Raw genomic sequence first — 47,447 nt, forward strand, 5'->3', positions numbered from 1 at the left:
GCATAGCCGTAGCTATGTGACCGTAGTTGTAACGCCGCAGAGTGACTGCCCACTTAGTCAGAAAATACGATTTCATTTGGTTAACTACTTAGTGTCGTAGCGGTTGCAAAGCAGGGCTGAAGACGATTTATTGACCGGTCTATTGATATCAGTCAATACCGGTTGATAATTGAACGGTTTTATTGTGTTACTGTCTTTTGTAATGTTGCAGTTTTGTTGTCAGTATCACACTACCTTTACGGATTTGATGTCCATTATGAGTTTGCCTGTGCAGCTACCGCTCAGTGTCCAGTTAAGAGACGATGCCACGTTCGCCAACTTCTACAGTGGGCGAAATGAGACGCTGGTCAATCTTCTGGATATGGATAGATCGGTTCCCGGCATCGAATCCGAGCAGTTTATTTTCCTCTACGGCCCCAAAGGGGTCGGCTGCAGCCATCTGCTTCAGGCGGCCTGTCATCAGGTGGACCGGCGCAGCGGGCGAAGCATTTATCTGCCCATGAAAGAGCTGGTTCACTACTCGCCAAAGCTTCTGGAAGGTATTGAGCGGCTGCAGCTGGTGTGTCTTGACGATATTGGTGAGGTTGCCGGTATCGATGAGTGGGAAGAAGCGCTGTTTGATCTGTTTAACCGGCTCCGGGACTCCAGAACCCGGTTTCTGGTGGCGGCGGACAATCCTCCCAGGGCTCTGGGAATTCAACTTCAGGACCTGGTTTCCCGCCTTGGCTGGGGCATGGTATTTCAGGTGCATCCACTGGATGATCGGGATAAAGTCGCAGCGCTCAAGCTTCGGGCTCATTACCGTGGCTTTGACCTGAGTGATGACGTTGCCCGCTTTATTATTCACCGTGGTTCCCGGGATATGGGCAACCTGTTTACCTTGTTGCATAAACTGGACAGTGCCTCTCTGCGCGCCAAGCGCAAGCTCACCATCCCCTTTGTTAAGGAAGTCATGAGGTGGTGACCATAAAATTCCGCATCAAGTGTGGTGAAAACCTTGGGGTTTGGTTTTTGCGGAATTTTTAGGGTTAAGGAGTGGTCATCAGGTTTGGAGCTGGCCTATGTGGTTGAGAAAGGTTGGTGGTTTTCAGTTTGTGGGGCTTTTGGGGCTGCTTTTTCTGGGGGGGCTTTCTATTTCTGGGTGGTGGTTTGCCCGGGTTTCTGATCGGGTTTTGAACAGCCTTCACCAACAGACCGGGCAACGCCTGCCTGGTAAAGACATTACTTTTGATCCATGGCAGCGCCGATTGACCGGCAGTGATATTCGGGTGGAAGAGCAAGGGATTCAGTTCACTGCTCAGAAGGTCAGTGTCGTGTTGAACTATCGCCATTGGTGGGGGGCGTGGTTTGGTGAGAATATTGAATCGTTAAGTGGGATTGAACTGGATGATGTCAGCATCGCTATTGATCCGGAGTTGATTGCCTTGCCTCTGCCGACGCTCTTTCAAAGGCTGTCCATCAATCGTGGCCGCCTTTCTATCACCGGAATAGATCAGCCACTCTTTGTTGACCAGCTGACGCTGGCGAAAGAAGAGGGTGGCAGAATCAGGATTCATTCAGATAACCGTGATGGTGAGAGCTGGAGTTTCTCAGGCGTTTATCAGGTCAGTAAAGGCTTGCTGGATGGTGAAGTGAGGCTGGTCGAACTGCCTTTGTCCGCGCTGGTTAAAGCTGTGCCTCTTAATGTATTGGCGACGCAGAATAATGAACTGTCTGCCAATGACCGTTTTTCCGGGACAGTGAGTGCCACATTATCACTGTCCTGGGATAAGCCGGGCGGCCTGATTCTGAAAGGCAATGCAGAAGGGCGCAGTGGGCAGCTCTTGTGGTCGGGACTATCTGCCCAATGGCAGCAGTGGCATCTGAATAACCTGCAATTCCATGGCAATGATCCTGCACAATCTACGGCAGAGCTGGCTATTTCAGGTCTTGATCTGAGAGTGCCAGAAACACTGGCAGGAGAATGTCCGGTTCAGTTAATGCCAGCCTTACCGGCTGGTATTACTTCGTTTGATATTAACGACAGTCGTCTTGAACTGGCAAATGGCCATTCACCCTGGGTATTTGAAAGCGTAAATGGAAGGCTGGTTGCCGATGGTATGTCGGGGAAAGAAAAAAATTCCCGAACCTATCAGTTCAGTGCTGCACTGGCCAACATCGGGGATTTGCAGTTGAGTGGTCGATTATCCGGCTCTGATAATGATTTTGCGTTTCAGCTCAACGATGCTCGTCTTGCAGGTCCTTTAAAAAAGTATTCGGCTGTTGCCGGTTATGATATGCAGGGTAGCCAATTTGACTTGAGTTATAACAGTCAAAATCATACAGGTCAGCTTGATATTTCTGACTGGCAGGCAAAAAAGATCGCAAACAGCCTGCCGGTTTCATCCATCCATTTATTAAAAGCCCTGATAACCGATTCGTCAGGTAGAGCGGCTATCCCGTTTTCACTTGAGTCCGATAAATCGAGATTACCACAGCGTATCTATCGGGCGGTTGAGCAACGTGTTATGGCCATTGTCCAAGCTCCGTTCGACTACCTTTCCCATACCAGCGGTCATGCACTTGAACCTGTGCTTTACCATGAAGCGGGTAAAGCGACATTAACACAGCGATCACAAAAAAATCTGGTAAACCTTAAGAAAGCGCTTATCGAGAGACCAAAGTTGAATGTGTTGGTTAATGTGGGTGTTTCTGAATCCAGAGATTGGCCCGAGCTCTCACGTTATGAACTGGAAAAGGCATTGCTGGAACTGTACGCAGCGACCAGTTCAGTGGAGCCTGCTGAGATGATCACTATTCCACCCGGGGTGCGGGCATCGCTTGTGGAGCAAATGTATCTGGCTACCCGTCGTCACCAGAAAATTCCCGAAGTGGGTGAACAATCACCCGGGCAGAGGTTTCAGCAAGCCGAAAGCTGGTTGTTGAAAAACTGGCCAAAGACGCCTGATCAACTGGAGAGTTTGCAAAAGGCCAGATACGACTACCTGAAAAGTGAAACTGGCACGGCGTCCGGGCATATTGAGTTGCAGTTATCATCAGGCCCGGACCGAAAAGGGAGTGAGCCTGTATCGGTACTAACTCTCCACTAACCTGTTCGCCTGAGCCTGCCAGCGCACAAACATCATGGAAGTAATAAATAGCAGTACGCTGAATCCGGTGATCAGCCAGCCCTGGGGTTGTTCCGGCCTGAACCAGGCATCAAGAACGCCGCTGATAAAATAAAAGCAAAGGATAAAACAGAGCCAGGAGGCTGCTCTCAGGCCACGCTTCAGAAGGCCGGGAAGTGGCAACAGCAGTGGCAGTATCTGCAGGGCCGAGATACCAAGGATCGAACCCTGTGGCGGATTCAACCACCAGGTTTCTGCCAGCAGAGAGAGAATCAGGCCAGCATAGAGGGCAAGGCAGACTTGGTAGATTTGGTTGGCTTTTTGCTGCATTGTCAGAGGATCTCAAGCACGGACTCAGGAGGGCGGCCAATTCTGGCTTTTTCGCCGTTGACCACAATGGGGCGCTCAATCAATCTGGGAAACTCGCACATAACGTTGATCAGTTGCTCTTCCGTCAGGGATGGATCTTTGAGGTTATTATCCTTGAACTCCTGTTCACCTTTACGAAGCAGGTTCCGGGCATTGATGCCCAGTTTGCCCAGAATGGCTCTCAGCTGATCCGCATCCGGCGGGCTTTCCAGGTACAGCACCACCTCAGGACTGATTCCCTGCTCTTCCAGAATGCTCAGGGTTTGACGGGATTTGGAACAGCGTGGATTGTGAAAGATAGTAATGCTCATGATGACCTTGCCTGGAGGACTATAGATATTTTCCGCAAAGCCTACCAATCTCTGTGGATGCTCTGCAAATCATTTGTAATAGATGTCGGATGTATAGTCAGGAAGTAAACCTGTCCCTTTCAGCCTCTGAATTCGGTACACTTATCTCTCGTTTGACAGGGAGTTCATCATGGCACCGGTACTGCAATTCTGGTCATCCTTCCAGAGTTTTTTCACGGCGGTTATTAAACGCTTTCTAGATAACCGCTGCATTGAAAATGCCGCGGCACTGACCTATACGACGCTGTTCGCCGTGGTGCCACTGATGACGGTCACCTACAGTATCCTGTCAGCGGTGCCCAGTCTTCAGGATGTTGGAGACACCATTCAGAACTTTATCTTTACCAGTTTTGTGCCTTCGACGGGGGAGATGGTTCAATCTTATCTGAACGATTTTTCCCAACAGGCAAGAAAATTAACCAGTATCGGTATCGCTTTCCTGCTGGTCACTTCCTTTCTGATGCTGAGAACCATTGATAAGGCATTGAATACTATCTGGCAGGTGGCGCATGTGCGCCGTGGCATGACCGGTTTTCTGCTGTACTGGGCCATCCTCAGCCTGGGGCCTGTGCTATTGAGTGCCGGGTTTCTTACGACTTCTTATCTGGCATCCTTCAAACTGGTTTCTCATACCACGGCCATACTGGGCGCAGAGCAGTGGCTTTTGCGCCTTATGCCGGTTGTTCTCAGTACATTGGTTCTTACCCTGCTGTATACGGCGGTGCCCAACAGAAAAGTGCCGGTTCGTCATGCTTTGGTCGGTGCGGTTTTTGTGGCCATTCTGGTTGAACTGGCCAAGGCAGGCTTTACCTTATTTATTACTCTGTCGCCTACCTATCAGCTGATTTACGGTGCTTTTGCCGCTGTGCCTCTGTTTCTGCTCTGGGTGTATCTAAGCTGGCTGATGGTGCTGTTTGGTGCGGTGCTGGTTCGATCCCTGGATCTTTATGGCAAACAGGCCGGTGGTGAGCGGCCACACCCGTTAATCTCGATTTTATTAATCCTTAAGCAGTTGCAGGAAAAGTTTGAGCAGGGACGGGGGTTGCATTACAGCGACCTGCGCAAACGTGATCTTCCGGTTTCTCTTGATGATTGGGAGGGGCATACCGCCCGGCTGATGGCAATGGGGTTGATCAGCAAGAGCGATAACGGCGAATGGCTTCTTGCCAGGGATCTCAGACACATCAGTCTGTTTACTTTCTGTGAGCAGTTACCCTGGCCGATGCCTCAGGATGAGCAGCTCCGGAATATTCTTATCGCTCATGATCCGAACTGGTTATCTGATCTGATTCAGAGGTTGCAGACAGTAAACAGTGCCAGACTGGAAGCGCTGGACTGTTCGCTGGATCAGTTACTGTCTAAATAGCGGGTATTGGCAGCTTTTGGTCAACTTGATCAGGTGCTGTCTGTGGCTAATACTGAATTGCGTCTGTCTGGTAAGCCGGAACTTTGTGGAGCCCGGTGGATGGGCGTGGTTCTGGCTCTTGTTATGAACAGCAGGTAGAGCGAGTTAAACGGGAGTTGCATAACATTGTGCGTCCTTCCCGATGAATGTTTTTTCGGAGGTATTCGTGAGGATAACAAGAACATTGGAATACTTTCTGGTGGTTGTACTGTTGGGTGCTCTTGTGGCCTGTAGCAAGCCAGTGACTTTTGCGGATTTAAACGGCAACCCTGTTGCTATTGCCAGCGAAAATGGTCAATGGCTCGCGTTGAATTTCTGGGCAGAATGGTGTGACCCTTGCCGGGAAGAGATTCCGGAGCTGAATGAGCTGGCCAATGATGGTCAGGTCAGGGTGCTGGGCGTTGATTTTGACAACAGTCAGGGGGAGGCGTTAATCAAGAAGGCAAAAGCCCTGGATATTCTCTTTCCGGTGCTTCGGGAGTCGCCACTGACGGTGTTGAACGAGCCTCCTCCCCAAGTGTTGCCCGCCACATATATTATTTCGCCAGAAGGTAAAGTGGTGAGCAAACTGTTTGGACCACAGACCAGGAAAAGCCTTGAAGAGCAGATTCACAAGTTAAGTAAACACCAATTACAGGAAACCTCGTCCAATGGCTGATGTATGCAAAAGAGCCTTTGTTGAAGGCAGGGTTCAGGGTGTCTGGTTTCGAGGCTCAACCCAGGAGCGAGCCCGTCGCCTGGGCATCGGTGGCTGGGCAAGAAATCTGCCGGATGGACGGGTTGAAGTGTTGATGTGTGGCTCAGAAGAAGCCGTTGCCAGGCTGGAAGAGTGGCTTCATAAAGGACCACCTCTGGCCAGGGTGGTTAATATTTCCATTACCGAAGAGTCGCTGCAGGCGTTTGACTCGTTTACCACGGGTTAATTCACAACCCAGTGACGTTCCCAGTTGGTCAGTACGCGCTCCGGATACCAGGTTTTGCCCAGGCTGCCATTATATCGGGCCAGAGCCCTGGTCAGATTGCCATTTTCTTTCTTAAGGTAATAACTGAGAATGGTGCAGCCATAGCGCAGGTTGGTCTGAATGGTGATGAGGTTGTCCTTATCCCGGCCAATAACATTTTTCCAGAACGGCATAATCTGCATTAAACCCAGGGCACCAGCCGAAGACACTGCATACTGGTCAAAGGCAGATTCTGTCTGAATCAGTGCCAGCACCAGCTCCGGTTGTAAATCTACCTTGGATGCTTCGAAGTGAATCATCCTGAGCACCTCAAGCCGAAGGTCCGGGTCTTTAATAAACCGGGCCAGACGGGCAGACATATCAACCAGCCAGACCTCGGCGTCAAACTGATCGTCAAAGCTGCTGGGTTGATCCAGTGAGCGTGACAGCACTTCCTGTAAAATCGGGTCGTGCCATTCCGCCTGACTGGCTGCTGGCATAACAAGAGCCATGACAAGAACGGCCACAATTCCCAAAGCCCGGAATCGGGCTTTGGGGGTGGCAGTTTTCAGCAAGCTACTTAAGTAGTTAACCAAATGAAATCCTATTTTCTGACTAAGTGGACAGTCACTCCCGGCAACTGCTCCTGCGTTGCTCTAGCTCCTGCATCCATGCAGTCGTGCGGCGTTACAACTCCGGTCACATAGCTAAGGCTATGCTCCCTGCGTTGTGCCTTGCATAGTAACTGCCCACTTAGCCAGAAATATACGATTCCATTTGGCCAACTACTTATCACGGGTAAAAGGCTGTCAGCAGTTAAAGTACCGTTAGCGTTTTGTGCGTTCTTTAAGCAGTTCGATAATTTCACTGAGCTGAATATCTTCTTTATCGTTTGCAGTCCGGTGCTTGTATTCCACCATGCCATCCGCCAGGCCACGGTCACTGAGAACCACGCGGTGCGGAATACCGATAAGCTCCATATCGGCAAACTTCACTCCGGGGCTGGCTTTTCTGTCGTCCATCAGCACTTCAAAGCCTGCTGTGGTCAGTTCCTGGTAGAGTTTTTCGGCCGCTTCACGGACTGCTTCGGATTTTTCAATCTTCAGAGGTACCAGGGCGATCTGGAAAGGCGCGATGGCTTCCGGCCAGATAATGCCACGGTCATCGTAATTCTGTTCAATGGCGGCGGCGGCGGTTCTGGAAACGCCGATGCCATAGCAGCCCATGGCCAGCGGAATGCTCTTGCCATTTTCACTGAGAACCGTGGCGTTCATGGATTCGCTGTATTTGGTACCCAGCTGGAAAATATGGCCAACTTCGATACCACGCTTGATAAACAGCTGTCCTTTACCGCAGGGGCTTGGGTCACCTTCCTGAATATTGCGCAGGTCTTCAACGCGGCTGAAGGTGCAGTCACGCTCCCAGTTGGTGCCGAAGTAGTGTTTGCCTTCGATATTGGCACCGGCACCAAAGTCGGCCATTTTCGCTACGGTTCGATCGACAATCACCGGGATTGGGCAGTTAACCGGGCCAAGTGAGCCAGGGCCGGCACCCATGATGTTTTTAACTTCTTCTTCGGTGGCAAAGCGCAGGGGAGCAGCCACATCCGCAAGGTTTTCCGCCTTGACTTCGTTAAGCTCGTGGTCGCCACGGATCAGCAGGGCAATGAACTCGCTGTCAGCGTCTTCTGCAGCCGCAACAATCAGGGTCTTGATGGTTTTTTCAACAGGCAGGTTGAACTGTTCTACCAGTTGATCGATGGCCCGGGCATCCGGAGTGTCCACCAGTGTCATCGCTTCAGAGGGGGCAGGGCGTTCACCTGCAGGGGCAATAGCTTCTGCTTTCTCAATGTTGGCTGCATAGTCGCTCTGGTCGCTGAATACGATGGCATCTTCACCGGACTCGGCCAGTACATGGAACTCCTGGGAACCACTGCCGCCAATGGCACCGCTGTCAGCCTGCACTGCACGGTATTCAAGACCCAGGCGGTCAAAGATGCGGCAGTAGGTCGTGTGCATATTCTGATACTCTGCCTGCAGACACGCTTCAGTGGCATGGAATGAATAGGCATCTTTCATCAGGAATTCGCGGCCGCGCATCAGGCCGAAACGTGGGCGACGCTCGTCACGGAATTTGGTCTGGATCTGGTACAGGTTGATTGGCAGCTGCTTGTAGCTGTTCAACTCGTTACGGGCAATGTCAGTAATGACTTCTTCATGGGTTGGGCCAATCACAAAATCACGACCGTGGCGATCCTGAAAACGCAGCAGTTCAGCGCCAAATTGATCCCAGCGACCGGTTTCCTGCCACAGTTCCGCCGGTTGAACGGCGGGCATCAGGGTCTCCAGTGCGCCAGAGCGGTTCATCTCTTCACGAACAATGTTTTCTACTTTTTGCAGGACCCTGAGACCCAGAGGCAACCAGGTATAGAGGCCGGATGCCAGTTTGCGGATCATACCGGCACGCAACATCAGCTGGTGGCTGATGACCACGGCATCGGCAGGCGTCTCCTTAAGGGTTGGAATCAGATACTGACTGGTTCTCATGTGCTCATTTACCAGGCTGTTCAAAAAAAGCGTGTCAAAATTTGACGTCAATTAATGCGGCATTTTAAGGCCAATCGGTTATTATACCAACCGCTGTTGCAAAATCCCCTGTTGTTGATTGGTTGTTCTGAAAAATACCTTCTCTATTCTATTTTCTCTGGATGGGCTGTACCGTGAGTAGCTTTGAACTGGATCCCCAGCTGGCAAGAGACAGTGTGGTTATTGGTGATTTTCCTGTTTGTCGCCTTTTGCTAATGAACGATAGCCAGTATCCCTGGTTTATCCTGGTTCCCCGTATCCAGGGGGTGGAAGAGATTTATCAGTTGGATGAGGCGGCCCAGCAACAGCTGCTTTTCGAATCCTCATATCTGGCGGAAATGCTGCAGGTGCTGTTCAGTGCAGACAAGATAAATGTGGCCGCGTTGGGTAACGTGGTTCGACAGCTGCATGTGCATCATGTCGTCCGTTTCACGGCGGATGCTGCCTGGCCAGCGCCGGTGTGGGGCAGGCATCCAGCCCGGCCTTATACGGATGAACAGCTCGCAGAGGTGATGCACAAGCTGAAAACGGGCATTACCGATATGCCTTCTTTCCAGTGGGCTTAACAGGTAAGGTAAATTTGGAAGGCAGAAGCTCAAGGAGTAGACTGCGCAGATTAATCTGCTTCCGGTTGCCTGTAATCGATCTTGTTTAATGACCGGAAGTGGTTTGGCTGGCTGCCTGTGGGAGTAACAAACGATGCAAGATGAACTGCTTGAGCTGCAAACCCAGTTGAGTTTTCAGGAGGATACGATTGCTCAATTGAATGAAGTGGTTACCCGGCAGCAGAAAGATATTGACCGGTTAACAGAAGCCATGGCGCAACTGAAAAAGCAATTTGAAGAGATGGTGGCTGAACAGCTGGAAAGCCAGGAAGAGTTACCTCCTCCCCACTATTGATTGATGATTAGACGGCTCTGGATTCTTCTGGCCGGAATAACGTTTGCCAGCCAGAAGACCGGAATGCCTATCTTCCTTTCGGTGCGGCAATCACATCTTCCGCCTGAAGGCCTTTGTCCCTTTCAACCACAATAAACTCAACCCGCTGTCCTTCACTCAGGGTTCGGTGTCCTTCACCACGTATGGCACGGTAATGGACAAAGACATCTTCCCCCATATCACGGGTAATAAAGCCAAACCCTTTGGTGATATTGAACCATTTGACCGAGCCGGTTTCCCGTCCGGAGTCATCAAGCGGTTCCTCCGCTGAGCCGGAACTGCCGGGCAGGTTGGCAATAACATGAAACAGGGTGCCGGTGCTGACTGAAAACAGCGTCATCTGGTCGAGAGTCACGCCAGAGATCATCAGGGTGTTGTTATAGGCGAAACCAACCGCTGCGCAGAGCGCTGAAAACAGCAAGACGGACCCGGCTATCTGCAGCCACCGTTGGAAGCCATTGCGTCTGCTCAGGTAGGCTCCTGTCATTAAATTTAATGAAGCGGCCATCAGTAATAGTGCAACCACCGGGTTGGTCGGGTTGGCAGCGGCTGTTGATGGCTGGTAGAGGTTGGTCATGATGGCAATGACGAAAAAAAATGCCAACAGGCCGGTTAAAAGATGAGCTATTTTTAAATGTTTCAAGGCATGTTCCCTTAATTTGTTATCAGTATCAGTTGAAAACATCGAGCCCTTCTACGCATAGGCTTTTCAGAACCACAAGCCATCCGTGAAAACAGAATCTGGTGTAAAGCTGTCGTGCATTTTTTAATCATGACCAGACAGCATTGAGCCCGACAAACACGTTGTGCAACTTATTATGATGGAACACATGGTTTCCCATATCAGTGTTAATGTACCTTTATGATGTTTATTTCTCAAATATTGACAGGCCTGCCTGACATTTAACATCAGTCGAGACACTTCACGGACGGTGCAGGCAGGCGGGAAAGAGCCTGTAAACAGCGATGTGAGCTTTCTGGTGGGTTGTTGGAAGGGGTGATTGACTCTGTTATTTGGGTGTGAATCTTTTGGTAAAAAATGCTCGACGTGGAAAAATACCGATATTATAGTGGTATTCAGTACCTTGTATATCTACTGCTGCCGTCTTCTATTAAGCATGGTGTTCGTAAAGTTGTAGAAATGTCTAGAGGTTGTTAATAGATAACGTTGTACTCATGGAGTGATAAGGCAACTCTGGTCATGTCTTATTGAGAAAGGGAGGTACCAAATCCGCCTGGTGCTGTGGCAGATAATGCAGTCGCTGATAGTTGCCGTTAGCTGGTCAAAGCAGATTGCTTTAATCAGATAACAGTAAAACATTGGCAAGCGCTCAATGCCCTCTTTAAAAGGGAAAGCCTAAGGGAAGGCTTAAAAGGAATTTTCATCAGGAGAGTACGACTATGGCTGGGAAAAAAGCACCCGCAATCAAGGAAAAATACAGCAAAACCCAGATGCTGGCAGAAATTGCCGAGAATACCGGGCTTAGCAGAAAGCAGGTCAGTGCGGTAATGGATGAACTGAGCGAACTGGTTGAGCGCCATATTAAAAAACGGGGGTGTGGTGAGTTTACCTTGCCCGGTCTGTTAAAAATCGTGACCAAGAAAAAACCGGCGCAAAAAGCCAAAAAAGGGGTGCCAAACCCTTTCAAACCCGGCGAATTAATGGATGTGCCAGCCAAGCCTGCTTCTATTCAGGTGAAGGTAAGGCCATTGAAGAAGCTGAAGGAGTTTGCAGCATCGTAGACTGTTTATAGCTAAAAGCTTATAAGAGCTGCAAAACCAAAGGAGCTTACCGGCTCCTTTTTTTATGGTTGCAATTTGTTCAGGGTTGTAGAAAAATAATTTCTCGTTGCGAACAGGATGTATATCACCAAGGGGAACTGCTTATGTCAGTTGGTGGTAGTCGCAATAATAAACACAACACAAAGTACTCAGGGAGCAATTCTGATTATGAAAACCCTCGCTAAAAGCGCACTGGGTGTAGCCGTTGCTACAGCTGTCGCCGCTACCTCTGTTCAGGCTTCTGAAGCTGTGACTATGGATCCGAGTCTGACGTTTACTTATAAGAACTACTACTGGAAAGAAAAAGCCAAAGATAACAATGGCTATGAGCGTAATGAATGGGCGCATGGTTTGGTAGCTGACTTTGACAGTGGTTATGTTAATGATCTTGTCGGTGCGGTTGTTACTGCTGGTTATGCAGGGCCTTTGAAAGTGAAAGAAGGTCTGAATTACTCTGCGTCGAATGTATCTGGTTCATACATTGATGCTAATGGTGATGACATTGCTGATACCTTAACTGATTCCCATTCTATCTCTGGCTTTCAACAGGCTTATTTGAAAGCAAGGCATACTTTTAGTGGAGTAGAATTGGTCGGCACTGTAGGTGTCAAGAAGCGTAGTACTGAAACATACTCAGATTCTGGTTCTCGAATCCTTGCAGCTAGTTCTACTGGTTACGATCTTTCCGTAGGTTTTGAAGGTGCAAATGTTTACTTTACTGAAATTACAGGTTTCAGTGATCGTAATGACTCATCCTTCAGTAATGATCTTTACGTAGTAGATGATAAAGGCACAGATGGTGAGTCCGATGACGTCAAGGTCCCTGTCAAAAACATCCGTATTTTTGGGGCTAATTATTCGTACGAAGGTTTAGGGTTGACTGCGGAGTATGGCAAGTCGAAAGATTTAATTAAGCAGAGCTTTCTGAAAGCGGAGTATAGCTTTGAGTTAGATGAGATGAGCTCTGTTGATCTTGATGCACGCTACGGTAAAGTGAAAAGTGATGTCTCTGGTGATGACTACCAATCGAAGTACTATAACCTTAATGCAACTTACAATTATGGCAATGCGTATGTTGGTTTAGGCTATAACAAAACCAAAGATGGTAACTTTAATCCTAATTATGTAGCTGGTAACAATGATACCTTCAACTCTAGTCTTGACCAGTGGGAGAAGTATGCTAAAGAAGGGGAAAAGGCTTACGTTGTATCTGGTGGTTTTAACTTTGCAGATCAAGGATTGGAAGGTCTGAGTTGGGATTTATGGTATGCCAAGGGGGACGATGCTGATAACATCGCCAACTTTAAGCGTCGGGAATATGGTAGCTTCGCTTCTTACGCATTTGATGGATCCTTGGAAGGTTTGTCTCTTGCTTGGCTGTACGTAAATTACAGAGCAAATGGTACTGATGCAGGTGGAAATGTTCCGGGCGATTTGTACGATGAAGACGTTAACCGTCTGTACCTGACTTACTCTGTTGCTGCATTCTAAGCAGTTAACTGCTTAATTTAAAAAAAAGAGGGCGAATTCCCTCTTTTTTTGCTTAAAAATTAGTGAATCAATATTCCAGATACCTTGTAATCAGGGTATGCCAGTGCATACAAGTCTTTCATTATCTGAATTGCTTATTCCGGTGATGGCTTTAGCAATGAGTTATTGTATGTTCTGAGGCCTCAGTCCATCTGTAATTATCCGCAAATTCCATACGACTGATTTTTAATTCAGGTGCTGAGTGAAAAAAAGATAGCACAGAATTTTATATAAACATTTGATTTCTATAGTGATTAGGTCGGTTTTCAGCCTTGCTGCTATTAATGATAAATAGGTATAAATATAAACTGGTTATAATGGAATAATACCTTACACAATTTTATCAGGGATGAGGCTTTTGAGGGTTATGGATAATAAGGCTGATCAGCCGTCCTCAGCGTCACTTTGGCTCGCTTATCTGGCTAAAGGTGGCTCCATGAAAGAACTTCGTAATTTGGATCAATGTCAGCTTGATGCTATGTACAGGTTGGCTTTTGCCCAATTCAATTCCGGCCATTTTACCGATGCTTTAAAGGTCTTCCGACATCTTTGTCTGCTTGATCATACCAGCTATTCCTATTTTCTTGGCCTGGGCTTGTCTCAGTATGAGCTTTCCCTGTTTGCCGAGGCTGCGGCAACGCTGGCTTATGGGGAAAAGCTTGATCAGAAGGACCCAAGGGCTTCACTGATGATGGCTAAATGCTTTATTGAGATCAAACGCTGGTCTCTGGCTCAGAAAGCCTTATCTGAGGCGGTGACCAGAGCAAGCCAGTCTGCCCGTTGGAAAGATGAGCTTCAGCAGGCGAAAAAATTGACCAGTTTTGTTCGTGGCAAATTGCAGTGAAGATGTTTCAGGGATTGTTTGTTGCCCGGTAAGGAATACCGGGCAGGGTGATTTTCAGGCGTCAGAGTCAGGGAGGGCGTTATTATGTCGAACACAGTTGGAGAACCGGGTGGTGTACAAACAGGAATAACGCCTGCTCCGGGCACACCGGGCAATGTTTCGGCAAATCCCGGGAATGGGGTAAGCAGTGGCTACAGTCCAGCAAATTCTGTCTCACAATCTGGGGGTTCCGGTCCGGACGGAAGTCAGGCGGGTGTCCAGCTGAATGCGCCGGCAAATAGTGGCAACAACGGTGTTGACTATCTGGCAAGAACCTTGCAGTCAAGGCTGGATTCGTTTCGTGCCACGATTGCCCAGAATAATGCCATGACCCCGGGGGAGCTTGATCTTTCTGATACCCAGAACCTGCTGTTGTCCTTAAGAGGTGCGATTAATGACCTTAAGGTACTCAACAGTGTGACAACCATTGAAATACGGGCTGCGGATCGACAGGCACAAGTCTCTCTTTCATCAGACATTAGTGCAATGAGAAAAACGATTGAGTCTACGCAGCATTCGATCAACAGCAAGCAGTCAGAACGGGACAGGGCTCCTGACCATCAGAAGCCAGCACTGGATGCTGAAATAGAATCATTAAAAGGGAGGAAAATGGCCGCGGAGGTGCGACTGACTGCAAAAGAGGCGCTGCTTTCGAGTTCTGATGATAATGCGGTCAGGGACCTGTCGGTTCCCCTGGTGAAGGCTATCAGTCCGGAATCTCTGGAATCCGGTGAAGAGCAGCTGGATGAACTTAAACATGAATTAAAAGTATTAGAAAAGCGTTTTGACAGTGACGAGGTTCGCTCCAGGCTGACCAGTCTTATTGCTGCTGACTATGACAGGGAGATTCTTCGGGTATCGGATCGTGACATTGAAAGTCGTCAGCCCCGGGGAGGTAAAGGCTCTCCTGAGGCCTTGAAATCGCTGGTAAGCCCGGAGGTCGTTGATAACCTGTTCAGTTTCTTTTCGGCCCGTGACACCTCTGCGCTGGACTCTGTGCGCAATCAGGCCGCTCCATCTGAACAACAGTTAACTGATGCTGCTGAAGGTCTGGCTCTGGTGCTGCTTGCAGAGCCTCCCGTGACAGCCCGTGAAAAAAATACCGTCAATCGGTCATATCCTGATGATAGTACCAGTATTGAGGATGCCGATAATTCACAGGCTCCAATGCTGCGCGCAGAGCTACCAGTAACGGCCAATGATAAAAATGCAACTGATCAGCCAAATCCTGGCGATAGTCTTGAAGGCACCAAACATGCACAGTCTCCGATACCCCCGGCAGAGCCACCAGTGACAGCCAGTGAAGAAAATCCCGTCGATCAGCCCTATCTTGGCGACAGTCTCAGTCTTGAAGGGGCTAATAATCCACAGGCATTTACAATGCTCCTGTTAAAAGAGCGAATGGCTGATATGCAAGAGGCGCTGGAAAAGAGATCGGATGGGGACATGGTTGATTCTGTTGGGACCAATCAACTTGCCCAGCTTCTTGAAGCAGAGCGAGAGGTCGAGGCCATGGTTGTCGAGGCGATCAGGGATCAGGAGCGCTATGAGGCGGATATGCTTAAATCTCATCCGGTTTAAGAGGCAATATCTACGATAGGGATTCAGTGTTGTTCGTTCTATTTGATAAGCCGTACTGGTGACCAGTGCGGCTTTTTTTGTCTGGCAACGGCTGACTCTGCCGGTCTTTGGGGTATAATGGCCGTTTTTCTGCGAATCAGTATACGTAAGCGCCCAATTCAATACGATATCAATGGTGCTTACTGTTGTAAGTGAAAGGGTAGGCCAGCGTCAATGCCGATCTATGAGTATCAGTGTGAGCAATGCTCCGAAGTGACGGAAGCGATTCAAAAATTCGGTGATGCACCGTTGCGTGATTGCCCGGTCTGTGGTCAGGCCGCACTGAAGAAGCTGTTAAGCGCGCCGGCCTTCAGGCTGAAAGGTGGTGGTTGGTATGAAACCGACTTCAAAGGAGGCAGTAAGAAAAACCTGTCTTCCAGTGATAACCACTGTCCTGGCAAAGACAGCAAGAGCAGTTGTGCCGGTTGCCCTGCAACCAGTGAATAATAGCGTTGCTCGGCAACCAGTAATTGATCCACTTCCTTTCAGCCCGGCGGCTGTTAGGATGAAATCCAGTTGAATTCCTGATTTGAGGTATATTATGCGCAGCCATTATTGCGGCGAACTGAATCTTTCCCATGATGGGCAGGAAGTCACCCTCTGCGGTTGGGTACATCGCCGTCGTGATCACGGTGGCGTGATTTTCCTGGACCTGCGTGACCGTGAAGGCCTGGCTCAGGTGGTGGTCGACCCTGATACTGAAGAAGCGTTTGCACTGGCTGACAAGGTGCGTAGCGAATATGTCCTGAAAATTACCGGTATTGTGCGTCCCCGTCCGGAAGGCACTGTGAACAGCAATATGTCTACCGGTGAGATTGAGGTGCTGGGTAAGCAGGTGGAAATCCTTAACCAGGCCCAGACTCCGCCTTTCCAGATCGAAGGTTATACCGACGTGGGTGAAGATGTGCGCCTGCGTAACCGGGTCATTGATCTGCGTCGTCCTGAAATGCAGGAAAAGCTGATTATTCGCAGCAAAGCCACCGCTGTAGTCCGTCGCTTTATGGAAGAGCACGGCTTTCTGGATATCGAAACACCGATGCTGACCCGTGCAACTCCGGAGGGTGCCCGGGACTACCTGGTGCCCAGCCGTGTGCATCCGGGGCACTTCTACGCACTTCCCCAGTCTCCTCAGTTGTTCAAGCAGATGCTGATGGTGTCTGGCTTTGATCGCTACTACCAGATCGTCAAGTGTTTCCGTGATGAAGATCTGCGTGCTGACCGTCAGCCGGAATTTACCCAGATCGATATTGAGACATCCTTCCTGGATGAAGCTCAGATCATGGGCATTACCGAGTCCCTGATCAAAAAACTGTTTATGGAAGTGAAGAGCGTGGATCTCGGTACCGAATTCCCACGCATGACCTATGCCGAAGCCATGAGCCGTTATGGTTCTGACAAGCCAGACCTGCGTATTCCCCTGGAGCTGGTGGATGTGGCAGACCTGATGGCCGGCGTTGACTTCAAGGTATTTAAAGGCCCGGCAGAAGATCCTAAAGGCCGGGTTGCCGCACTGAAAGTGACCGGCGGTGCCGAGCTGAGCCGTAAGCAGATTGACGACTACACGAAGTTTGTCAGCATCTACGGCGCCAAAGGTCTGGCCTGGATCAAGGTGAATGAGCTGGAGAAAGGGGTTGAAGGCCTTCAGTCGCCAATCATCAAGTTCCTGGGAGATGATGTCACCATGAACATCATGTCCCGTATTGGCGCTGCCAATGGCGATATTGTCTTCTTTGGTGCGGATAAAGAAACAATTGTGAATGAGGCGCTGGGTGCTCTGCGTTGCAAGGTGGGTGAAGATCTGAATCTTTATACCTGTGACTGGGCACCGTTGTGGGTTATTGACTTCCCGATGTTTGAAGAGACCGATAATGGCTCCCTGACTGCGCTGCACCATCCATTCACAGCACCAACCTGTTCTCCCCAAGAGCTGGAAGCTAATCCGTCTCAGGCACTGTCCCGTGCTTATGATATGGTTCTGAATGGATATGAAGTGGGTGGTGGTTCTGTCCGTATTCATCGTCAGGACATGCAGCAGGCGGTATTCCGTGTGCTGGACATCCAGGAAGAAGAGCAGCGTGAGAAGTTTGGCTTCCTGCTGGATGCCCTGAAGTACGGTGCGCCTCCTCACGGTGGCCTGGCGTTCGGCCTGGACCGTCTGGTGATGCTGCTGTGTGGTACCACTAACATTCGTGAAGTGATTGCCTTCCCGAAAACCCAGTCAGCTTCCTGTTTGCTGACCCAGGCTCCGGGTGAAGTGGAAAGTCAGCAGCTGCGCGATCTGAATCTGCGCATTCGTCGCGATCCGGCATCTGCAACCAGTCACTGATTCATCCTGGCAGCCTCTCAGTGGAGCGGCTGCCAGCCAAGCGTTTAAATAGAGGTTTTTATGGCAGGTCATAGTAAATGGGCCAACATCAAACACCGTAAGGCTGCGCAGGACGCCAAGCGGGGCAAAGTCTTTACCAAAATCATCCGGGAACTGACCGTTGCCGCCAAGCAGGGCGGTGGTAATGTTGAGGATAACCCGAAGCTGCGAGCGATCGTTGATAAAGCCCTGGCTGCCAATATGACCCGGGATACCATTAACCGCGCAATTGCCCGTGGTGCCGGTGGTGAAGATGATTCCAATATGGAAGAAGTCACCTATGAAGGGTACGGGGCTGGTGGCATCGCGGTGCTGGTTGAGTGTCTGACGGATAACCGCAACCGGACGGTGGCTGAAGTTCGTCATGCTTTTTCCAAGCATGGTGGTAACCTCGGTACCGATGGTTCCGTTGCTTATCTGTTCGAGCGTAAAGGTCAGATTTTCTTTGAAGAAGGTGTTGATGAAGAGCAGCTGATGGACGCAGCCCTGGAAGCCGGTGCTGAAGATGTCGTCACTAATGATGATGGCTCAGTAGAAGTGCTGACCGAGTGGACTGAGTTTATGGCCGTCAAGGATGCTCTGGAAGCGGCCGGGCTCACTCCTGCCGGTGGTGAAGTCGCCATGATCGCTTCTACCCAGACAGAGCTTGATCTGGCAGGTGCCGAGAAAGTCATGAAACTGATTGATCGTCTGGAAGATCTGGATGATGTTCAGAATGTCTATACCAATGCGGACATTTCTGCAGAAATCATGGAGCAACTGGGCTGAGTTCTGGTCTGGATTGAGTTAAGTGAAAGCCCGGATTGCTCCGGGTTTTGTTTTACATCAAACCGGGAGGGAGTCGTTAGCCCGGGATAAGTCTGGAGGAAACCTGTTTACTGTCCAGATGGCATCCGGCGTGGAGAAGGCATGAAATTAACACAGCCTCCTGGCAGAGACCCTGCAAGAGTCTGAGTACCAATGCAAGGCACAGGGGCTGACGATCCCGTAGTAGTGATGAAGATGCTGTAATGGCGCTGGAGCAAAGGGGGTCGATCATCCCGTTGAATTTGGAAATCAACCAATGGTAACTCATCGCTGCCGGTGGGAGGGATTTTTGGTAACAACAAGTCCCTGGGTTTATGCTTCACTGGCAGATACGTCAGAAACTTTCTCCGGTCATTATCCCCATAATGAGTTTTTACTGGCTTTTTTTCTCTTCCTTTTTCTCTTTTTTGGATTACCTGTCTGTTCTTCTAAATATTCTTCCGCAGTAAAGTAACAGTCATCTGAGAATTGCTCTCCTTCATCGGCAGTAACGTATGCCTCATCGTTTGCCCCCCCGCCGCTATTAAGTGACACAGAGCCATGGGGCTCTGGCAGGACTGCTAACTTTGTCTTTATTTGATCAATAACGATTTTCATTGAATTCTGGTTATCAAGCTTGTTCACCGGGATTTCAATGACATCAAATCCCAGTTTTTGCAGCAGGGCGATTTTAAGCAAAGTCGAACCATTCCTGGTTTTGAAATCACCACTCACGTAATGAGAAGGTCCCTGAACATCGATAACCATGTTGTAATCTGGCAGTCGCAGGTCAACCGGAGGTAATGAGTTCAGACTCTTTTCTTCTTCAATCTTCAACGACGGAAAGCTTGATTGGAGGTGATCGCGGAAGGTGGATTGAGATTGTGAAATGATTGTTCGGTAATGGGGGACCACCGGACACGTTCTCCCTAGCCAACTTGCAGCCATGGCAATGATGTATTGATCATCTGTATTGCCTGATGATGTATTTTCCAGGCGAGAAAATAGTTCACCTATGTGCTTTTCAAGCGAGTTTTTATCACTGCAACCTCTGTCCAGATAAAATCTGGCACAGAATGCCATTACTCCCCAGAGAGACATCAATATACCCTGCTCAGAGAGCTGAGGGTTTTCACTGATTCTCTCGACAAGAGAATCGAACGTTGATTTAACCGCGTTCAGCTCAATAGCCTCACCCAGTTTTGCCAGGGACCACAGCAGGTTGGCGACTTCCTGTGGCTTGAAATGGTCTTTCTCTTCCTTTGATTCGGCTTTGATTTTCACATGTGGCAATAGTGCGACCACGGCCTCTTTGAGTTTCGGTGTTTGCTCCAGCTCCAGCACCAGCCCATTGTCCGCCAGTTTCGCCAAGGCCCACAGCAAGTTGGCGACAGCCTGTGGCTTGAATTGGTCTTTCTCTTCTTTTGATTCGGCCTTGGTTTCCACATGGGGCAACAGCGCGGCCACGGCCCCTTTCAGCTTCGGTGTCTTCTCCAGCTCCAGGCCATTGTCCACCAGTTTCGCCACGGCCCATAGCAGGTTGGCGACATCCTGTGGCTTGAAGAGGTCTTTACCTTCTTTTGTTTCGGCTTTGGTTTTCACGTGGCGCAAAAGTGCGGCCACGGCCTCTATGAGCTTCGGTACCTTCTCCAGCTCCAGCCCGTTGTCCACCAGTTTCGCCACGGCCCATAGCAGGTTGGCGACATCCTGTGGCTTGAAGAGGTCTTTATCTTCTTTTGTTTCGGCTTTGGTTTTCACGTGGCGCAAAAGTGCAGCCACGGCCTCTATGAGCTTCGGTACCTTCTCCAGCTCCAGCCCGTTGTCCACCAGTTTCGTCACCGCCCACAACAGGTTGGCGACCTCCTGTGGCTTGAAGTGTTCTTTCTTTTCTTTTGATTCGGCTTTGGTTTTCACATGGGGCAACAGCGCGGCCACGGCCTCTTTGAGCTTCGGTGTCTTCTCCAGCTCCAGCCCGTTGTCCACCAGTTTCGCCAAAGACCACAGCAGGTTTGCGATATGCTGAGGAGTGAAGCGGTCTTTCTCTTTTTTTGATTCGGCTTTGGTTTTCACATGGGGCAACAACGCGGCTACGGCCTCTTTGAGCTTCGGTGTTTTCTCCAGCTTGAGCCCGTTTTCCACCAGTTTCGCCACGGCCCACAGCAGGTTGGCGATATGCTGAGGAATAAAGTGGTCTTTCTCGTCTTTTGCTTCGGCTTTTTTGGTTTTCACATGGGGCAACAGCGCGGCCACGGCCTCTTTGAGCTTTGGTGTTTTCTCCATCTCCAGCCCGTTGTCTACCAGTTTCGCCACGGACCACAGCAGGTTGGTGATACCTTGAGCGATGAAGTGGTCTTTCTCGTCTTTTGATTCGGCTTTGGTTTTCACATGGGGCAACAGAGCGGCCACGGCCTCTTTGAGCTTCGGTGTTTTCTCCAGCTCCAGCCCGTTGTCCACCAGTTTCGCCACAGACCACAGCAGGTTGGCGATACCTTGAGTGTTGAAGTGGTCTTTCTCGTCTTTTGATTCGGCTTTGGTTTTCACATGGGGCAACAGCGCGGCTACGGCCTCTTTGAGCTTCGCTGTCTTCTCCAGCCCGTTGTCCACCAGTTTCGCCACAGACCACAGTAGGTTGGCGATACCTTGTGTATCAATAGTTCTGACTTCAGGTTTTTGGTTGCACTGTATTATTACTGCATCAAGTAAAGTTGACAGTAAAGCAGCTTGAGTTTCCTTTCCCAACTCATCCATGTATTTATGAGGGGTCAAAACACCCGCTGAAGTAAAGGAATGAAGCGTTGTCGTCAGGCTTCGCCAGGTCCACCCGGGTGTCGCTTTAAAATCGTGCAACAATGGTATCAGTTGGCTTTGTTCACTATGATTTAAAGGTCGTTTTGACCCTAATGTGTATTGTTTAATTGAACTGGCAAATTGACTGTGTTTTCTACCATCATAGCGATCACCATAACGAGCAGATATCCTCACCAGGCAACTCATTTTTTCGTGTGTAATGAGAGCATTAAAATCATAAACAGGTTTTACTGAATGTCTTGGTGGATAGTGAGAAGAGCATGCGTCAGAAGTATGATAAAATTCATTACACCTTGAGATATAGGGGGGTGGAGTATTCACCTGTCTGACTGTGTCATGCCGATATCGCCCACTCCTTGAAGCATTGGTATGACCATCCGGTGGTTTATAATCATTACCTGATGTCGTGTATTTCCAACTTATACCAGCAGTGCCTCTATCCATAATTATATTTCATTAATTCATAAAAAATATGAAAAGTGTACACTGTTCTGTTTATAGTTCATCTTGCTGAAATGTCTATAAACTCTGGTTTAATTGGTGCTTGCGACGAATTTTATAGATTAAATTCGAAACTTGTCTTTATTTGATCAACAATGGGTTTTTTAGACCAATTTGCTGCCGCCGCAGTAGGGCAGTTTATTCTCGGACAGCCCCCCGGGAGCCCTGATAAAAAAGGCTGAAACCAATGACAAAGAGGAAGATGAGGCATACCGACAGGAGACCGGATACGGTATCCCGGGAGATCTGAAGTTCAAACAGCAGCGGTTGGAAAAAATCCAGAAGGCCAAAAAAAACCTTGAAGAACGAGAGCTGGCACTGAATCCGGACAAGCCAATAGACGACAAAAAAATAACTCAGTTTTGCCGACCCCCATGCCCGGATGAGGCAGGTATTGACGCCTGTGTGGCGACTGATAGTAAGGAAAACCATCGAAAGAACTGCTGGAAAACTCAGACAGGAAGTTTGTCAAAGCCGATTTTATTTATAACTCGGCCAGCACAGACAAAACAATTATCAGGGAGCCTTAGGCTTCCATTAAAGATTAAAGGCCAGTGTGATTAGAAACAGCACCAGAGTGACACTGGCAATGATCAGTAATGTTTTCATTTGATGGTTCATCTGGCAGGCTGGCTCCCCAAAACTCATGTTCAAGGGTAAGTCGCAACTGCTGAGTTTCGTAGCCTGTTTTGGTAATGCCGTGTTTCAAAATTGTAATGCTGGAAACGTGTATGTATATACAGTATTCTTTTTAACGACAGGTTTGGAACAGAAATGGAATGGCCATATTGTTGGGGATTGATCCCGGGTCCAGGATTACCGGGTATGGAATCATTGAGGAAATTGGCTCCCAATGTAAATACGTAGCATCCGGCTGTATCCGAATTCAGGATGGGCCACTGCCAGAAAGACTTGCCCAAATTTTTCAGGGTATCAATACGGTGATTGAAATGTACAGTCCGCAATCTGTCGGTATTGAGCAGGTGTTTATGGCACGCAATGCCGACTCTGCCCTGAAGCTTGGGCAGGCCCGTGGCGCGGCGATTGTTGCTGCGGTAAATCATGGGCTTGAAGTTGCAGAGTACTCGGCACGACAGGTGAAACAGGCGGTGGTGGGTAAGGGCTCTGCGGAAAAGTCCCAGGTACAGCACATGATTACTTCAATTCTGAAACTGGATAAAACCCCTCAGTCCGATGCCGCCGATGCGTTAGCGGTGGCATTGTGTCACTCCCACACACGGGCAAGCCTGGTGCGAATGGCCGGTGCAACGGGCAGAAGAAATCGTCGGTTATTAAGTCGTTAGAAGAGATACTGAATATGATAGGCAGACTTCGCGGTATTTTGCTGGAAAAAAAAGCCCCATACCTGCTGATTGAGGCTGGTGGGGTGGGCTATGAAGTTGAAGCACCGATGTCGGTGTTTTACCGTCTGCCAGAGGTTGGTGTTGAGACAACGCTTTATACGCACTTTGTCGTTAGAGAAGATGCTCAGCTGCTTTATGGTTTCAGCGACGCCCGGGAGAGGGAGCTGTTCCGTACCCTGATTAAAGTGAATGGGGTGGGTCCGAAACTGGGCCTGACACTGCTCTCCGGAATAGAAGCGTCTGTATTTGTCCGTTGTGTCCATGATGGCGACAGTTCTACCTTGGTGAAATTACCCGGGGTTGGCAAGAAAACCGCGGAACGCCTGATCGTGGAGTTAAAAGACAAACTGTCAACATGGGATAGCTCTGCTGCGCAATTTGATGGTTTGACTGGAACGCCCCTGGGGCAGGCCCTGGAAAAACAGGCCGCTGATACTGAACAGGAAGCCGTCGGTGCCCTGGTGGCCCTGGGCTATAAGCCTCAGGAAGCCAGCAAGGTGATTGGGCGGATTAAAGTAGAAGGTCTGTCCAGTGAAGAACTGATCAGGCAGGCATTAAGAAGTATGATTTAACATCATTCCCGGGAAAAATTATGATTGAAGCGGATCGCTTAATTTCAGCCAGTGAGCGCCCGAGCGAAGAGGCCCAGGATCGGGCCATTCGACCTGTCCGGTTGCGTGAGTACACCGGACAGCCAAAAGTCAGGGAGCAGATGGAGATATTTATCCAGGCGGCCCGAAAGCGTGGCGATGCTTTGGATCATACGTTGATATTTGGCCCGCCCGGGCTGGGTAAGACAACGCTTTCCCATATTGTTGCCAATGAAATGGGCAGTAATATCCGTTCGACTTCCGGGCCAGTGATTGAAAAAGCCGGGGACCTTGCCGCCCTGCTCACGAACCTTGAGCCAAATGACATCCTGTTTATTGATGAAATCCATCGTCTCAGCCCGGCCGTTGAAGAAGTGCTCTATCCGGCCATGGAAGATTATCAGCTGGATATTATGATTGGTGAAGGCCCTGCGGCACGTTCGATCAAACTGGATCTGCCCCCCTTCACCCTGGTCGGCGCGACCACCCGTGCAGGGCTGCTGACTTCACCTTTAAGGGATCGGTTTGGCATTGTTCAGCGGCTTGAGTTCTACAATGTGGCGGATCTCAGTGCCATTGTGCTCCGTTCTGCTGGTATTCTCGGAGTGCCGATGAATAGCGAGGCGGCCAATGAAGTTGCCCGCCGTTCAAGAGGCACACCCCGTATCGCCAACCGGCTGCTGCGAAGAGTCAGGGATTACGCGGAAGTAAAAGGCGATGGTTCGGTAACCCGTGAACTGGCAGACGCTGCCCTGAATATGCTGGATGTGGACGCCTGCGGTTTTGATCATATGGACCGTCGACTGTTACTGGCCATGATTGAAAAGTTTGATGGAGGTCCAGTGGGCGTGGACAACCTTGCCGCAGCCATCAGTGAAGAGCGGGACACCATTGAAGATGTGCTTGAGCCCTACCTGATTCAACAGGGTTATATAATGAGAACACCCAGAGGCAGGGTATTAACTAAGAGCGCTTATCTACATTTTGGCTATGATTACCCCTAGGGGCTGTTCAGGTCGTATTATGAACTAGACTTCAGTTCATGCTCGGAGGATCTGTCAGTCCTCTTTTTTTTATCCTTACGGCATTTGGAAATATCGTAACAGGAGTACCCTGATACCCTCAGTATGCAACTAAACTTCAACAGGCCACAGTCCGGCCCTATCTAAACAGACAGGATGTATAATATGCTCCCAGCTGGAAAGCCTGAAACTTCCTACGGGATGCAGGTACGCTCAGAAATTGATAACCCAGAGTCAGAGGATCCATCGGGAGAGGTGCAAACTGCTACCGGTATCAAAAGACGTGTTATCCCTTTTGCAGTAGACGATCATGTCTTCAATGAGAATCGGATAGAAGGATTGATTAATCACAATGGAATGGGGAGACTGGCAGGGGTAAAAGACAGGGGATGTCGCCTGGTTGAGCGTCCTGAGTTAATTCAGTGGTTAACGACTGAAGCTGTGCAAAGTCGTTTATCGGCATCTGATGTCATTTGGCCTCACAGGGGGATCAAGAGACCGAAATCAGATTACAGTACTCTCAGCCAACTTGAAGACCTGGCCGTGTTGATGGGGTTTGCGAAAAGTTTAGGGTTCACCAGTCATTCAGTTCAGGATGGCAACGCATCAGTTTGCAGTGACCTTCATCCGGTCATGGAGAAATTTGTTGCGTTGTTCGACAGCAACAATCTCGCGCTGAATTCCTATTATGAGGTGAGCTTTTATGCAAGGGATGATGTAGATAAACTGTATTTACACCTGAAACATTCACATGCAGTGACGCTGTTAACCCCTGATATTATTCCCGACCAGGAAGATCCCTTTGGTCGTCATAACTTTGATCGGGTTATATGTCCTGACCCAATGTATAGTCCTGATGGTATCTATATTGAACTGGATGGTGCTGAGGATGACAGGGCGTTTTCAGGATTGATTAATCGAGTAAGACTGCTGGATCCATTTGAGGAAAAATCCAGCATGAGTTTCCTGATTCGCTTTCGGAAAAATATTCCTGAGGATCAAATTATTTCTGATATTGCCAACTATCGGCTGGTCACAGGAAGTGAGGACAGGAATCAACTGTATTTCTCCTGCAGTGTCCCTGTAACAACTCTGAAAAAAGGAGAATTATTTATTGAGTTGCAAGCTCCGTTTATTAACTGTCCTGAACCCGATCTTGATGAAATATTTGATGTCGAAAAGGAGTGCAAATCAACCAGGGATAAGCTGAAAAGAAATACGGATGGCAGTATAAACAATAATACAAACCGGGATCTTCTGCGCCAGAAGTCGATACCCATTGTCAGAAATACCCGGCAGACTACGCCTGAGAAAAATGGCTTTGCCGGTGAATATCTTGGTTCAGGAATTGCACAACGCGTCTTTACCCATGCCGAGTTTAACAAATTGGCAGCAAAGGAAATTATGCACAGCATGAATCACGCTACTTCTGCAGCAACCATCAAGACACTGTATAGTACACAGAGAATGTGCTCGTGTGTGATGACAGACCCCCTGCTGGGAAAAAATGGAGAAATCAAGTTTGCACTGAGTCCTATAGAATACATAGCGGTGCCGTATCGGGATGGTGCGATTGGTGCTGATCAGGTGTATGAATTTGATTTTCCAGAAAAGAATGCTGCCTGTGGTGTCGCTGCTTCTAATCATCCGGTGACGGTCAGGAGGATAAGAAACAGTACATCAGAGTCGGATGTTTTTAATAACCTTGATTACCTGCCCGTCCTGCCCAGAGAAGAGTGCGATGAACCTTTCTTGTCCGATCACCATTACAGGATGGAAGCAATGGAGGTTAATGGCGATTCAATGAAACCGGAGTTTTATGAACAGGACCAGGTGACAGTGTTAGGATTGCAGAGGAAATACGATCAGGAAGAGATGGTTGAATGCATATTGAAAGATCCTAATGAAAAACCTGAGGTTAAATTTGAAATCATTAAAGGTATTCTGGATTTGATAGACCGGTGTGACCGTTTTAACAAGATGATCGAGGAGAAAGGTAATGGCTGGGTAATCAAATGTGTTATTGATGGTAATTTTGCAAATTTTTCCTATGACCGGAAGAAACATCAGCTTATTTATCTTGATGTTGCCCCGGCAACGGTTACCATCGATGGACAGATTTTGCCGGGGAATCAATTTATGATGGAATGGATTAAGGAGCGCCATGACTTTATTTCCAAAATGTCTGAAGATCCACAGATGTCAAAATTGTTTGTGCTGGTGATGCTGACCAATGACCTTCGTCAACTTGAAAAAATACAATCCAGACTGGTAAGAGAGTCGGTCAGTCATGATTCACATAAAGAGGAAACCTCTTCCCTGCGGGATGTGGTCAGCAAAGTATCCTCTTTGCTGGCGGAAGATGATCGATTTTTATCCTGGTGTGCCTGCCATTTTTTCTCAGACTCTGAAATGACTATGGAAAGCCTCAGTTACCATGAAGACACGTCTTCGGGGGGGCAGTTTTCTCAAGTTGTATCGAGTTTATTTGAACGGTATATACAAAAACCCCTGGTTGATTTTGATCAATATGTAGATAAGACTGATCCGGCTGAATCGGAAAAGATAAAATCATTACCCTTATCAAGAAGAATGGAGTTGCTTCGACAGTTGTCTGATGTGGCTTTTGGGTACATGAAACATATAAAAAAGAGTCTGGCTGAGAAAACATCGAAGAAGTTGAATGGTATTGATGACCACAAAGAGGATATTTTATCCAAAATTGAATACGAAACAATGATGAATAAGGCTATAAAAGGCGATGTTATTCATTTCTTTCCAACTACTTGTCCTCAAGAGGATATGTTTAATGAATCTGCATTTTCCTGGCTAAAAACATGGGAAGATGTTCATGGCTGTAAACCAATAGAAGGCGATAGCGTTGACAGTGTTTTGGGATTAAGTCGTCAGTTATTGCTCGATGCCGAGTTTGACGAAGCCAGTGATTCTCTATTGATCACCATACCTTGCTTTCAACGATTGGTCAGAAGGATTTATGGTAAAAAAGTGGATGTACTCCTGGTTGAGCCTTTTCATGGGCGCGATAAGAAGTTTCGAACGGCTTTATATCAGTGGCGGTCTATGTGTCAGGATAGATCTCTTCGCCTGGAAGAATGCACAGGAGTTGAGGCATTTCATGATACTCTGGAGAATTTGACATTGGATACAATGATACTTGTTAATCGTCAACCGGAGAATTCCTATCTGATTGGCAATGTCAGTGAACACCCATGGTCCAGTATCTTCGTCAAGGACAAAGGAGAGCAGGCCAGTAAGCTCAATTGCTCATTACCGGTTACCTATATGCCATGCCAGGATGGTTATGAAAAATTATTTTTTGAAAAAGTGCTTCGGGGTTTGAAAGAATTATACGAAATCAGAAAAGAAATAAGTCTGGGAAATGACAATAGTGAGAACATCTCTGATGAAGATTTCCTTAAGAAGCTCGTCGTATGGCTCCCGGGCAGCTGTGCAGAAACCAGGAAGGTAGAGCGGGATGTTGAGCGTGTCTTTATCAAAATGAAATTGTCGTCCAGTATCATGACTCGATTAAAGCCATGGCTTCGTGGTTATGTTGATATGATACAAGATGAATTTGGTCGGGAGCACTCTCCAAGAGTGTACCTGATGATGCCACTACCTTCAGAAGATACCAGAGAGTATGCTCGTTGGATGCTACGTCTCACGAAGGATAGAAATGGCAATGACATATCATTCATGAACTTTACCAGTGAGCTTAACATGAATATGCTTCAGGAAAAGATTAAGGCAAGTATTAATGAAACGTCATCCTCCAATCCGGATTTTATGTTTATCGAGGGTGGGTATGGGTACAGGTCGGGTTATTTTCTGCTGCATGATACGCCAGTCGTCAGAGTATGCAGCGGTTATGATGAGGGCTTTTTCAAAGAAATAGACCGCATTGGTTCTGTGAAATATCTAGCCTTGAAATCAGTATCTGTCAGTATACCATATACTTCTCTTATCAACGGGGATCCCGTCAGCAGGAGTTCTATGGAGTGCCTGAATGAACCCCATGGGAGATTCTTTAGTGATCGATAATGCGGGGCATGTTGGATGATGGTTGTCTGATAAACACGGCTGCAGTACCTATGAAATATTTCCGGATGTAATATGGTGTTATGGCTACATCTATCCGTCAGAAGATTACGCTGTTTAATCTGCTACCAGCGATAGTGTTCTACAGTATCATTACGTTTGTTTTTCTATACTTTACCTTTCGGACGGCCTCTGAAGAAATCGGCAGAAGGCATCTCAACGAGACGTTGCGATATGCAGCATCCGTAGATACAAGAATGAGTAAAGTGATCCTGGCTGGCAAGGCTTTATCCCTGTCTGCCAGTGAGATTTCTTATCATGACCTCTCTGCAAAAGTTATTTCAATATTCAGAGATATGCCCTATGTGAAATCGTTATCCATTGTCGATTTTGAAAAGAAAGGCGGAGTGTTGATAAAAAGTAAAGAGTCTGTTTATTTTGATTGGATGGTGAAGAAATTTGTTTCTGGAGACCAGGACTCAGATTACTCCATTCCTGATCAAATCTATTTATCAATCAACAATAACTTAGAGTATGACTGGTATGTTAATACTGAATTAACCGGCCCGGTGTTTTATACCAGCTTTCTGGTCAGGGTTTCGGATGATAACCATCGGAGCCGCTTTCTAAGGCTCGATCTGGATGCCGCCAAACTGGTCAATATGCCGATAAACCTGGATTTTCGGGTTCGCCTGATTATTGCCGACCCTTTCGGGCACATTGTGTACGCCAATGGCATATCGTTACTGAAGTACAGAACCATTGAAAAATTCTCACGGCTTGGGCCTTGTGAGGGCAGTGGCGAACTTTATTTTCCCTCAGAGAGTGGAGGTTCGTTCAGGCATTTGCTATATAGCCCGATTAAACCTTCCAGGCCTGATGAACCGTGCGGCTTTATGAAAGATGTTTTGCACAATGTTGTTAAGGAGGGCAGGTTGGTCAGTGTCCGTATTCTAACCAGGGGCAGCTACAAGTGGTCTGCCGCTGTGCCTGTTAAATCCACCGGTTGGTTTTTCAGCTATAGCATCATGGAAACTGACATCATGAAGCCGGTGTATAAACAGGCCTTTTTAAGCGCAAGCCTGATTGGCCTGGCCATGGTGTTAGCCATTATATGCTTATGGGGTGTGTCTGGCAGGATTACGCGTCCCCTGAATGAATTAAAGCGTGAAATGAATACCTTTGGTTTTCTGCCCAGTGATTCAAGTGATAATTTCCAGGATTCAAAGGATGAAGCGGTTAGCCTGAACCGGAGCTTTATCCGGTTAAAGGAACGACTGTTAAACCGGGAAGAGGCTTTGCAAAAAGCCCGGGCGCAAAATATGGCCAGCCTTGTTCAGCAGTTAAGAGGACGTTATTTCTATTTTCATCTGGTCACTTCCGGGGATATTACCTATGTCAGTCCATCAATTACTTCAGTACTGGGTTTCGACGAAGACGAGTTTTCTGGAAAAATTCAGGGCTTCTTAACGGATTCGGTGGTTAACGATACCTTCAGAAGCGTCCTGAAGCAGTTGCCAAAAGGGGTTTGGCAGGAAACATTTGAACTGGAGTTTTTTCATAAAGACGGTTCCATACGCTGTATTGAAGTGGGTTGTGCGGGACACGCCAATAAAAGCTCTCTAACCCAGAAAAACACCGGTCAACAGCTGGATAGCATTGAGTGTATGGGAAATGATATTACCCATCTTGTTCGCGATACGGAAAAATTCAAGGCATTGATAGCCGGTTCGCCGGATGCCATTGTTATCACTGATACGGCGGGTGTCATCAACCTGGTCAACCCCAGGGTCGAAGATCTCTTTCGTTATCATGAGTGTGATTTACTGGGCCTGCCATTAGCGCTGTTAATTGACCCTGAGTACCGATCAGATCTGATGCTGCTGAAGGAACTCGACTCCGATGACATCGATAGCCATTGCCTGGAGGCAAGGCTCTCCCGTGGGGTTGATAAGTATGGCCATGGATTTCCAGTGGAAATATCCAGCAACGTGCTGACCACAGCCGATGGTTTGCTGATCTCCATTGTCTTTCGTGACATTACCCAGAGAAAGCGAATCGAAGGCGAGCTACTGAAGGCGAAAGAAACGGCCGAAAAGGCCAGCCAGGCAAAATCCTTATTCCTGTCACATATCAGCCATGAACTGAGGACCCCGCTTAATGGCGTCCTTGGCTATGCCCAGCTGCTGTTGGCTGACAGAGATGTTCCCGATAAATACCGGGAAAGTCTGTCATCCCTTGAGGCCTGTGGTTTGCATCTTTTAACCATGATTAATGACATTCTCGATATCACCAAGATTGAAAGCGGCATTGTGAGAACCCGGGTGGTGCCTTTTAATATCCAGGTGACGCTGGATATGGTGTTTGCCAATTTTCGTGAAACTGCGAAAGTCAAAGGCCTGAGCTTGCTGCTGGATATTCTGCCCAATGTGGAGCTGGAGATCGTTGCTGATAATGTCAAACTGCGCCAGGTGTTGATCAATTTGGTTGGCAATGCCGTCAAGTTTACTGACTCTGGCAGTGTCTATCTAAAGGTGTTTGTCAAAGGTGAAAAGCTTCAGTTTGAAGTGCTTGATAGTGGCGTGGGTATTGTTTCATCGGATTTGGCGCAGCTGTTTCAGCCATTCACTCAGCTAAAGAAAGGGCAAGAATGTGGCGGTGCCGGTTTGGGGTTGTCTATCAGTTATCGTCTGGTGGAAGCCATGGGGGGAGAGCTTCAGGCTGAGAGTGAACCTGGCAAAGGGAGTCGTTTTTATTTCAGTATTCCCTATCAGGTTAGCCATGGGGAAAGCAGAAAAGTGTTAGCCGACTTACCCCCGGGAAACGGCGGAGTTGATTTACATCCAGAGCACTTTAATCAACATCAAATTCTGGTGGTTGACGATAGCATTAATAATAGAGATATGTTGGTAAAGGCCCTTAAGTCCAAATCTTTTCATGTTGAGGCAGCAGAGGGAGGGTTGGAAGCGGTGGAGAAATGCAGAACCACTCGCTATGACCTTATTTTGATGGATCTCAGAATGCCCGGCCTGGATGGCTTTGATGCTGCCAGGGCGATTCACCGTATCGGCCGACACCCATCCATTAAAATTATGGCCGTATCTGCCAGTGTGTCAGAACAGGCGAGAGTACAAATTGCAGATTCCGGTTTTTGTGGTTTTATTGCCAAACCCGTGCGCTTTGATGAACTGTTTAATTGTATTTATGACCATTTGGAAAATGATAACGGCTTGTCTCCTGATTTGCCGCTCTCCGGCGTTTGTCAGCAGGAAATGGTCACTGTTTTGCAACGCCTGCTTGAGATCGGTGACCTGAAAACACTGGAAGAAAAAGCCGAAGGGTGGTCTGTGCAGCCGGGTTATGGCACCGTCCCTGAAAAAGTTATTGAGCTGTGCAAGCTACTGGACGTTATGGGGCTGGAGACACTCTATAACGCTTTAGTGGAGCATTCTGGCTAGGAGCCTGTCTGACTTAAGACTGTCCTACTGTAGGGTGTGTGTAAATCTGATTTGATCTCCCTCACTGACGTGCTATCAAACAGTTATTCACGGGATACAATTACCTTGGACCTTTATCGGGTGGTTCTGATCCCCATTGTGGTTTTTGGTGTTATGATCAGTCCTTTTTCGACTTCATAATTGATGGGTAGAGAGGTTGTCGGTGGCAGAAAGCATGTCTCTATGGGCTCTGGTGGGTAACGCCAGTTGGATTGTGCTACTGGTGTTATTGTTACTGGTAGCTGCATCGGTTGTTTCATGGATGATAATTTTCCAGCGGGGAATCCTGCTGAGAAATGCGCAGCAGGCCATGATTGCGTTTGAGGATCGTTTCTGGTCGGGAATGGATCTGATTCTGCTGTACAAGGAAGTGCAACAAAATGAACAGTCCGGCTCAGGGGTGGAACACATCTTTAAAGCCGGCTTCGCCGAATTTACCCGCCTGCGAAACCAGGGGACTGTTGATCCTGATGCGGTTATGGAAGGTGCTCAGCGGGCCATGAGGGTGGCCATTTCCAGGGAGCAGGAGCGCCTCGAAGGAAACCTTCCCTTTCTTGCCAGCGTTGGTTCTACCTGCCCTTATCTTGGTCTTTTTGGCACAGTTGTCGGTATTATGAACTCTTTCCGGGGGCTGGCGGTGGTTCAGCAGCCAACCCTGGCTTCGGTTGCACCGGGCATTGCCGAGGCTTTGCTGACCACTGCTGTTGGCCTGGTTGCCGCTATTCCGGCGGTTGTCGCCTATAACCGCTATGCTTCAAGGGTTGAAGCCCTGGTGTCCAATTACGAGATATTTGCGGATGAGTTTTCCAGTATCCTTCACCGTAAAGTTTACAGCCGGACATAAAGGGATCTTACCGCAATGTCACCGATGATAAGTGGGGCAAAGATAAGAAGTCGTCGTAAACCCATGTCTGAAATAAACATGGTGCCGTTTATCGATATCATGATGGTGCTACTGGTCGCTTTTATGATCACTGCGCCCATGATGACCCAGGGCGTGAAAGTTGAGCTGCCCAAAACCAGTAGCGATAATATTGCTCTGCCAGAAGATAAAGAAGTCCTGGTCATCTCTATCAAGGCGGATGGCAGTTATTATATGGACGTCGGATCTGACCATGACAAAGCCGTGAATCTTTCGTCCCTGACAGAGAAAGTCAGTAAGGTCGTGAGTGCCAGACCCGGTACTCAAGTGTTGATTCAAGGAGACACCAGCGTTGCCTATGGATCAGTAGTTCAATTAATGGCTGGCCTGCAAAACTCAGGTATCAGTCATGTTGGGCTGGTCACTGATCCGGTGGCGGTTGGCATGGAAGAGCGGTAGATGAAGAGATGGTTTAATATTGCTTTTCCAGCCTTTATATCAAGGGTGACCGAAGGTTATGGGTTTTCTGTAGCCCTCTCTCTGATTCTTCATCTCATGATGTTTGGTGTGCTTTTAGTCAACTGGAGTGCCGACGCCCATCCAAAAATAGCACCGCCGGTGCCCATCAGCGCCGCATTGGTATCGTTGCCTGAACCGGCGGCAAAGCCGCAAACTGTCAGGAAGCCTGCGCAGAGTCAGGTGGAACAAAAGCGCAAAGAAGAGGCAAAAAGGCGGGCAGAAGCCAAAAAAACAGCAGAGGCAAAGCGCAAAAAAGCGGAACAGCATCGAAAGGAGCAGGAGCGGCAGAAAGCCCTGGCCTTGAAGCGGGAAGAGGAAAGAAAAAAAGATGAGCTTCGCAAAAAGGAAGAAGCTGCCCGGGAACGTCAGGAGCTGGAGAGGCGTCAGCGGGAAAAGGAGCAAAAGCGCAAAGAGCAGCAAGCGCTTGAGCAAGCCATGGCAATGGAGCAACAGGCTTTGGCAGCTGCTCAGCAGCTTGAGCATGACCAGCTGCTGCAGGCACAATATGCCGCGCTGATTAAAAACCTGACCTCCCGGTATTGGAGCAGGCCGCCCAGTGCACGCAATAACATGGTGGCAGAAATTCGAATCAGTCTTTCTCCCTTTGGGGATGTGCTGGATATTACTATGCTGAAGTCCAGTGGTAATGATGAGTTTGATCGCTCCGTTATTCAGGCTATACGCCGAGCGTCGCCCTTTTCGGAGTTGAAGGATCTTGAGCGGCGAATTTTTGAACAACACTTCCGACGAATTACCTTCCGATTCAGGCCCGAGGATCTGGTTAAATGAGGCACTTATTCAAAACCTGTTTATTATTTTACTGTCTGCTCTGGGGGATGAGTGCTCAGGCAGAGCTTGTCATTGAGGTCACCCAGGGAAATGACCAGGCTGTGTCCATGGCAGTTTCCCCCTTCAGCTGGACAGGGGGGAAAGTGTTGCCGGAAGACCCGGCGGCAATCATTGATAACGATTTGAAACTCAGCGGTCTGTTCAAGGCGCTGCCAAGAACCAGTATGCTCAGCTTCCCGGCCAGTGAACCGGAAGTTTATTATCGTGACTGGAGGTTGCTTGGGGTCTCTTACCTGGTAACAGGGCAGGTGACACACAGGGGCACAGGTTACACCGTGAACTATCAGCTTTATGATGTTGTCAGGGGAAAGCGCATTGCCAAGGGGGGATTTACCGGAAACAGTGCCCAGCTTCGTGAGATGGCCCATCGCATCAGCGATGTTGTCTATGAAAAGATCACGGGCCTGAAGGGCGATTTTTCCACCCGGATTCTCTACGTAACCGCCCAGAGGCACGACGCTGAAAGAACCGATTATCAGCTGAATTATGCCGATGCGGATGGTAAACGTAACAGGAAGGTGTTCAGCTCCAGCGAGCCTATTTTATCGCCCAGCTGGTCACCAGATGGAACCAGGGTTACCTATGTCTCCTTCGAGCAGGGTCGCCCTGCCATTTACATGCAGGAACTGGCAACGGGCATTCGCAAGAAACTGACCGGTTTTAAAGGGCTGAATAACTCGCCGGTATGGGCACCGAACGGTAAATCCATTGCCATGGTGCTTTCCAAGGATGGTAATCCGGACATTTATATTCTTGATCTGGCAACGAACAAAATCAGTAATGTCTCGACTCATTACGCCATAGACACTGAACCGGACTGGATGCCAGATGGCAACAGTCTCGTGTTTACCTCAAACCGGGGTGGGAGTCCTCAGGTCTATCAGCAGGAGGTCAGCCGTAAAAGTGATGGTGAATTTATCACAACAGGCAAGCCCCGTCGTCTAACCTTTGAAGGGCGGTTCAATGCCCGGGCCAAGGTCTTTCCGGATGGTAAGTCCCTGGCTCTGGTGCATAAAGGGGAGGGAGCTGCAGACTTTAACATCGCGGTGCTCGACCTGGATACCGATAGACTGCGGCTGCTGACGTCATCCAGCCTGGAAGATTCTCCCAGTATTGCCCCGGGTGGGCGCAGACTGATCTATTCTGTACAGGGTGGCAAGAATGGCGAGCTGGGAATAGTTTCTGCTGATGGGCGGGTGAAACAGCGATTGCCTTCTGCCAAGGGTGATGTCCGGGAGCCTGCATGGGGCCCGGCTATTGAACTCAGGTAACGTACAGGCAGGGTGACCGCTCTGAAGTTCTGTGAAGCAGATCGCAGGCAGTCACTTTTGCCCTGCCGATTTTCCGACTTGCTGCTATGCTCGTTTAAACTGCTTTTTTCCGGTAGCCCTTTCTCTGAGGAAACCCCACAATCCCTTGCTATTCGGGCTAGTCGGGTGACTTCAGTTCTGATAGTGTACTGCACAAATCTTTGAAATCCCGTAGAGAATGATTGGAGTTAAAAATGCAAATCGCCAATGTTGTTAAAGCGGCTTCTATGGCTGTAGCCGCTCTCTGGCTGGCAGGGTGTGCTTCCAGGAAAGAGCCAACCACAGCAGAAATCCAGCCGCCGGTTGTTACTGTTGAAGAAGAGGTGCTGGTTGAAGTTCAGCCAGTTCTGGATCCTGCTGTTCAGGCAGTGGTTGACAGTGGCCGAATTGATGAGTCTCCGGAAGAGATTCAGGCGCTTCTGGAGAAGAACACCTATTTCTTCCCATTTGACAGTGCCAGGCTGGATAATGACGCATACAAGGCTCTGGATGTGCATGCTGCCTACCTGACTTCTGATATGGGTTACATGAAAAATATTGTCATTCAGGGTCATACTGATGAGCGTGGTACCCGTACATACAACCTGGCCCTGGGTGAGCGTCGTGGCAAAGCGGTGATGGATTACCTGGCCGCTAAAGGTGTAGCAGCTAACCGTATTGAAGTGATCAGCTTCGGTTTTGAGAAGCCTCTGGATCCTGAGCACAGTGAAAGTGCGTGGGCTTTGAACCGTCGTGCGGTAATTGTTACTGAGTAAGCAATAATACCAGTCATATTCTTGATGCTCTCCCGGTAAGCTTGCTGGAAATCAGCCCGGTGAGAAAGGAGAATACGACTGGTATCATTTTTCGTCCGGGGGATAAATGCGTAGAGGAAACACTAACCCAAAGCTGATGGCGGTGCTGGCTCTTCCAGTGTTGCTTGCTGGTGCTCTGAATGGCGTGGCAATTGCCGCAGCCCCGGTTGAAGAACCGAGACCTCTGGGGCTTTCAGCTGAATCTCAAACGGTTGTCAGTCAAATCTCAGACGGTCCTGTTACGATTTCATCCTCTTCGGACAGTGATGCTGATTACAATGGTACAGCTCATCTGCTGAATACGATTGATCAGCTTCGACAGGAAATGATGGAAATGCGCGGGCAGCTGGAAGAGCAGGCCTTTCGCATTGAGCAACTGCAGCAGGAAGGTCGGGACAGGTATCTTGACCTTGATGATCGAATCTCTCGATTGAAAGATCAGTCCGTGCCTCCCGCTCCAGTTGCCAACGTAAAGCCACCAATGGTGAGTGCACCAGTGGCAGGGGCGGCAGAAAAAAACAATCAACCGGTGTTGAAAGCCGAGGAAGCAACTTACCAGTCAGCATTTGACCTGATTCGCTCCAAACAGTTTGATAAAGCAAAAAACGCACTCCAGGAGCAGCTGAAAACCTACCCTGAAGGCCGTTATGCAGACAATGCCCATTATTGGCTGGGTGAAGTTGATATGGCTCAAGGGCATTACGATGCCGCCAAAGTCTCCTTTCAGATCATTTTGAATGAGTTTCCAAAAAGTCCAAAAGTTCCGGATGCCAGCTATAAGCTTGGGCGAGTGCACGACTTGCTCGGCAATCAGAAAGAGGCAAAGAGACTTCTTGAGCTGGTTATTCAGCAATATCCTGATAGCTCGGCAGCCAGGCTTTCTGATACTTATTTGAGAACCATGGGCGATTCCTGATACCTGATGGCAGTCATCCTCAATGCTGAGAATTACCGAGATATTTTACTCATTGCAGGGAGAGACCAGAACCACCGGTTTGCCTACGGTATTTGTGCGCTTAACCGGTTGTCCCCTCCGTTGTCGCTGGTGTGATACGGAGTATGCCTTTAAGGGGGGAGAGTTATTATCTGCTGAAGAAATCCTGGACAAAGTATCAGAATATAACCCCGGATACGTCACCGTGACGGGAGGCGAGCCACTGGCCCAGAAAGCATGCCACGGGTTGCTGGCTCTTCTGGCTGACCAGGGTTATGAGGTTTCTCTTGAAACCAGTGGCGCAATCAGTCTCTCTGAGGTTGACGCCAGGGTGGTCAAGGTAATGGATTTGAAGCCTCCAGCCTCAGGCGAGTCCCATCGTAACCTGTATGAAAATATCGGTTTTCTGACCAGACAAGACCAGTTGAAATTTGTGATTGCCGATCGCGGCGATTATGAATGGTCAGTCTCCAAACTGATCCAATACGACCTGGCGACCAGGGTTTCCGATGTTCTTTTTTCTCCGGTCAGCGGCACCATGTCTGCCCGGGTATTGGCGGGTTGGATCCTTGAAGACAGGCTGCCGGTGAGATTTCAATTACAGCTGCACCGGATGATCTGGGGTGATCAGCCGGGTGTCTAGGTTTCATAAAAAGGTATTGCAGATGAATAGAGCAGTAGTCCTATTATCCGGAGGGCTGGATTCGGCCACCGTTCTGGCGATGGCTTTAGAACAGGGATTCGAATGTTACTCGGTCAGTTTTGATTATGGGCAGCGTCACCGTTGTGAACTTGAGGCTTCCCGCAAGTTAGCTGAGGCCCTGGGGGTTAGTGAACACAAGGTGTTAAAACTGGGGTTGACTGATATAGGCGGTTCAGCGCTGACCGATGATGATATTGCAGTCCCGGATTTCGGCGATCCCCTCAAGGAGGCCCAGAGCCAGGTTCCGGTCACTTATGTTCCTGCAAGGAATACAGTTTTTCTCTCTCTTGCTCTTGGTTGGGCAGAAGTGCTGGGGGCTCGTGATATTTTTATTGGTGCCAATATCGTTGATTACTCGAATTATCCTGACTGTCGCCCGGAGTACCTGAAAGCATTTGAAGATATGGCGAATCTTGCCACCCGGGCTGGCGTTGAAGGTGATCTTTTTCGGATCAGGGCACCACTGCTGAATTTAACCAAGTCTGAAATAATTTCTGAAGGCGTCAGGCTGGGGGTGGATTATGGGATGACAGTCTCTTGCTACCAGGCCGATGAATACGGTGCTGCCTGCGGTGTTTGTGATAGTTGCTGTTACCGGCGAAAGGGGTTTATTGAAGCAGGGGTTGATGACCCGACGACTTATCGCATTGCGGTTTAACTCGAATCACTTGTAAAACGAATTCTGGCGCGTATAATTTCGCGGATTGGGTCGTTAGCTCAGTTGGTAGAGCAGTTGGCTTTTAACCAATTGGTCGTAGGTTCGAATCCTACACGACCCACCACTTCCTGCCAAACCCTCTTATTTACCTCTTCACCATAATTATTATTAGTGCTGATGCTGTGTTAGAATACTGCCACATTTTTTTTAGAAAATGGCGGTGCAGAAATAGTGCGGAGCTGGACTTCCTGCCATTGTGGGGAGAGCGGTAACGTAATATTTTCGGCTCATGGCTGATTGATAGAGGAAGTTGCAGACACTTACCTGCCGTGAAACAGTTCATCCTGGAAGGGTAAAGTGCTTTGCCGGATGCAAGCTTTATGAATGCAGTGATAGACAGAGAGCTCGTTCAGGGCCATTTGCAGAAGGCTCCATTACCGGTGGATCCGGTTGCGAAGGATGCCAAAAAAAACAGAATCAAACAGCTCCTGAAAGAGAGGGGAGCGGTTCTGGTTGCCCACTATTATACAGATCCTGTCGTTCAGGAACTGGCTGATGAGACCGGTGGCTTTATTGCCGACTCATTGGAAATGGCACGCTTTGGTGCCCGGCACGATGCCAACACGCTGATCGTGGCTGGTGTTCGTTTCATGGGGGAAACCGCCAAAATTCTCAGCCCGGAAAAGCGGGTGCTGATGCCGACCCTCGAAGCGGAGTGTTCCCTTGACCTGGGCTGCCCTGTGGAAGAATTTTCCGCTTTTTGTGATCAACACCCTGACCGGGAAGTTGTCGTCTATGCCAATACGTCTGCTGCCGTAAAAGCACGGGCAGACTGGGTAGTAACCTCCAGCTGTGCGCTTGATATCATCGAAGATCTTGATGCCCAGGGTAAAGCCATTATCTGGGGGCCGGATAAATACCTTGGCAGCTATATTCAAAAAAATACCGGTGCCGATATGCTGCTCTGGGACAGTAGCTGTATTGTTCATGAAGAGTTTAAGGCGAAAGGTATTGAAGACCTGAAACGTGTTTATCCTGATGCCGCCGTGCTGGTTCATCCGGAGTCCCCTGGCTCAGTGGTTGAGATTGCTGATGTGGTGGGCTCGACGAGTCAGTTATTGAAAGCTTCTCAGGACATGCCCAACAGCGCATTCATTGTGGCTACAGACCGTGGGATTTTCTATAAAATGCAGCAGGCTTCACCTGAGAAACGTTTTATAGAGGCTCCCACCGCAGGCAGTGGTGCCACGTGCCGCAGTTGTGCCCATTGCCCATGGATGGCAATGAATACCCTTGATGCTCTGCTGGAATGTCTGGAAACTCCGGGTGACCTGAATGTCATTGAAGTCAGTGATGAGTTGCGGGATAAGGCACTGAAGCCCTTACAACGCATGTTGGACTTTACGGCGGCCGGTTAACATTAATTATCTTCCCGATTTCCGAGGAGGTCGTCCGAGAATGAATGGCCTCCAGGCATTGTTTTATAAGTTCTTCCTGTGTTTTTCCATGTGATTTATCAAGCTGGCCTGTAACTCAGCTTGTGACTCAGCTTTCGATGTAAGTGGTATCCCTACACATAGTTCCAGTGGCGTACCTCCAAATAGGCAGAAGGGCATTTTCTCAAGCAGATCTTGTCTAGCCGAAGGAGCAGTGGAGGGGTAGGTGCCCTCTTCGTGCCAGAAAAAGCCGGCAATGTTGGCTTTGCCTTCATCCAAATTGCCACCATTGTCGATAAGCTTGAACATTGCCTGCAGGTGGCCCTCTAAGGCTGCAAAATGCATGGGAGTAGCGCTGCCATTCAACCGACCGGTGCTTTGGTTTATCCTGGCATTGCGTTCTATCAGATGGTCGATCATTTCCAGGTTGCCAGACCAGGCAGCCAGGTGGAGCAGTCGAATGCCGCCTGTAATGATTGGCTTATTGACATCTGGAACGGCACTGATCAGCATACTGATAATATCGTTATTGCCTTGCTTAAAGGCCTTATAAAAATAGGAACTGGCGATATTATGATAAAATCTTTTGACATTGGCTCCAGCCGATAATAGTACCCTCATTGTATCGGTATCTTCGATTTCCATGCTTTTCTGTAGCGCTGTCAGGCCATTCGGGTAAAGCAACTCCAGGTAAAGTGAGTCCGGGTAAAGCGATTTCGGGCAAGGCGAGTCCGGGTTAGCTTTACCTTCTTTGCAGAGAATCTCTACTGATTTCGATTGTCTGTTCTTCACTGCCCAGTGTAGCGCTTCTTGTTTTTGTATTCTGGCATCGGGAAAAGTTGCACACAGATAAGTTAAAACTTTCTTATTACCCGATATGGCCGCCCTTGCAAAAGGATTTAAGGCAGGATTTTCGCCTGCACCCGTTGTTGTCAGGCGCATAAACGTCGAAGAAGGCACGGCTTGCGCCAGATGGTTGATGACATTTGCATTATTGTTTGAGCATGCCCACAGGAATAACGACTGAAAATCCTCCACGCTGATTTCCTGTCCATCATCCAGAGGTAATTTGAATGGTAATTGGGGAAAGGGCAAGGATGATTCAGAGGCATTTTCAGATGTAGTTTCATCGTCATCTAAATCGATATCAAGGCAGGGCGTGTAGGCCGCCTCCCTGGCAAAAGGAGAAAACCGGGCAATTCTCTGGAAGAGGGTCTGGGTAAAAGATTCATGGGGTTGGACGGTGGGGAGATTTCCTGTAGGCGTTGTTTCGCGAACCCGCTTACCGTTGAAATTGACTCGAATGGTCTCCGGGTGTGTTCCAGAGGGGGGCGAATCAGGATTGCTATTTGTCCTGCGGTTAGTTGTCCTGCGGATAAATGTTAAGCTGCACTCCAGTGTAAATGTTCTGGTGGCTGATGAATTAGTAAAGGAGAACTTGGGCATTATTAGAGTCCTTCTTAATTTTTGACTTAGTTAATATTCATCTTTTTCTGACCGTTTAGATGGCGGATAGTTCCCAAGGATGACGTGAGCCTGATAATTATTTTGAGGTCAAATGGCGTTATTTATCGTCCAGGTACAGGGCTTTGTTCTGAAAGCAGCAGCATCCGCAATTCTCACCCAAAGTCTGTTACCTGCCTTGTGAAATGTTCTTGAATGTCAATTTTTGCAACTGCGCCAATATTTCGGTGCCTCTCTCGCTGATCTGACGAAAGCAGGGATCTCCACTTTGCAGCTTCTCCCAGGAAAACGGGGTGGCCAGCCGGGTCATACTCAACGGCCAGGACGGATGAGGGGGGGATGAATGCTTAATGATGCTTTGGTGAAGATAATCCCGGGCTCGCAGACGTCGTAATGCTACTTTCTGAATGATGGGTTTAAGTACGAAATGCAAATGACTACTGAAATTGTTTCTCAGCAATATCAGTTCGCCCATCAGGTGACTCCATGTGTACAGCTGGCAGAATGCCCTGTTGGCGTTTACTAAAAAATCAGAAACAACCTGTTCTGTCGGGGATCGGGGGGGAGGCAGCTGTTGCCATAATTTCTTATATGATTCCAGCTCCAGGCAAAGGGCTGATGAAGCATATTGCACTTGAAAAGCCAAAGTGGCTTTGTCCAGCTTCTTTTTAAACTTCCCGACGGTTCTGGAATGCTCAGGCAATTCCAGCAGCCTGTTTCTCCCTGAATCAATGATGACGGAAGAAGCCTCCCGGGCTGAACTGTTAATCATTTCCCTCAGCTTTCTATTGTTCTCCTGATGGATGATTTCAGCTACCTCCCTGTGGGAGGCAAACAGGGAGCCTGCTTTTTGTGTGTCATGGGGATGGAGCACAAACACCCGTAGGTAGGGGCAGGATCGATCCATTTTATCAGGCTCATTTGATCTGCTTTCCTGTACGGGGTCCGCAATAAAGTAAATTTGGGTGGCTCTGACATTGCCCTCAGCATCGATTACCTGCACCAGAGGCTTGTCGCGATAGATGTTTCTTAAACAACGAGAGTCGTGCAGTCCATCCCTCTGCAGCACCCCCGTTTTCAGATAACTTCTGGTAATATTCTCTGCCTTAATAGGGTTTTTCTGTTCTTTTTGAAAAGTCTCGGTTATCCCGGCCGCGACAAAGCGTGAATTCTTCAGACAAAAAGCGCAGGTTAATCGCTCATCAAGCCCTTTGACCCCCGGGGCTGCGGCCTGAGTTTGCAGCAGGGATTTGTCTGCTGCTTTATCACAGGCATAGCTTCCGGAAAAAAACAGGCCTTCATCAACATAGTGGCTGAGCAACTCGGGGGTGTTTACTAACATACGACATAGTCCAGATTCACCCTTGTGCTCGGTAAAAGTCTGGTATCGATCAGCAGTAGTGTTGGGCAGCGAGCAGCGTCCGGCGTTGCAATGATTTTCATACCAAATCGTCGGGTCCATCCAACAGGAATCATCTTTAATGCGCCGCTCTTTCGGATCAGTAATAGCATCTATTTTGCGGGTTACATCAAGCCAGCTTCGCACGACCCAGATATCTCGCTCCTGGAGCGTCTTGATAACCAGGTTCAAACCCTGCACAAAGCCCTTGTGCTCATCAACAAGATAAAGACGCTTGCCAGGGTTCAGTGGGATGACGGTGTAACCCGGACCATTGCAGGTAAGAAGAAAAAAGCCAGCGACATCTGGCTCAAGTTTAGCCTCCAGATAATGTCCCGGGGCGGTGCTACGGGAATTTGGCTTGGTTAGCGGTACTGATTTATGTCTGGGGTCTTTTTCCAGATTGGCACTGGCCGGACAAATATCAAAATCACCATGCTGGTTCATCATTCTGTCGATTTCTGAATCAGATTTTGGGACGCATCGAACGAGCATATTCGACCTTGACCTCCTACTTTATATAAACGTTAGTAGCCATTGTGCAGACTGTTTTTTCATTGGATAGTTCCAAACTCTTTGTCATCTAAATTCCAGAGTCTGAAGAAAATATTGTCCAATTAACGGGAAAAGCTTGTGCAGTTAAATTCGTGCGTCTTCCGGAGGCAAAATTTTGCTTAACTATTTATCGGGGCAAAGATCGGACAGAGTCTTATAACTTGAATTCATTACTTCATACTTGGAAATAAACTCCAGAGTCGTTAACGGTCAGAGGTTCTATGAACAATAAGATTGAGATTGGTGATAATGCTAATTTTTCCCTTCACAGCTGCGGTAGAACAATCCCGTGTCACAATCAGGCAGGAGTAAAAACGTCAGAGAGGGTTTCGGTTGTTCCCCCGGAACAGGTGTCGCCTTTATTGGCATTACCCGATGAACTCCTGATTAAAATTGCTGACAATCTGAGTTTTGTTGATTGGCGAAGCCTGGATTTGACCAGCAGGCGGTTAAATACACTTTTTAACACCGAAGAAAGGCTGAAAATCCTATTCGTTCGATATTATGGATCTCCCTCCGAAGCCTATAGAAAAATAATTGAAAACAGGGGGATACCTGCTCTTCCACACAATGAAATCAAGAACCCTTTTTTACGACTTGCCTGTGGCAGATACGTAAGCAATGAATACCTGGCTTCTCTGGGAAATGATGCCTCGCAAACCTGTGTGAAGACGCTGTCTGGGCATACTGGCGAGGTGATGTCAGTCACGCCACTGGCTGATGGGCGGCTGGCTTCTTGCGCTGCTGACGAAACCGTAAGGGTGTGGGATCTGAGCAAGCCCGATGGGTCGCAATGCGTGATGACGCTGAATGGACATACTGGCATTGTTTACTCAGTCACGGAATTGCCTGATGGGCGGCTGGCTTCCTGCTCTGATGATGAGACCGTAAACGTGTGGGATCTGAGTAAGCCCGACGGGCAGCAATGCGTGGCGACGCTGCGTGGACATTCCTATCACGTGCGCTCAGTCATACCATTGGCCGATGGGCGGCTGGCTTCCTGCGCTACTGACAAAACCGTAAAGGTGTGGGATCTGAGTAAGCCCGACGGGCAGCAATGCGTGGCGACGCTGCGTGGGCATACCGAGGGGGTGAGTTCAGTCACGCAATTGCCCGATGGGCGGCTGGCTTCCTGCGCTGGTGACCATACCGTAAAGGTGTGGGATCTGAGTAAGCCTGACGGGCAACAATGCGTGGCGACGCTGAATGGGCATACCCAATGGGGGACATCTGTCGCGGCATTTGACGATGGGCGGCTGGCTTCCAGCTCTCTTGACAAGACCGTAAAGGTGTGGGATCTGAGTAAGCCCGACGGGCAGCAATGCGTGGCGACGCTGAATGGGCATACCCAATGGGTGAAATCTGTCACGGTATTGGCCGATGGTCGGCTGGCTTCCTGCGCTGGTAGCTATCATGATGTCTATTTGGGTGACGGCACTGGTGACAAGAGCATAAAGGTGTGGGATCTGAGCATGCCCGATGGGCAGCAATGTGTGGCGACGCTGAATGGGCATGAAAGCTGGGTGAACTCAGTCACGCAATTGCCCAATGGGCTGCTCGCTTCCTGCTCTGAAGACAAGACCATAAAGGTGTGGGATCTCAAGGCAGCGGCTATGTGTGTCGACGCTGAAGGGCATACTGACGGGGTGAACTCAGTCACGGCAATAGCCGGGCAGCTGGATTCCTTCTCCCTCTGAAAGAAGAAAAATCGTTGCTTGATAATGAAAAAAATACCAGTGCTATCTGAGCTAAAAGTCACCGTGCAGCGGCCTGCCCTGGAGCCATTTTTCAGGACCAGGCAGGAGCGTCTTCTGGATATTGATTATGAATTTCTCATTTTCTGGCGATAGTTTTGCATATCCGTCAGCTTTTGCTGAAGTTTTGATTTGAGCGAGAAGTTATCCCCTGACATCTTTAATGCATACTGCAGGTGTCTGATAGCATCATCCAGATTGCCATTCAGGAAGAAGTACTCAGCCCTTGACTGATGCAGGCCGACAATGTCTTCTGCCAGCCCCTGAACTTCCGCCAGCTCAAACCAGATGTCCGGATCGTCCGGACGGAGGCGGCTGAGTTTCTGCAGCTCATCCCGGGCACTGGCATAATCCTGTTGTTGCAGCAGAATTTCTGCCCGGGTGGCCAGCAGCGGGTAGCTTTGTGGGTTGGTACTCAATGCCTGGTCGATGCGTTTAAGACCCTGGCTGGCTTTTCCGGAGGCGGCTTGGACCAGGGACTGAGTCATAATCAGATAAGGGTTATCAGGGTATTGTTGCAGCAGAAGATTCATTTGCTGCTCTGCGACCGTAAAGTTTCGGGTTTTCATGCTGGCCAGCACCAAACCATACCGAGTGGGAGCCAGGCTGGCTGCTGATGTGGCGGTTAATCCGGACTCTAATTCCTTGTTCAGCTGTCTGGCCATTTCATGATGGTTGTTGCTGTTCAGGACGGCGGCACGGACTCGCATGAATTGGTAGTTTTGTGAGCCTTTCATAGTTTTTAACTGCTGGTCTGACATCTGGTCAGCCCGTGCCCGGGAGTCTGCGATACGGTTTTCTGTCACCGGGTGTGTCAGCAGGAATTCTGGAGGACGGCTGCCGTAGCGGCTGGCTTTGTTCATTTGTTCAAAGATTTCAGGCATCGCCTGTGGGTCAAAGCCGGCCCTGGCAAGGGTGGTGATGCCGATGTTATCCGCTTCCCGTTCAAACTGGCGACTGAAACGAAGCCGTGCACTTTGCATTCCAGCCACGGTTGAGGTCAGTGCTGCGGCACCGGCATCTCCCCCTGCGGTGGCCATGATCAGTATGGACCCAAGAATGGCGGCGGCATTGGGGATGCTTTTGTTCCGTGCCTCTTCAACATTGCGGGCGTAGTGACGCTGGCTCAAGTGTGCCAGTTCGTGTGCCAGAACGGCGGCAAACTGGGCTTCGGTTTCGGCATTGAGAAACAGGCCGGTGTTGACGCCAACAATGCCGCCCGGGGCGGCAAAAGCATTCAGGACCGGGCTGTCAATCACCAGCGGGACCAGCCGGTGATCTTGCAGTTGGCTGGCAGCGGCCAGTCGGAAGATAAGGTTTTCCAGGTAGTCTTTCAGTTGCGGGTCAGAAACCATGGGGGTCTGATTGCGCAGGGCTTTTAACCATGACCGTCCGAGCTCATGCTCTTCCTGTTGGGAAATAATACCCGACGTGCTATCACCCAGGCTCGGCAGGTTGAGGTTGCTGCTCATGGTGACGCTGGAGTAGGTCGATAGTACCGCGGTCAGTGCTGTGGCTAATATAAGTACTGACAAAAAGCCCGCTCGTTTCATAGAATATCCATACCCGTGTTTTCTACAGTACACTTTATCACGAATCTGTTTATGGTTGAGTAATATAAGTAGCTGGCCATATGGAATCATATATTTCTGGCTACTTGGGCAGGTGCTATGCGAGGCACAACGGAGGGAGCATAGCCGTAGCTAT

At 48.9% G+C, this 47,447-nt stretch carries 40 protein-coding genes and 1 tRNA gene; 31 read left to right on the forward strand and 10 right to left on the reverse strand.

What is annotated here, in order from left to right:
• Positions 1–247 precede the first annotated feature (247 nt).
• Together hda and ACO6UY_RS17220 are read left to right on the forward strand one after the other, a co-directional pair.
• The gene (gene hda / locus ACO6UY_RS17215; RefSeq protein WP_101746377.1) at positions 248–964 is read left to right on the forward strand and encodes a DnaA regulatory inactivator Hda; all 717 of its coding nucleotides are present in this window, start codon (positions 248–250) and stop codon (positions 962–964) included.
• 103 nt (positions 965–1,067) lie between these two features.
• The gene (locus ACO6UY_RS17220; RefSeq protein ID WP_422490734.1) at positions 1,068–3,089 is read left to right on the forward strand and encodes a hypothetical protein; all 2,022 of its coding nucleotides are present in this window, start codon (positions 1,068–1,070) and stop codon (positions 3,087–3,089) included.
• Here the strand turns inward: ACO6UY_RS17220 and ACO6UY_RS17225 are convergent.
• Together ACO6UY_RS17225 and arsC are read right to left on the reverse strand one after the other, a co-directional pair.
• Positions 3,075–3,437: a DUF2069 domain-containing protein gene (locus ACO6UY_RS17225; protein WP_422451016.1), complete on the reverse strand. Its 363-nt coding sequence runs from the start codon at positions 3,435–3,437 to the stop codon at positions 3,075–3,077. The two genes, ACO6UY_RS17220 and ACO6UY_RS17225, sit on opposite strands and share 15 nt — an antisense overlap.
• Before the next feature lie 2 nt (positions 3,438–3,439).
• Positions 3,440–3,787, reverse strand: coding sequence for an arsenate reductase (glutaredoxin) (arsC, locus tag ACO6UY_RS17230; RefSeq protein ID WP_422451018.1), 348 nt, complete (start codon positions 3,785–3,787; stop codon positions 3,440–3,442).
• 169 nt (positions 3,788–3,956) lie between these two features.
• Between arsC and ACO6UY_RS17235 the strand changes: the two genes are divergently transcribed.
• The 4 genes from ACO6UY_RS17235 (at position 3,957) to ACO6UY_RS17250 (ending at position 6,154) form a co-directional block, all read left to right on the forward strand.
• The gene (locus ACO6UY_RS17235) at positions 3,957–5,192 is read left to right on the forward strand and encodes a YihY family inner membrane protein (protein WP_422490735.1); all 1,236 of its coding nucleotides are present in this window, start codon (positions 3,957–3,959) and stop codon (positions 5,190–5,192) included.
• A 6-nt stretch (positions 5,193–5,198) separates the two neighbouring features.
• On the forward strand, positions 5,199–5,330 hold the full coding sequence (locus tag ACO6UY_RS17240) for a hypothetical protein (protein WP_422490737.1): 132 nt from the start codon (positions 5,199–5,201) through the stop codon (positions 5,328–5,330).
• A gap of 100 nt (positions 5,331–5,430) precedes the next feature.
• Entirely contained in the window at positions 5,431–5,889 is a 459-nt protein-coding gene (locus ACO6UY_RS17245) for a TlpA family protein disulfide reductase (protein ID WP_422490739.1), read from the forward strand.
• Complete coding sequence (locus ACO6UY_RS17250) at positions 5,882–6,154, forward strand: acylphosphatase (RefSeq protein WP_422451024.1); 273 nt, start codon at positions 5,882–5,884, stop codon at positions 6,152–6,154. The genes ACO6UY_RS17245 and ACO6UY_RS17250 overlap by 8 nt, the downstream gene beginning before the upstream one ends.
• Here the strand turns inward: ACO6UY_RS17250 and ACO6UY_RS17255 are convergent.
• Together ACO6UY_RS17255 and ACO6UY_RS17260 are read right to left on the reverse strand one after the other, a co-directional pair.
• Complete coding sequence (locus ACO6UY_RS17255) at positions 6,151–6,768, reverse strand: lytic transglycosylase domain-containing protein (protein ID WP_422451025.1); 618 nt, start codon at positions 6,766–6,768, stop codon at positions 6,151–6,153. The genes ACO6UY_RS17250 and ACO6UY_RS17255 overlap by 4 nt on opposite strands.
• Positions 6,769–6,999: 231 nt before the next feature.
• Positions 7,000–8,718, reverse strand: a complete 1,719-nt coding sequence (locus ACO6UY_RS17260) for a proline--tRNA ligase (RefSeq protein WP_422490740.1) — start codon at positions 8,716–8,718, stop codon at positions 7,000–7,002.
• A gap of 161 nt (positions 8,719–8,879) precedes the next feature.
• Between ACO6UY_RS17260 and ACO6UY_RS17265 the strand changes: the two genes are divergently transcribed.
• Together ACO6UY_RS17265 and ACO6UY_RS17270 are read left to right on the forward strand one after the other, a co-directional pair.
• Positions 8,880–9,323, forward strand: coding sequence for an HIT domain-containing protein (locus ACO6UY_RS17265; protein ID WP_422490742.1), 444 nt, complete (start codon positions 8,880–8,882; stop codon positions 9,321–9,323).
• A gap of 133 nt (positions 9,324–9,456) precedes the next feature.
• A complete protein-coding gene (locus ACO6UY_RS17270; protein ID WP_209202664.1) occupies positions 9,457–9,657 on the forward strand; it encodes a SlyX family protein in 201 nt (66 codons plus the stop codon).
• 67 nt (positions 9,658–9,724) lie between these two features.
• Here ACO6UY_RS17270 and ACO6UY_RS17275 read toward each other — a convergent pair whose 3' ends face one another.
• Complete coding sequence (locus ACO6UY_RS17275) at positions 9,725–10,339, reverse strand: cold-shock protein (protein ID WP_422462420.1); 615 nt, start codon at positions 10,337–10,339, stop codon at positions 9,725–9,727.
• 758 nt (positions 10,340–11,097) lie between these two features.
• Here ACO6UY_RS17275 and ACO6UY_RS17280 point away from each other — a divergent pair.
• From ACO6UY_RS17280 to ACO6UY_RS17310, 7 genes are all read left to right on the forward strand, one after another.
• Complete coding sequence (locus tag ACO6UY_RS17280; RefSeq protein WP_101746367.1) at positions 11,098–11,439, forward strand: HU family DNA-binding protein; 342 nt, start codon at positions 11,098–11,100, stop codon at positions 11,437–11,439.
• Between the two features lie 207 nt (positions 11,440–11,646).
• On the forward strand, positions 11,647–12,969 hold the full coding sequence (locus ACO6UY_RS17285) for an OprD family outer membrane porin (protein ID WP_269674978.1): 1,323 nt from the start codon (positions 11,647–11,649) through the stop codon (positions 12,967–12,969).
• A gap of 406 nt (positions 12,970–13,375) precedes the next feature.
• On the forward strand, positions 13,376–13,852 hold the full coding sequence (locus ACO6UY_RS17290; protein ID WP_422462423.1) for a tetratricopeptide repeat protein: 477 nt from the start codon (positions 13,376–13,378) through the stop codon (positions 13,850–13,852).
• An 84-nt stretch (positions 13,853–13,936) separates the two neighbouring features.
• A complete protein-coding gene (locus ACO6UY_RS17295; protein ID WP_422462425.1) occupies positions 13,937–15,472 on the forward strand; it encodes a hypothetical protein in 1,536 nt (511 codons plus the stop codon).
• A gap of 213 nt (positions 15,473–15,685) precedes the next feature.
• Positions 15,686–15,958 (forward strand): FmdB family zinc ribbon protein, encoded by a 273-nt coding sequence (locus tag ACO6UY_RS17300; protein ID WP_422451036.1) that lies wholly within the window; start codon positions 15,686–15,688, stop codon positions 15,956–15,958.
• 94 nt (positions 15,959–16,052) lie between these two features.
• Entirely contained in the window at positions 16,053–17,837 is a 1,785-nt protein-coding gene (gene aspS, locus ACO6UY_RS17305; protein WP_422451037.1) for an aspartate--tRNA ligase, read from the forward strand.
• Positions 17,838–17,897: 60 nt separating this feature from the next.
• A complete protein-coding gene (locus ACO6UY_RS17310; RefSeq protein WP_422451039.1) occupies positions 17,898–18,644 on the forward strand; it encodes a YebC/PmpR family DNA-binding transcriptional regulator in 747 nt (248 codons plus the stop codon).
• A gap of 393 nt (positions 18,645–19,037) precedes the next feature.
• On the opposite strand, the gene ACO6UY_RS17315 is transcribed toward ACO6UY_RS17310, so the two are convergent.
• Together ACO6UY_RS17315 and ACO6UY_RS17320 are read right to left on the reverse strand one after the other, a co-directional pair.
• Positions 19,038–21,914 (reverse strand): DUF1601 domain-containing protein, encoded by a 2,877-nt coding sequence (locus tag ACO6UY_RS17315; RefSeq protein WP_422451040.1) that lies wholly within the window; start codon positions 21,912–21,914, stop codon positions 19,038–19,040.
• A 195-nt stretch (positions 21,915–22,109) separates the two neighbouring features.
• Complete coding sequence (locus ACO6UY_RS17320; protein WP_422451042.1) at positions 22,110–22,403, reverse strand: hypothetical protein; 294 nt, start codon at positions 22,401–22,403, stop codon at positions 22,110–22,112.
• Positions 22,404–22,750: 347 nt separating this feature from the next.
• Here ACO6UY_RS17320 and ruvC point away from each other — a divergent pair, with 347 nt between their 5' ends.
• From ruvC to nadA, 15 genes are all read left to right on the forward strand, one after another.
• Entirely contained in the window at positions 22,751–23,275 is a 525-nt protein-coding gene (gene ruvC / locus ACO6UY_RS17325; protein WP_422490745.1) for a crossover junction endodeoxyribonuclease RuvC, read from the forward strand.
• A 14-nt stretch (positions 23,276–23,289) separates the two neighbouring features.
• On the forward strand, positions 23,290–23,907 hold the full coding sequence (gene ruvA / locus ACO6UY_RS17330; RefSeq protein ID WP_422490760.1) for a Holliday junction branch migration protein RuvA: 618 nt from the start codon (positions 23,290–23,292) through the stop codon (positions 23,905–23,907).
• A gap of 20 nt (positions 23,908–23,927) precedes the next feature.
• Complete coding sequence (gene ruvB / locus ACO6UY_RS17335) at positions 23,928–24,929, forward strand: Holliday junction branch migration DNA helicase RuvB (protein WP_422490746.1); 1,002 nt, start codon at positions 23,928–23,930, stop codon at positions 24,927–24,929.
• A 651-nt stretch (positions 24,930–25,580) separates the two neighbouring features.
• Positions 25,581–29,009 carry a hypothetical protein gene (locus tag ACO6UY_RS17340; RefSeq protein ID WP_422490748.1) on the forward strand — a complete coding sequence of 1,143 codons (3,429 nt, stop codon included), beginning with the start codon at positions 25,581–25,583 and terminating at the stop codon, positions 29,007–29,009.
• 80 nt (positions 29,010–29,089) lie between these two features.
• On the forward strand, positions 29,090–32,464 hold the full coding sequence (locus ACO6UY_RS17345; protein ID WP_422490750.1) for an ATP-binding protein: 3,375 nt from the start codon (positions 29,090–29,092) through the stop codon (positions 32,462–32,464).
• A gap of 214 nt (positions 32,465–32,678) precedes the next feature.
• Complete coding sequence (tolQ, locus tag ACO6UY_RS17350) at positions 32,679–33,347, forward strand: protein TolQ (RefSeq protein ID WP_422451051.1); 669 nt, start codon at positions 32,679–32,681, stop codon at positions 33,345–33,347.
• A gap of 15 nt (positions 33,348–33,362) precedes the next feature.
• The gene (gene tolR, locus ACO6UY_RS17355) at positions 33,363–33,824 is read left to right on the forward strand and encodes a protein TolR (RefSeq protein ID WP_269674966.1); all 462 of its coding nucleotides are present in this window, start codon (positions 33,363–33,365) and stop codon (positions 33,822–33,824) included.
• Positions 33,825–34,673 (forward strand): TonB family protein, encoded by an 849-nt coding sequence (locus ACO6UY_RS17360; RefSeq protein ID WP_422490751.1) that lies wholly within the window; start codon positions 33,825–33,827, stop codon positions 34,671–34,673.
• Positions 34,670–36,004, forward strand: a complete 1,335-nt coding sequence (gene tolB, locus ACO6UY_RS17365) for a Tol-Pal system beta propeller repeat protein TolB (protein WP_422490753.1) — start codon at positions 34,670–34,672, stop codon at positions 36,002–36,004. Before ACO6UY_RS17360 ends, tolB begins: the two co-directional genes overlap by 4 nt.
• Positions 36,005–36,237: 233 nt before the next feature.
• The gene (locus ACO6UY_RS17370) at positions 36,238–36,798 is read left to right on the forward strand and encodes an OmpA family protein (protein WP_269674962.1); all 561 of its coding nucleotides are present in this window, start codon (positions 36,238–36,240) and stop codon (positions 36,796–36,798) included.
• Positions 36,799–36,904: 106 nt separating this feature from the next.
• Positions 36,905–37,753 (forward strand): tol-pal system protein YbgF, encoded by an 849-nt coding sequence (gene ybgF, locus ACO6UY_RS17375; protein WP_422490755.1) that lies wholly within the window; start codon positions 36,905–36,907, stop codon positions 37,751–37,753.
• Positions 37,754–37,775: 22 nt separating this feature from the next.
• Complete coding sequence (gene queE, locus ACO6UY_RS17380; protein ID WP_422490757.1) at positions 37,776–38,414, forward strand: 7-carboxy-7-deazaguanine synthase QueE; 639 nt, start codon at positions 37,776–37,778, stop codon at positions 38,412–38,414.
• 22 nt (positions 38,415–38,436) lie between these two features.
• Positions 38,437–39,132, forward strand: a complete 696-nt coding sequence (gene queC, locus ACO6UY_RS17385) for a 7-cyano-7-deazaguanine synthase QueC (protein WP_422490759.1) — start codon at positions 38,437–38,439, stop codon at positions 39,130–39,132.
• Between the two features lie 48 nt (positions 39,133–39,180).
• Positions 39,181–39,256, forward strand: a tRNA-Lys gene (locus ACO6UY_RS17390).
• 256 nt (positions 39,257–39,512) lie between these two features.
• A complete protein-coding gene (nadA, locus tag ACO6UY_RS17395) occupies positions 39,513–40,550 on the forward strand; it encodes a quinolinate synthase NadA (RefSeq protein ID WP_422451061.1) in 1,038 nt (345 codons plus the stop codon).
• A 63-nt stretch (positions 40,551–40,613) separates the two neighbouring features.
• Here nadA and ACO6UY_RS17400 read toward each other — a convergent pair whose 3' ends face one another.
• The gene (locus ACO6UY_RS17400; protein ID WP_422451062.1) at positions 40,614–41,606 is read right to left on the reverse strand and encodes an ankyrin repeat domain-containing protein; all 993 of its coding nucleotides are present in this window, start codon (positions 41,604–41,606) and stop codon (positions 40,614–40,616) included.
• A 595-nt stretch (positions 41,607–42,201) separates the two neighbouring features.
• On the reverse strand, positions 42,202–43,881 hold the full coding sequence (locus tag ACO6UY_RS17405) for a hypothetical protein (RefSeq protein WP_422451064.1): 1,680 nt from the start codon (positions 43,879–43,881) through the stop codon (positions 42,202–42,204).
• A 326-nt stretch (positions 43,882–44,207) separates the two neighbouring features.
• Here ACO6UY_RS17405 and ACO6UY_RS17410 point away from each other — a divergent pair, with 326 nt between their 5' ends.
• On the forward strand, positions 44,208–45,683 hold the full coding sequence (locus ACO6UY_RS17410) for an F-box/WD repeat-containing protein (RefSeq protein ID WP_422451066.1): 1,476 nt from the start codon (positions 44,208–44,210) through the stop codon (positions 45,681–45,683).
• Positions 45,684–45,808: 125 nt separating this feature from the next.
• On the opposite strand, the gene ACO6UY_RS17415 is transcribed toward ACO6UY_RS17410, so the two are convergent.
• On the reverse strand, positions 45,809–47,275 hold the full coding sequence (locus tag ACO6UY_RS17415; RefSeq protein WP_422451067.1) for a M48 family metalloprotease: 1,467 nt from the start codon (positions 47,273–47,275) through the stop codon (positions 45,809–45,811).
• Positions 47,276–47,447 lie beyond the last annotated feature (172 nt).

The sequence above is a fragment of the Endozoicomonas sp. ALE010 genome (assembly GCF_049310165.1).
Classification (GTDB): Bacteria; Pseudomonadota; Gammaproteobacteria; order Pseudomonadales; family Endozoicomonadaceae; genus Endozoicomonas.

What these genes read in the sequence shown, in the direction of transcription:
- ACO6UY_RS17270 (WP_209202664.1), top strand. Translation starts at nt 9,457, where the DNA reads ATGCAAGATGAACTGCTTGAGCTGCAAACCCAGTTGAGTTTTCAGGAG.
- ACO6UY_RS17235 (WP_422490735.1), top strand. Translation starts at nt 3,957, where the DNA reads ATGGCACCGGTACTGCAATTCTGGTCATCCTTCCAGAGTTTTTTCACG.
- tolB (WP_422490753.1), top strand. Translation starts at nt 34,670, where the DNA reads ATGAGGCACTTATTCAAAACCTGTTTATTATTTTACTGTCTGCTCTGG.
- ACO6UY_RS17285 (WP_269674978.1), top strand. Translation starts at nt 11,647, where the DNA reads ATGAAAACCCTCGCTAAAAGCGCACTGGGTGTAGCCGTTGCTACAGCT.
- ACO6UY_RS17340 (WP_422490748.1), top strand. Translation starts at nt 25,581, where the DNA reads ATGGAGAAATTTGTTGCGTTGTTCGACAGCAACAATCTCGCGCTGAAT.
- ACO6UY_RS17310 (WP_422451039.1), top strand. Translation starts at nt 17,898, where the DNA reads ATGGCAGGTCATAGTAAATGGGCCAACATCAAACACCGTAAGGCTGCG.
- ybgF (WP_422490755.1), top strand. Translation starts at nt 36,905, where the DNA reads ATGCGTAGAGGAAACACTAACCCAAAGCTGATGGCGGTGCTGGCTCTT.
- ACO6UY_RS17280 (WP_101746367.1), top strand. Translation starts at nt 11,098, where the DNA reads ATGGCTGGGAAAAAAGCACCCGCAATCAAGGAAAAATACAGCAAAACC.
- ACO6UY_RS17410 (WP_422451066.1), top strand. Translation starts at nt 44,208, where the DNA reads ATGAACAATAAGATTGAGATTGGTGATAATGCTAATTTTTCCCTTCAC.
- ACO6UY_RS17405 (WP_422451064.1), bottom strand. Translation starts at nt 43,881, where the DNA reads ATGATGAACCAGCATGGTGATTTTGATATTTGTCCGGCCAGTGCCAAT.
- ACO6UY_RS17225 (WP_422451016.1), bottom strand. Translation starts at nt 3,437, where the DNA reads ATGCAGCAAAAAGCCAACCAAATCTACCAAGTCTGCCTTGCCCTCTAT.
- aspS (WP_422451037.1), top strand. Translation starts at nt 16,053, where the DNA reads ATGCGCAGCCATTATTGCGGCGAACTGAATCTTTCCCATGATGGGCAG.
- ACO6UY_RS17345 (WP_422490750.1), top strand. Translation starts at nt 29,090, where the DNA reads ATGGCTACATCTATCCGTCAGAAGATTACGCTGTTTAATCTGCTACCA.
- ACO6UY_RS17290 (WP_422462423.1), top strand. Translation starts at nt 13,376, where the DNA reads ATGGATAATAAGGCTGATCAGCCGTCCTCAGCGTCACTTTGGCTCGCT.
- queC (WP_422490759.1), top strand. Translation starts at nt 38,437, where the DNA reads ATGAATAGAGCAGTAGTCCTATTATCCGGAGGGCTGGATTCGGCCACC.
- ACO6UY_RS17295 (WP_422462425.1), top strand. Translation starts at nt 13,937, where the DNA reads ATGTCGAACACAGTTGGAGAACCGGGTGGTGTACAAACAGGAATAACG.
- ACO6UY_RS17260 (WP_422490740.1), bottom strand. Translation starts at nt 8,718, where the DNA reads ATGAGAACCAGTCAGTATCTGATTCCAACCCTTAAGGAGACGCCTGCC.
- ACO6UY_RS17370 (WP_269674962.1), top strand. Translation starts at nt 36,238, where the DNA reads ATGCAAATCGCCAATGTTGTTAAAGCGGCTTCTATGGCTGTAGCCGCT.
- ACO6UY_RS17320 (WP_422451042.1), bottom strand. Translation starts at nt 22,403, where the DNA reads ATGGTTTTCCTTACTATCAGTCGCCACACAGGCGTCAATACCTGCCTC.
- ruvC (WP_422490745.1), top strand. Translation starts at nt 22,751, where the DNA reads ATGGCCATATTGTTGGGGATTGATCCCGGGTCCAGGATTACCGGGTAT.
- ACO6UY_RS17300 (WP_422451036.1), top strand. Translation starts at nt 15,686, where the DNA reads ATGCCGATCTATGAGTATCAGTGTGAGCAATGCTCCGAAGTGACGGAA.
- queE (WP_422490757.1), top strand. Translation starts at nt 37,776, where the DNA reads ATGCTGAGAATTACCGAGATATTTTACTCATTGCAGGGAGAGACCAGA.
- ruvB (WP_422490746.1), top strand. Translation starts at nt 23,928, where the DNA reads ATGATTGAAGCGGATCGCTTAATTTCAGCCAGTGAGCGCCCGAGCGAA.
- ACO6UY_RS17250 (WP_422451024.1), top strand. Translation starts at nt 5,882, where the DNA reads ATGGCTGATGTATGCAAAAGAGCCTTTGTTGAAGGCAGGGTTCAGGGT.
- ACO6UY_RS17360 (WP_422490751.1), top strand. Translation starts at nt 33,825, where the DNA reads ATGAAGAGATGGTTTAATATTGCTTTTCCAGCCTTTATATCAAGGGTG.
- arsC (WP_422451018.1), bottom strand. Translation starts at nt 3,787, where the DNA reads ATGAGCATTACTATCTTTCACAATCCACGCTGTTCCAAATCCCGTCAA.
- hda (WP_101746377.1), top strand. Translation starts at nt 248, where the DNA reads ATGTCCATTATGAGTTTGCCTGTGCAGCTACCGCTCAGTGTCCAGTTA.
- ACO6UY_RS17265 (WP_422490742.1), top strand. Translation starts at nt 8,880, where the DNA reads ATGGGCTGTACCGTGAGTAGCTTTGAACTGGATCCCCAGCTGGCAAGA.
- tolQ (WP_422451051.1), top strand. Translation starts at nt 32,679, where the DNA reads ATGTCTCTATGGGCTCTGGTGGGTAACGCCAGTTGGATTGTGCTACTG.
- ruvA (WP_422490760.1), top strand. Translation starts at nt 23,290, where the DNA reads ATGATAGGCAGACTTCGCGGTATTTTGCTGGAAAAAAAAGCCCCATAC.
- tolR (WP_269674966.1), top strand. Translation starts at nt 33,363, where the DNA reads ATGTCACCGATGATAAGTGGGGCAAAGATAAGAAGTCGTCGTAAACCC.
- nadA (WP_422451061.1), top strand. Translation starts at nt 39,513, where the DNA reads ATGAATGCAGTGATAGACAGAGAGCTCGTTCAGGGCCATTTGCAGAAG.
- ACO6UY_RS17315 (WP_422451040.1), bottom strand. Translation starts at nt 21,914, where the DNA reads ATGGATAGAGGCACTGCTGGTATAAGTTGGAAATACACGACATCAGGT.